The sequence below is a fragment of the Streptococcus sp. SN-1 genome (assembly GCF_041154385.1).
Taxonomy (GTDB): Bacteria; Bacillota; Bacilli; order Lactobacillales; family Streptococcaceae; genus Streptococcus; species Streptococcus mitis_CT.
The window spans coordinates 519,045-576,715 of the sequence record NZ_AP028929.1 but is presented as its reverse complement, the minus strand read 5'-3'; the positions used below and the strand labels follow the sequence as shown (position 1 = coordinate 576,715).

General features: G+C 40.8%; 48 protein-coding genes and 4 pseudogenes (2 of these 52 cut by a window edge). 8 read left to right on the top strand and 44 right to left on the bottom strand.

All coding sequences use genetic code 11. From position 1 onward, the window contains the following. A protein-coding gene (locus tag ACAM22_RS02540) for a transposase (protein WP_261050475.1) crosses the window boundary here: on the top strand, positions 1 to 231 show its final stretch. 327 nt of this gene lie to the left of the window's left edge; 231 of the gene's 558 nt are visible here — the last part of the coding sequence; the start codon falls outside the window, past its left edge; its stop codon occupies positions 229 to 231. Between the two features lie 37 nt (positions 232 to 268). Here ACAM22_RS02540 and tpiA read toward each other — a convergent pair whose 3' ends face one another. From tpiA to ACAM22_RS02465, 15 genes are all read right to left on the bottom strand, one after another. Beyond that, positions 269 to 1,027, bottom strand: a complete 759-nt coding sequence (gene tpiA / locus ACAM22_RS02535) for a triose-phosphate isomerase (protein ID WP_000087893.1) — start codon at positions 1,025 to 1,027, stop codon at positions 269 to 271. A gap of 97 nt (positions 1,028 to 1,124) precedes the next feature. Beyond that, positions 1,125 to 1,802, bottom strand: a complete 678-nt coding sequence (locus ACAM22_RS02530) for a DnaD domain-containing protein (RefSeq protein ID WP_261050477.1) — start codon at positions 1,800 to 1,802, stop codon at positions 1,125 to 1,127. A gap of 8 nt (positions 1,803 to 1,810) precedes the next feature. Continuing rightward, positions 1,811 to 2,755, bottom strand: coding sequence for a homoserine O-succinyltransferase (metA, locus tag ACAM22_RS02525; RefSeq protein WP_023943671.1), 945 nt, complete (start codon positions 2,753 to 2,755; stop codon positions 1,811 to 1,813). A gap of 379 nt (positions 2,756 to 3,134) precedes the next feature. Beyond that, positions 3,135 to 3,647 carry an adenine phosphoribosyltransferase gene (locus ACAM22_RS02520; RefSeq protein ID WP_001049318.1) on the bottom strand — a complete coding sequence of 171 codons (513 nt, stop codon included), beginning with the start codon at positions 3,645 to 3,647 and terminating at the stop codon, positions 3,135 to 3,137. An 86-nt stretch (positions 3,648 to 3,733) separates the two neighbouring features. Further along, positions 3,734 to 4,492, bottom strand: a complete 759-nt coding sequence (locus ACAM22_RS02515; protein WP_153192202.1) for a class I SAM-dependent methyltransferase — start codon at positions 4,490 to 4,492, stop codon at positions 3,734 to 3,736. Positions 4,493 to 4,922: 430 nt separating this feature from the next. Further along, positions 4,923 to 5,612, bottom strand: a complete 690-nt coding sequence (gene rplA / locus ACAM22_RS02510; protein WP_001085675.1) for a 50S ribosomal protein L1 — start codon at positions 5,610 to 5,612, stop codon at positions 4,923 to 4,925. Positions 5,613 to 5,819: 207 nt separating this feature from the next. After that, positions 5,820 to 6,245 (bottom strand): 50S ribosomal protein L11, encoded by a 426-nt coding sequence (rplK, locus tag ACAM22_RS02505; protein WP_001085806.1) that lies wholly within the window; start codon positions 6,243 to 6,245, stop codon positions 5,820 to 5,822. 122 nt (positions 6,246 to 6,367) lie between these two features. Next, positions 6,368 to 7,084 carry an LD-carboxypeptidase LdcB/DacB gene (ldcB, locus tag ACAM22_RS02500; protein WP_369606905.1) on the bottom strand — a complete coding sequence of 239 codons (717 nt, stop codon included), beginning with the start codon at positions 7,082 to 7,084 and terminating at the stop codon, positions 6,368 to 6,370. Between the two features lie 2 nt (positions 7,085 to 7,086). Beyond that, complete coding sequence (locus tag ACAM22_RS02495) at positions 7,087 to 7,557, bottom strand: HIT family protein (RefSeq protein ID WP_369606904.1); 471 nt, start codon at positions 7,555 to 7,557, stop codon at positions 7,087 to 7,089. A gap of 1 nt (position 7,558) precedes the next feature. Beyond that, positions 7,559 to 8,596, bottom strand: a complete 1,038-nt coding sequence (locus tag ACAM22_RS02490; protein ID WP_369606903.1) for a M42 family metallopeptidase — start codon at positions 8,594 to 8,596, stop codon at positions 7,559 to 7,561. A 97-nt stretch (positions 8,597 to 8,693) separates the two neighbouring features. After that, positions 8,694 to 10,019, bottom strand: coding sequence for a branched-chain amino acid transport system II carrier protein (gene brnQ / locus ACAM22_RS02485; protein WP_369606902.1), 1,326 nt, complete (start codon positions 10,017 to 10,019; stop codon positions 8,694 to 8,696). A gap of 170 nt (positions 10,020 to 10,189) precedes the next feature. Further along, positions 10,190 to 10,477: a rhodanese-like domain-containing protein gene (locus ACAM22_RS02480; RefSeq protein WP_369606901.1), complete on the bottom strand. Its 288-nt coding sequence runs from the start codon at positions 10,475 to 10,477 to the stop codon at positions 10,190 to 10,192. 160 nt (positions 10,478 to 10,637) lie between these two features. Then, complete coding sequence (locus ACAM22_RS02475) at positions 10,638 to 11,216, bottom strand: uracil-DNA glycosylase family protein (protein ID WP_261066264.1); 579 nt, start codon at positions 11,214 to 11,216, stop codon at positions 10,638 to 10,640. Positions 11,217 to 11,269: 53 nt separating this feature from the next. Beyond that, the gene (pepV, locus tag ACAM22_RS02470; RefSeq protein WP_369606900.1) at positions 11,270 to 12,670 is read right to left on the bottom strand and encodes a dipeptidase PepV; all 1,401 of its coding nucleotides are present in this window, start codon (positions 12,668 to 12,670) and stop codon (positions 11,270 to 11,272) included. 13 nt (positions 12,671 to 12,683) lie between these two features. Next, complete coding sequence (locus ACAM22_RS02465; RefSeq protein ID WP_101514737.1) at positions 12,684 to 13,289, bottom strand: nitroreductase family protein; 606 nt, start codon at positions 13,287 to 13,289, stop codon at positions 12,684 to 12,686. A 171-nt stretch (positions 13,290 to 13,460) separates the two neighbouring features. Here ACAM22_RS02465 and ACAM22_RS02460 point away from each other — a divergent pair, with 171 nt between their 5' ends. Beyond that, on the top strand, positions 13,461 to 14,261 hold the full coding sequence (locus ACAM22_RS02460; protein ID WP_000714641.1) for an amino acid ABC transporter substrate-binding protein: 801 nt from the start codon (positions 13,461 to 13,463) through the stop codon (positions 14,259 to 14,261). Positions 14,262 to 14,440: 179 nt separating this feature from the next. Here the strand turns inward: ACAM22_RS02460 and ACAM22_RS02455 are convergent, their stop codons facing one another. The 8 genes from ACAM22_RS02455 to recJ form a co-directional block, all read right to left on the bottom strand. Continuing rightward, entirely contained in the window at positions 14,441 to 15,274 is an 834-nt protein-coding gene (locus ACAM22_RS02455) for a metallophosphoesterase (protein WP_369606899.1), read from the bottom strand. Continuing rightward, positions 15,264 to 17,111, bottom strand: coding sequence for an excinuclease ABC subunit UvrC (gene uvrC, locus ACAM22_RS02450; RefSeq protein WP_369606898.1), 1,848 nt, complete (start codon positions 17,109 to 17,111; stop codon positions 15,264 to 15,266). The genes ACAM22_RS02455 and uvrC overlap by 11 nt, the downstream gene beginning before the upstream one ends. Positions 17,112 to 17,149: 38 nt before the next feature. After that, positions 17,150 to 17,851 carry a M57 family metalloprotease gene (locus ACAM22_RS02445; RefSeq protein WP_369606897.1) on the bottom strand — a complete coding sequence of 234 codons (702 nt, stop codon included), beginning with the start codon at positions 17,849 to 17,851 and terminating at the stop codon, positions 17,150 to 17,152. A 78-nt stretch (positions 17,852 to 17,929) separates the two neighbouring features. Further along, a complete protein-coding gene (gene murN / locus ACAM22_RS02440; RefSeq protein ID WP_369606896.1) occupies positions 17,930 to 19,162 on the bottom strand; it encodes a peptidoglycan bridge formation alanyltransferase MurN in 1,233 nt (410 codons plus the stop codon). Between the two features lie 4 nt (positions 19,163 to 19,166). Continuing rightward, entirely contained in the window at positions 19,167 to 20,387 is a 1,221-nt protein-coding gene (locus tag ACAM22_RS02435; protein WP_261050487.1) for an aminoacyltransferase, read from the bottom strand. 130 nt (positions 20,388 to 20,517) lie between these two features. Beyond that, complete coding sequence (locus tag ACAM22_RS02430) at positions 20,518 to 21,297, bottom strand: alpha/beta hydrolase family protein (RefSeq protein WP_081529634.1); 780 nt, start codon at positions 21,295 to 21,297, stop codon at positions 20,518 to 20,520. A 66-nt stretch (positions 21,298 to 21,363) separates the two neighbouring features. After that, entirely contained in the window at positions 21,364 to 23,025 is a 1,662-nt protein-coding gene (locus ACAM22_RS02425; protein WP_261050488.1) for a ribonuclease J, read from the bottom strand. 170 nt (positions 23,026 to 23,195) lie between these two features. Continuing rightward, positions 23,196 to 25,418, bottom strand: coding sequence for a single-stranded-DNA-specific exonuclease RecJ (gene recJ, locus ACAM22_RS02420; protein WP_369606895.1), 2,223 nt, complete (start codon positions 25,416 to 25,418; stop codon positions 23,196 to 23,198). Positions 25,419 to 25,594: 176 nt separating this feature from the next. On the opposite strand from recJ, the gene ACAM22_RS02415 reads away from it, so the two are divergent. From ACAM22_RS02415 to ACAM22_RS02400, 4 genes are read left to right on the top strand one after another with little or no spacing between them, the layout of a single operon-like run. Continuing rightward, complete coding sequence (locus tag ACAM22_RS02415) at positions 25,595 to 26,353, top strand: amino acid ABC transporter ATP-binding protein (protein WP_084928862.1); 759 nt, start codon at positions 25,595 to 25,597, stop codon at positions 26,351 to 26,353. A gap of 10 nt (positions 26,354 to 26,363) precedes the next feature. Then, positions 26,364 to 27,158, top strand: coding sequence for a transporter substrate-binding domain-containing protein (locus ACAM22_RS02410; protein ID WP_084928861.1), 795 nt, complete (start codon positions 26,364 to 26,366; stop codon positions 27,156 to 27,158). Positions 27,159 to 27,170: 12 nt separating this feature from the next. Next, positions 27,171 to 27,848: an amino acid ABC transporter permease gene (locus ACAM22_RS02405; protein WP_000131137.1), complete on the top strand. Its 678-nt coding sequence runs from the start codon at positions 27,171 to 27,173 to the stop codon at positions 27,846 to 27,848. A gap of 9 nt (positions 27,849 to 27,857) precedes the next feature. Next, a complete protein-coding gene (locus tag ACAM22_RS02400) occupies positions 27,858 to 28,517 on the top strand; it encodes an amino acid ABC transporter permease (protein ID WP_369606894.1) in 660 nt (219 codons plus the stop codon). A 91-nt stretch (positions 28,518 to 28,608) separates the two neighbouring features. Here the strand turns inward: ACAM22_RS02400 and ACAM22_RS02395 are convergent. Then, positions 28,609 to 28,869 (bottom strand): annotated as a pseudogene (locus tag ACAM22_RS02395) (TOBE domain-containing protein); the annotation flags it as partial. On the opposite strand from ACAM22_RS02395, the pseudogene ACAM22_RS02390 reads away from it, so the two are divergent. Beyond that, a pseudogene (locus tag ACAM22_RS02390) lies at positions 28,864 to 30,423 on the top strand (LPXTG cell wall anchor domain-containing protein); the annotation flags it as partial. The pseudogenes ACAM22_RS02395 and ACAM22_RS02390 overlap by 6 nt on opposite strands. Positions 30,424 to 30,750: 327 nt before the next feature. Here the strand turns inward: ACAM22_RS02390 and ACAM22_RS02385 are convergent. The 20 genes and pseudogenes from ACAM22_RS02385 to ACAM22_RS02290 form a co-directional block, all read right to left on the bottom strand. Continuing rightward, the gene (locus ACAM22_RS02385; RefSeq protein ID WP_369606893.1) at positions 30,751 to 32,418 is read right to left on the bottom strand and encodes an alpha-glucosidase; all 1,668 of its coding nucleotides are present in this window, start codon (positions 32,416 to 32,418) and stop codon (positions 30,751 to 30,753) included. 66 nt (positions 32,419 to 32,484) lie between these two features. After that, positions 32,485 to 33,615 carry an ABC transporter ATP-binding protein gene (locus tag ACAM22_RS02380; RefSeq protein WP_004251267.1) on the bottom strand — a complete coding sequence of 377 codons (1,131 nt, stop codon included), beginning with the start codon at positions 33,613 to 33,615 and terminating at the stop codon, positions 32,485 to 32,487. Positions 33,616 to 33,727: 112 nt separating this feature from the next. Beyond that, positions 33,728 to 34,597 (bottom strand): helix-turn-helix domain-containing protein, encoded by an 870-nt coding sequence (locus ACAM22_RS02375; protein ID WP_369606892.1) that lies wholly within the window; start codon positions 34,595 to 34,597, stop codon positions 33,728 to 33,730. Positions 34,598 to 34,600: 3 nt separating this feature from the next. Next, positions 34,601 to 34,987, bottom strand: coding sequence for a Mini-ribonuclease 3 (locus ACAM22_RS02370; RefSeq protein ID WP_049540908.1), 387 nt, complete (start codon positions 34,985 to 34,987; stop codon positions 34,601 to 34,603). Continuing rightward, on the bottom strand, positions 34,980 to 36,323 hold the full coding sequence (cysS, locus tag ACAM22_RS02365) for a cysteine--tRNA ligase (protein WP_369606891.1): 1,344 nt from the start codon (positions 36,321 to 36,323) through the stop codon (positions 34,980 to 34,982). The genes ACAM22_RS02370 and cysS overlap by 8 nt, the downstream gene beginning before the upstream one ends. Positions 36,324 to 36,405: 82 nt before the next feature. Next, on the bottom strand, positions 36,406 to 37,290 hold the full coding sequence (locus ACAM22_RS02360) for a GNAT family N-acetyltransferase (RefSeq protein WP_369606890.1): 885 nt from the start codon (positions 37,288 to 37,290) through the stop codon (positions 36,406 to 36,408). An 11-nt stretch (positions 37,291 to 37,301) separates the two neighbouring features. Then, positions 37,302 to 37,919 (bottom strand): serine O-acetyltransferase, encoded by a 618-nt coding sequence (gene cysE / locus ACAM22_RS02355; RefSeq protein WP_261050498.1) that lies wholly within the window; start codon positions 37,917 to 37,919, stop codon positions 37,302 to 37,304. Between the two features lie 15 nt (positions 37,920 to 37,934). Beyond that, complete coding sequence (gene pnp / locus ACAM22_RS02350) at positions 37,935 to 40,148, bottom strand: polyribonucleotide nucleotidyltransferase (RefSeq protein ID WP_261050499.1); 2,214 nt, start codon at positions 40,146 to 40,148, stop codon at positions 37,935 to 37,937. A gap of 819 nt (positions 40,149 to 40,967) precedes the next feature. Then, complete coding sequence (gene metF, locus ACAM22_RS02345) at positions 40,968 to 41,834, bottom strand: methylenetetrahydrofolate reductase [NAD(P)H] (protein WP_000089966.1); 867 nt, start codon at positions 41,832 to 41,834, stop codon at positions 40,968 to 40,970. Between the two features lie 101 nt (positions 41,835 to 41,935). Continuing rightward, positions 41,936 to 44,185 carry a 5-methyltetrahydropteroyltriglutamate--homocysteine S-methyltransferase gene (gene metE / locus ACAM22_RS02340; protein ID WP_369606889.1) on the bottom strand — a complete coding sequence of 750 codons (2,250 nt, stop codon included), beginning with the start codon at positions 44,183 to 44,185 and terminating at the stop codon, positions 41,936 to 41,938. Positions 44,186 to 44,429: 244 nt separating this feature from the next. After that, positions 44,430 to 44,793 (bottom strand): annotated as a pseudogene (locus ACAM22_RS02335) (TIGR02328 family protein). Further along, positions 44,777 to 45,181, bottom strand: a complete 405-nt coding sequence (locus tag ACAM22_RS02330; protein WP_261050503.1) for a YbgA family protein — start codon at positions 45,179 to 45,181, stop codon at positions 44,777 to 44,779. The pseudogene ACAM22_RS02335 and the gene ACAM22_RS02330 overlap by 17 nt, the downstream one beginning before the upstream one ends. A gap of 13 nt (positions 45,182 to 45,194) precedes the next feature. Beyond that, positions 45,195 to 45,470, bottom strand: a pseudogene (locus ACAM22_RS02325) (HigA family addiction module antitoxin); the annotation flags it as partial. A gap of 62 nt (positions 45,471 to 45,532) precedes the next feature. After that, positions 45,533 to 46,282 carry a hypothetical protein gene (locus ACAM22_RS02320; RefSeq protein WP_369606888.1) on the bottom strand — a complete coding sequence of 250 codons (750 nt, stop codon included), beginning with the start codon at positions 46,280 to 46,282 and terminating at the stop codon, positions 45,533 to 45,535. Beyond that, on the bottom strand, positions 46,272 to 47,639 hold the full coding sequence (locus ACAM22_RS02315) for an AAA family ATPase (RefSeq protein ID WP_261050506.1): 1,368 nt from the start codon (positions 47,637 to 47,639) through the stop codon (positions 46,272 to 46,274). Before ACAM22_RS02315 ends, ACAM22_RS02320 begins: the two co-directional genes overlap by 11 nt. A 208-nt stretch (positions 47,640 to 47,847) precedes the next feature. Then, entirely contained in the window at positions 47,848 to 49,449 is a 1,602-nt protein-coding gene (locus ACAM22_RS02310) for a type I restriction-modification system subunit M (RefSeq protein ID WP_261050508.1), read from the bottom strand. A 63-nt stretch (positions 49,450 to 49,512) separates the two neighbouring features. Further along, entirely contained in the window at positions 49,513 to 50,796 is a 1,284-nt protein-coding gene (locus ACAM22_RS02305) for a restriction endonuclease subunit S (RefSeq protein WP_261050509.1), read from the bottom strand. 21 nt (positions 50,797 to 50,817) lie between these two features. Then, on the bottom strand, positions 50,818 to 53,316 hold the full coding sequence (locus ACAM22_RS02300; RefSeq protein WP_261050512.1) for a DEAD/DEAH box helicase: 2,499 nt from the start codon (positions 53,314 to 53,316) through the stop codon (positions 50,818 to 50,820). Beyond that, the gene (locus tag ACAM22_RS02295) at positions 53,306 to 54,127 is read right to left on the bottom strand and encodes a hypothetical protein (protein WP_261050513.1); all 822 of its coding nucleotides are present in this window, start codon (positions 54,125 to 54,127) and stop codon (positions 53,306 to 53,308) included. The genes ACAM22_RS02300 and ACAM22_RS02295 overlap by 11 nt, the downstream gene beginning before the upstream one ends. Before the next feature lie 49 nt (positions 54,128 to 54,176). Next, the gene (locus tag ACAM22_RS02290) at positions 54,177 to 57,167 is read right to left on the bottom strand and encodes a type I restriction endonuclease subunit R (protein ID WP_369606887.1); all 2,991 of its coding nucleotides are present in this window, start codon (positions 57,165 to 57,167) and stop codon (positions 54,177 to 54,179) included. A 146-nt stretch (positions 57,168 to 57,313) separates the two neighbouring features. On the opposite strand from ACAM22_RS02290, the gene ACAM22_RS02285 reads away from it, so the two are divergent. Beyond that, a protein-coding gene (locus ACAM22_RS02285; RefSeq protein ID WP_000076168.1) for a TVP38/TMEM64 family protein crosses the window boundary here: on the top strand, positions 57,314 to 57,671 show its 5' portion. The gene runs 260 nt beyond the window's last position; only the first 358 of its 618 coding nucleotides appear in the window; the start codon lies at positions 57,314 to 57,316; its stop codon lies beyond the right edge, outside the window.

The following is a 57,671-nucleotide window of genomic DNA, read 5'->3' as shown; positions in this document are numbered from 1 at the left end:
CATCCTCTTTTTCAGACTGTCTTTAAAACCTTCCTAAAGGATAAAGAGAAGATTGCCAACGCCCTTCAACTACTCTATTCCAACGCCAAACTGGAAGCCACCAATAATCTCATCAAACTTATCAAGCGCAATGCCTTTGGATTTCGGAATTTTGAAAACTTCAAAAAACGGATTTTTATCGCCCTAAATATCAAAAAAGAAAGGACGAAATGTGTCCTTTCTCGAGCTTAGCTTTTCTTCAACCCACTACAGTTGACAAAGAGCCTAATTATTTTACAAAGTCAAGCAAAGCCAAGAAGCTTTCTGCTTCAAGTGACGCACCACCTACAAGGGCACCGTCAACGTCTGGACAAGCCATGTATGAAGCAACGTTCTCAGGTTTAACAGAACCACCGTATTGAACACGAACTTTGTCTGCAACTTCTTGACCGAAGTCAGCAGCTACAACGTCACGAACAACTTTACACATTTTTTGTGCATCGTCTTGTGAAGCTGATTTACCAGTACCGATAGCCCAGATTGGCTCATAAGCGATAACTGAGGCAGCAACTTGTTCAGCAGTCAATCCAGCCAATGCAGCAGATACTTGAGCACCTACAAATTCAGCAGCTTTACCAGCTTCGTAAGTTTCAAGTGACTCACCACAACAGATGATTGGAAGCATACCGTTTGCAAAGATTGCTTTTGCTTTTTTGTTGATATCTTCGTCAGTTTCATGGAAGTAGTCACGGCGTTCTGAGTGACCGATAACAACGTAGTCAGTACCGATTTCTTTCAAAACTTGTGGGCTAGTTTCACCAGTGAAAGCACCTGCATTTTCAAAGTAGCAGTTTTGAGCAGCAACTTTAAGGTTTGAACCTTTTGCAGCAGCAAGAACAGTTGTCAAATCAAGAGCTGGAGCAGCGATACCTGCTTCAACAAGATCTGATGAAGGAAGTTTTGATGCAACTGCTTCAACGAATGCTTTTGCTTCTTCTGGATTTTTGTTCATTTTCCAGTTACCAGCGATAAATGGTTTACGTGACATTTCACATACCTCTTTTTTCAATTTATTTTCTATTTATTTTATCACAATTAAACACAGCTTGCAAATCTTACTCGGATTTCAAGCCTGCTTACATGGATTAATCCTTCCAGAGATCCATGGCATTTCTGAAATCTGCCGATACCTGTGTCAACTGAGGATTGCTTGCTTCTCTTTCTGCTCGCTTGGCCTCAATTTGAGCCACACTTTTGATACCTTCATGGCGCCAGTTTCTCAAAATCGCCTGAATGTACTTCCAATTTGCTTTTCCATTCAAAACAGCTTCACGAAGAGCTTCCTTAATCAAGTCAGCACTGGTTCCATCTTCCTTTAGTGTCTTGGTCAAATCCTCAATCTCAAAAGGTGTCAACAAGCGACCCAACTCCTGTTGGAAGGTTTCTACCAAATCCTTGAGCTGGTTTTGAGGTGTCAACTGGTCTGAACTCGAAGTAGGAGCTCCAAGCAAGTCATCCAAACGTTCCAAGGCCAAACTAGCATCAAAAAGCAATTCAATTTCACCATTTAATTCGATGGTTCGATACTGAAGCAGTCCCCTCTCCGTCAGATTGGAAATAGCCTGATTGACATCCGAAATTTCCTTGCCAATCCTGTCAGCAATCTGGCTTGGTGACATTTCTTCAAAGCCTGTCGTATTTTGCAAATAGAAAAATTGCCAGACCAGAAAATCATCGCTAGAAGGAAAGAGTTCCTTAAAATGCAAGAGCAGGGCACTCGGTAAAACCAAGTTCCCTGATTTAAAAGCGTCTAAATATGTCATAATTCCTCTTATAAATACCCATATGCAGATGCATCATCTTCTATTTTTCTCCAGTCAAAAGGCGTCTCCTGATAGACCGCATAGTTCACCCAGTTACTGAAAAAGAGGGCTGCTGATGAAGACCAACACAGACAAGGTGTCTGATTAACATCATCATCCTTAAAGTAATTTTCTGGAATATGTGGGTCTAAACCTGCGTCACGATCTCGGAAATACTCTTTTGCCAAGGTATCACGGTCATACTCCAAATGCCCAAAACTATAAATTTCTCGTAAGTCACGACTGGCCAAAATCGAAACCCCAACCTGAGGTCCTTCTGATAAAATTTCAAGATTGGTCTTGTTTAAGACTTCTTCCTTAGAAATCTCCGTATGCCGTGAATGAGGAGATACATAGCTATCGTCAAAGCCTCTAAAGAGAAGATGACCCTCCTTTAAGGTGTCCTGAGGATAGATACCCGATAACTTACTGTCCATCTGGTATTTTTCCACTCCATAGCGCAGATAAAGACCAGCCTGAGCACCCCAACAGATATGAAGGGTCGAATAGACATGAGTCTTGGACCACTCGATTACCTGACTGAATTCCTCCCAATAATCCACTTCCTCAAATGGTAAATGCTCAACTGGAGCACCCGTGATAATCATGCCATCAAAATACTCATCTTTGACTTCAGGAAAAGTTTTATAAAAGGTCTCCATGTGCTCTGAACGAGTTGTTTTAGAACGGTGGCTCTCCATATAGAGAAAATCGATATCCAGTTGCAGGGGTGTATTGGCCAAATGGCGTAACAATTGAGTCTCTGTGACCATTTTTTGTGGCATAAGATTTAAGATTAAAATCTTTAAAGGACGGATATCTTGGTGGGCCGCACGTTGATCATCCATGACAAAGATATTCTCTGTCCGTAAAATCTCAACAGCTGGTAATTTTTTATCAATTCGAATCGGCATAACCCTCTCCTAACTGTATTCTTTCAGGAATCATTGCATATGTTTGAAACTCTTCGAAAATCTCTTCAAACCGCGTCAACGTCGCCTTGCCGTAGATATGGTTACTGACTTCGTCAGTTCTATCCACAACCTCAAAACAGTGTTTTGAGCTGACTTCGTCAGTCTTATCTACAACCTCAAAGCAGTGCTTTGAGCAACCTGCGGCTAGTTTCCTAGTTTGCTCTTTGATTTTCATTGAGTATGAAACTAAATCTCAAACACTTAGTCCTTTTATTATACTGCAAGAAGATATAGTTTTCAATTATAGTTTTTCTCTAACTAGCTATAGTCTATTTTTATATCCTAATGTAGAGAAAACAGCCCTAGGGACTGTTTTTCATTAATAATGCATAAGAACCTTGTAATCGTAGTCACCGATTTTTTCACGACCGTTCAATTCATCCAATTCAACAAGGAAGGCACAACCTGCTACAACACCACCAAGTTTTTCAATCATCTCGATAGTTGCCTTAACAGTTCCACCTGTTGCCAAGAGGTCATCTACGATAAGAACACGTTGACCTGGCTTAATAGCGTCAGCATGCATAGTCAAGGTATCAACACCGTACTCTTTTTCATAGTCAGCAGAAATAACTTCACGTGGCAATTTACCTGGTTTACGAACAGGTGCAAAACCAATTCCCAACTCAAAGGCAACTGGACAGCCCACGATAAATCCACGAGCCTCAGGACCTACAATCATGTCAATTTTCTTGTCAGTCGCATACTGAACGATTTCACGAACAGCGTAGCTATAAGCATTCCCATCAGCCATCAAAGGACTGATATCACGGAAGGTAATCCCTTCCTTTGGATAATTTTCAATTGTTGCAATGTAATCTTTTAAATTCATCTTTTTCTTTCTTTCAAAGTTTTTTACTCTCTATTATAGCATATTTTTTAAGAAAGAAAAAAGGAAAAGTTAACATCAATAATTATCTAACGATTTGACGATTTATGACTAGCCATAGCAATAAAGCCCAAGTTCTTTTTATTCTTATCAAACATTTTATACATAGTTAAAAACTGCTTTCTATTCTCCTTTTTACAAGCATTTACACAAATTTTCAAGGTTCCTAGCCAACCTTCGTCATAAATCATACCCGATAATTTCATTAATGTCATTTCACCAGTCAATACTTTCACATCACAATAACCTGATTCTATCATCAGCTCTTCCCAACCATCTTGAGTTAAAGGACCTACATTCACATGAATTGCTTGCGACAATTCCTGTCTGACAGACTCTTTAGCTTCCTTAAGAAGCACATCATGTGTCAAGAGAAGACCCTCAGGTTTTAAAACCCTTAAATATTCCATTACACATTTTTTCTTAGCTTGATCGGCTTGCATAGTCAGCATAGCTTCATTTATAACAATATCAAAACTAGCATCTTCATAAGGAAGTTTCATTGCATTAGCTCTTTCAAAACTGATTAAATGAGCAACACCTGCCGTTTCAGCAGATTTTTTAGCCACTTCTAAAGCTTGAGCATCCATATCAACAGCAGTTATCTTACAACCAAAACGCTGTGCCAACTCAATTGCTGTAGTTCCCCTATTGCACGCAACTTCTAGTATTCTCTTTTCTTTTGAAAATCCTCCTTCCTCAATTAACCAATCTGTAGCACGTTTTCCACCTGGACGTAAGCGTTTTTTCCCTAATTTTGCTAAAAACTTATGACCTGCTTCTGACATTTGAACACCTCTGTTTTTTCTTCATTATAACATAAAATGATATTATCTGACAATTCTAATCTATTATTTGATAAACTAGAATCAAAAGCATACAAACCACCATGACTATAGCATAAATCTATTAATCAACTCTCTAGTTCGAATTCAACTCCTTCCATCATTTACACATTCAGGTTACGACTATTTTTGTACTTTGGAATTGCTCTCTTCTTCATCCGCTCTACGAACCTCCACCTTTCTGTTCGTAGAGCCACGATTTCGCTATCCCTTCCTCTCCCAGCTACCTCACGATAGTCAGGCTTGGGAATCGCTATTGGGTTCACCGGTAGCAGGTGCCTACCGAGGACTTACACCTCAGATGTACGACATGCCCGTCGTACGCCAAAAAAACGAGCACTTTCGTACTCGTTCTCTCTGTATAAACTACTGATTAAAGTGAGTTTACGTCAACTTTGATACCAACACCTTGAGTAGTTGTGATCGTCAAGTTTGTTACGTAAGTTCCTTTAGCTGTAGCTGGTTTTGCTTTTTGAATTGTTTCGTTGAAAGCTTTGAAGTTTTCAACCAATTTTTCAGCTTCAAATGATACTTTACCGATGATTGCTTGAACGTTACCTGCACGGTCAGCACGGTAAGTGATTTTACCACCTTTAGACTCTTCAACTGCTTTAGCAACATCCATTGTTACAGTACCAGTTTTAGGGTTTGGCATCAAGTTACGTGGTCCAAGGACACGTCCAAGACGTCCAACAAGAGCCATCATGTCAGGTGTAGCGATAACTACGTCGAAGTCCAACCAACCGTCGTTGATTTTAGCAACAAGGTCATCTTCACCAACAAAGTCTGCACCAGCAGCTTTTGCTTCTTCAGCTTTTGCACCACGTGCGAAAACAAGAACGCGTGAAGTTTTACCAGTACCGTTTGGCAATACCATTGCTCCACGGATTTGTTGGTCAGCCTTTTTAACGTCGATGTTCAAGTTGTAAGCAACTTCTACAGTTGCGTCAAATTTTGCAAAGTTAGTTTCTTTTGCAAGTGCTACAGCTTCTTCTACGCTGTATGCTTTTGTGCTGTCGATTTTCTCAAGAGCAGCACGAAGTTGTTTGCTTTTTTTAGCCATTTTCTATTCTCCTTGTAAGTGGTTCAATCGATTTTCATCTCCCACGTCACTTCTCGAAATGATGAAGTCTTGCGGGTTTTCAGTCTATTATTTTTCTTTTCCTACGTCGTCAAGTTCCCTTGCTGTACCCAAGTACAAGCATCAGTCACTTGCCTAGTATGAAAAGCAACTAATAGACTGCTGTGAGATTTTCTAGTGTGCTATTGATTAGTCAACAACAGTGAATCCCATAGAACGAGCAGTACCTTCGATCATACGCATTGCAGACTCAATGTTTGCTGCGTTCAAATCTGGCATCTTAGTTTCTGCAATTTCTTGTACTTGTGCACGAGTAACTGTAGCAACTTTAGTTTTGTTAGGTGTACCTGATCCTTTTTCAACACCTGCAGCTTTTTTCAAAAGAACAGCAGCTGGTGGTGTTTTAGTGATGAAAGTAAATGATTTATCTTCGTAAACTGAGATAACAACTGGAATGATCATACCAGCTTGGTCAGCTGTACGAGCGTTGAACTCTTTTGTGAATCCCATAATGTTGATACCAGCTTGACCAAGAGCAGGTCCAACCGGTGGAGCTGGTGTAGCTTTACCAGCAGGGATTTGCAATTTTACAAGTTTTTCGACTTTTTTAGCCATTTTTAAATCCTCCTTTGTGGTTTTGGCGGTAATTAAAGATTTTTACCTCCCACAAGTATGCTTTTTACATACCCATCTATTATACACTATTTATCTAGAATTGCAAGAGAAAAGTTTATTTTTTAATCGACATAATCTCCGCCTTCAAAGCCGTAATACTCTTCCAAACTGAGACCACTCTCAGCAATTTCTTTAGCTTCTTTTCCGACATAACGAAGGTGCCATTCTTCAGCCATATAGCCTGTTTCCTTTTCCTTACCTTTGAGATAACGGACAACAAAACCATAATCAGCCGCATGGTCCAAGAGCCATTGGGCCGCTTTTTCTTCTGTCACCAAATCACCATTTGTCCCAATCACATCAAAAGCCAACCCTGTCTGGTGCTCACTATAGCCAGGACGAGCAGAATAACGATCGGCAGCTTCTTTCCCATCTTGGTTGACATAATCTTGATAGAGCTTGGTCTGAGTTTCATAACTTCTAAAACCACTGTAATGGTCACTAATCGGGAAACCTGCCTCTTGCATCGCTTTGATGAGTTTGATCAACTCTGCCTTGGCTGTTGGATTTTCCCCTGGATTGTAATCTTTTGACAAAGGATAATGTTTATTTGCTACGATGATTTCATCGTATTTCCCTTGGATGCTGTAGTAGTCACCTTTATTAACCACTTCTGCTTTTTTCTGGGCAGCTCCTTGAGGCTTACTTCCGACTGTTCCATCAGCTTTGGCTGTTTGTTCTGTCTTAGCTGCGCCATCTTCATTTTTTACTTTTTCTTGTGAACAAGCTGCTAGACTCAAGGCTAGCAAAGCTGTCAAGATAAGGTATCTTTTTTTCATTTCTACTCCTTTATTTCTAATAGTTTATCTACTTCTGACGATAAACATTCGACTAATCTTTTAATCTCTTCCGGTTTTGCTTTGCAGGTTTCTGCTGTCATTTCTTCAAAGGGAACCCACCAAACTGGACCACGTCCCTTGAGACCATGACCATTCATATCACCTCTTCGTCTAGGAAAAAGATGCCAGTGGAGATGGGCATCGCCATTTCCTAGCAGTTCGATATTCATTTTCTCAGCAGCAAAGGCCTTGGCAACTGCCTCTTGGACTAGACTCATTTCTTCGAGAAAACGGAGTCTTGTTTCCTTTTTCAAATGGTGCAATTCCGTGACGTGTTCCTTGGCTAGAAAGAGACTATAGCCTTCAAAATACTGATGGTCTCCAATCACAAGATAGCCTGTTTCCAACTCTTTGACAAAGTAAGGATTTTCTTCCTTCTTGATGAGGTCAATTCTCTGGCAAATCAGGCACATATTAGTCTACCAACCCACTCTTAAGATAAGCATCAACCATACGCTCTGTTGCGACCACCGAGTCAATATGAGTACGCTCATAAGAATGACTAGACTCGATACCCGCACCAAGAAGAGCGTGTTTAACTTCTGCACCTGCAGACATAGCCGCTGAAGCGTCCGAACCATAAAATGGATAGATATCCAGCTTGAATGGAATATCTTGGTTTTTAGCCAAGGTCACCAAATGTTGACGGAAGTCATAGTGATAAGGACCTGAAGCATCCTTGACACAGATGGACACTGTGTACTCATCTGTTTGCTGATCATCCCCCATAGCTCCCATATCCACAGCCAGATATTCGACTACTTGAGCAGGAATATTAGAATTAGCACCATGCCCCACTTCTTCAAAGACTGAAAAGGCAAAATGGGTTGTTACTGGCAACTCAATCTTCTCTTCCATATAAATACGAAGCAGGTTAAGCAAAATCGCCGCGCTGACCTTGTCATCCAAATGGCGAGACTTGATAAAACCTGTCTCTGTCACGACAGTTCGTGGGTCAAAACTGATAAAATCACCGACCTCAATGCCAAGAGCACGAGTTTCTTTTTCACTGGTTACTTTGGCGTCCAAACGCACTTCCATATTGTCCTGAGTGCGTTCTGCAGTTCCTGCATCCTTATAGACATGACAAGAAGTTTGGTGGATGAGGATGGTGCCTGATACCTTTTGACCTGTGCTTGCCACATGAACGATACAGTTTTCTCCTTCAATCATGTTCCAAGGAAAGCCACCGATACGGTCCATTTTGAGACGGCCATCTGGTTTGACAGCACGGACAATAGCACCAAGCGTATCTACATGGGCAGTCACATAGCGATGCTCTTCATCATTTTGACCTTTGATAGTTACATTGACACCGCCCTTGGCTGTGCGAACTGGCTGGTAACCAAAACCTTCTAAAGTCTTGACTAAATAGTCCGAAACCTCACGAGTGAAGCCCGTTGGCGACGCAATGGCTGTCAGTTCTTTGATATATTCTACTGTTTGATTCATTTCTTCACCTCTTTTGCTACCTATTATAACACATTTATCATCGGATAAAAAAAGAAAATCACTCCTGTAGACTTGGCTACAAAAGTGATTTTAATGGTTATTCCATTTCAAAAACATCACTTTCTTGCTTGTTTGGTAGAACCAATGAGAGCAAGATTCCGACAATAGCTGGCACCAACCATGGAAGAGATGCCTTGGCAAAAGGAAGAGCGTTGACAAGGTTTGCAAGAAACTCAACCTTAAACGAGCTTCCTAATACGCTTGCAATGGCAATAGCTGTAACAACAGCAATTGTCAACTGCATACCTGGTTTTGAAAGAGCCACAAATTTGTTGACAATGACAATCATAACGATGGCAATCGTGATTGGGTACAAGATAACCAGTACAGGGATTGAGTACTTGATAATCGCATCAAGACCCAAATTGGCAATGGCAAATCCAATCAAGGTAAAGGCTGTCGCATAAACCTTGTAACTGATTTGCGGGAAGCGCTCATTAAAGAACTCAGCTGTAGACACAATCAAACCAACTGTTGTTGTGAAGCAGGTTACGGTAACCATAGCTGCAAGGAAGAGTTGAGCTGTTGAACCAAAAATTTCTTGAGTAGCTTGTGACAAGATGTAAACACCTGGTGTTCCACCCTTCATCGCTTCAGCTGGTACTGGGAAATGATTTCCAAGGAAACCTAAACCGATGTAAAGAGCGCTGAAAGCAAGGGCAACAACGATACCAACCACCCAAATAGTTGAAATGTATTCTTTCTTACTTGAAAATCCAAGTTGTTTCAAGGTTTGAACTGCGATTACGCTAAAGGCAACTGAAGCAAGGGCGTCCAAGGTATTGTAACCTTCTAGGAAACCTGTACCAAAGGCAGAAGCTTGATAAGCCACTGAAGCAGCTTGAGGACTTGTTCCACCGTATTTGAAAGCTCCCAGAACAACCAAGATAACAATCAAAATCGCAAAGACTGGCGTTAAAATACGTCCAATGCGGTCCAAGATTTTTGATGGATTGAGCGAAATTAGATACGCTGCTGCAAAGTAAAGAACCGTAAAGACAATCAAACCAAGACCTTTATTTGCATCCAACAAAAGGGGGCTAATCCCTACTTCGTAAGCTGTTGTAGCTGTACGTGGGATGGCAAAGAATGGACCGATTGACAAGTAAAGAACCGAAAGGTAAAGAGTCGCAAACCAAGGCGCTATCTTTGTTGAAATCTCGTAGATATATCCTTTAGGATTTAGCGTTCCAATAATAAGAGTCAAGACGGCGATACCGACGCCTGAAAAGACAAAACCTGCGATGGCAGGAAGAAAATGTTCTCCAGATAGAGCACCTAGAGAAGGCGGAAAAATCAAGTTCCCCGCACCAAAAAATATTCCAAACAGGAGTAAACCTGTTAAGGCACCTTTTTTAGCCATGAAAATCTCCTTCATATTTATAAAATACTGACCTAGTATATCATGAATAGGAGTATGAAAAAAGCTTCACGAAGTAAATATTGAATGTTTTCAAGATTCTTAAAAATTAGAATTGTCTAAAAATAAAATTCTCCTACCTAGTCCACACCAAGTAGGAGAAATGCAAATTTTTAAAGTTCTTCAAAGGCCATCATGCCACCTTGAATATTGATAACCTCATAACCTTGTTCAGCTAGAAATTGACAAGCACGCGCCGATCTCATCCCAGATTTGCAAATAACATAATGTAACTGGTCCTTATCCAACTGATCATAGGTATCAGCCAATTGACTAAGTGGCAGGTTGTGGGCGCCTTCTAAATGAAGAGCTTCAAACTCATCCACTTCTCTCACGTCCACTAGAGAAAGTTGGTCATTTTGGTAAAGCTGGTAAAATTCGTCAAAGGAAATTTCTTTCATTCTTTTTCTCCTAATACTCTTCGAAAATCTCTTCAAACCACGTCAGCGTCGCCTTACCGTACGTATAGTTACTGACTTCGTCAGTTCTATCCACAACCTCAAAACTGTGTTTTGAGCAACCTGCGGCTAGCTTCCTAGTTTGCTCTTTGATTTTCATTGACTATAAAATAGTTTTAATTCTTTTTTTCAAATCCGGCACCACTTCTGACTCAAACCAAGGATTTTTGGCCATCCAGATTTGATTGCGTGGTGATGGGTGTACCAGTGGAAAATAGGTTGGCAAGTAGTTCTGGTAGTGTTTTACCCGTTCTGTCACCTTGCCACTGATTTTCTCCTGTAAATAGTAGGCCTGCGCATATTGCCCAATCAATAGGGTCAATTGAATATCGGGTAATTCTTGCAAGAGCTGTGGATGCCATTTTTCTGCAAATCCAGTTCTCGGTGGCAGATCACCTGACTTGCCATGCCCTGGAAAGTAGAAATCCATAGGCAAAACAGCAAAATATCCTGAATTGTAAAAGGTATCTTCATCCACACCTAGCCAGTCTCTCAGGCGGTCACCACTCTTATCTTTCCAATAAAGGCCTGCTTCTTGGGTTTTAAGACCAGGCGCTTGACCGATGATATTGATGCGAGCAGTCTTTGGCGCTGCAAAGAGAGGCTCGATGCCACGCTTTGTATAGCTGACATTCTGCGGATCTGCCATAATAGCCTGCTTGATTCTTTCAATTTGAGACATCTACTTTCCCTCCAAAAAGAAGTCTAAGCATAGCATCTCAGACTTCTATCGTTTTATTTGATCAATTCGTAAATAGCTTCGGCATAGATTGCTGCAGCTCGGAAGAGATCGTCCAAAGCGATAAATTCATTGGCTTGGTGCATGGTGTCAATTGAGTCTGGGAACATAGCACCATAGGCAACACCTCGTTCTAGCAAGCGACCAAAGGTTCCACCACCGATGACTTGCTCGTGACCTTTAAGACCAGTTTGTTTTTCATAAACATTCAACAAGGTTTGCACAAGTGGATCTTCCATCGGCACATAGTGAGGGGTGTGACCGTGCTCAGAAAGGCTAACAGAAGCAACTGGCAAGTTTTCAAGGATTGACTTGATTTGTTCTGGACTTGTTCCTTTTGGATAGCGGATGTTAAGGGCAATGGTATTATCAGCGCTTGTTTCATCGAAGCGGAAGACGCCGGCATTCATAGAAAGGGCACCCAACTTTTCATCCACATGAGCAATCTTGAGATTTTCACCCTCATGGTCGTTCAAGAGAATTTTACCAGCGATGTCAAGGTAGTCTTTGGCTGGACCAGCAAAGTTAAACTGGCTAAGGAAGAGGGCTAGGTAAGTCGCACCATTGACACCTGAAGCAGGCATAGCACCGTGGGCTGATTTACCAATGATGGTAACCTTGTACTGACCGTTTTCTTCTTGGAGTTCTCCTCTAAGTTTGTGTTCTGCAACAAAGGCATCTAGTTTCCCTTGCAAGTCAGCCAAATCACCTGAAACGACTGCTGTTGCTGATTCTGGTACCATGTTTTCACGCAAACCACCTGTGAAGCTGTGAAGACGGGCAGCACCTGCATTTTCACCTGCAAAGTGGAGGTATTCCGTGATATTTCCTTTTTCACCATTGATGATAGGGAATTCAGCGTCTGGAGAGAAACCAAAGTCTGGTTTTGCAAGTCCTACGTGCTCGAAATAGTAGTCCATGTCTGCCCAGCCTGATTCTTCATCTGTTCCAACGATGAAACGAACTTTCTTAGAAGTTGGAAGTCCCAATTCTTTGATGATTTTCAAACCATAGTAACAAGCTGTTGTAGGTCCCTTGTCATCAGAAGCTCCACGCGCATAGAGGCGACCGTCTTTGATAGTTGGTGTGTAAGGGTCTGTGTCCCAACCGCTACCAGCTGGAACCACGTCCATGTGAGCAAAGATTCCGAGAACTTCTTCTCCATCACCAAACTCAAAATGTCCTGCATAGTTGTCAACATTTTTAGTTAGGTAGCCATCGCGGTCTGCGATTTCAAGGAATTTTTCCAAGGCTTTTACCGGCCCAGGTCCAAATGGATGCTCAGCATCAGCCTTGCTGTCATCACGTTCTGAGTTGATTTCCAAAAGGCTAAACAAGTCAGCCAAGAGGTCTTCTTTGCGTTTTTCTACTTCTGCTGTAAAATCAATTGTTGTCATTTCTTTCTTCTTTCTATCTTTTCTCGATGATTTCATCTACTGGCAAGCGGTAGCTTGGTTCCAATTTTTCGTCTGTATAACCCACTGTAATCAAGAGTTCTGGGCGGAAGCGGTCTTCAATTTCCAAAACCTCATTGACTTTTGATTTGTCAAATCCAAGGATCAAATTTGATCCGATTCCTTGGTCTGTAAGAGCCAGAACCAAATTCATAGCAACCAAACCTGCATTGAGGGCTAGGTAGTCGCTGACTTGTTGTTCATTGTAACGGGCAAATTCAGCAGGCAAATTTTTCATAAAGTATTGAAGTTGTTCTTCTGAGAAATTGTTAGCACCACCAACTCGGGCAATCTTACGAGCACGTTTAGCCAAATCTGTGTCTGTAAACAAGGCAATGGTTACAGGCGCTGATGATACCTGTTCAAAGTTTGAACCGTAAGCCAATTTTGCCAGCTCAGCATTTTTCTCACGCACCACTACAAATTTCCAAGGCTGGCTGTTGTGGGCGCTTGGAGCCAAGGTTGCAATTTCGATAGCCGTACGCACATCTTTTGGATCAACAGGCTTATCAGTAAACTGCTTAGTCGCATGACGTTTTTTGTTTAATTCAAGAAATTTCATAATCGATTTCCTTTTCTAATTCTACTGTTTCCATTCTACCATAATTTGAAAGAGCTTGCAGGGATTTTTCATGATTAAGATTTTTTATCACAGACATAAAAAATATATATTGGTTCATCAAGACAGTTTCTGATAAACTAGCAGATAACTTTACATTTGAATGGAGACATTATGAAAAAATTTAGCCTATTACTAGCCATCCTACCATTTTTGGTTGCCTGCGGGAATCAAGCCACACCCAAAGAGACCAGCTCTCAAAAGACAATCGTCGTTGCTACAGCTGGTGATGTGCCACCATTTGACTACGAAGACAAGGGCAATCTGACAGGCTTCGATATCGAAGTTCTAAAGGCAGTGGATGAAAAACTCAGCGACTACGAGATTCAATTCCAAAGAACTGCCTGGGAGAGTATCTTCCCAGGACTTGATTCTGGTCACTATCAAGCTGCAGCCAATAACTTGAGTTACACAAAAGAGCGTGCTGAAAAATACCTTTACTCACTTCCAATTTCGAACAATCCCCTCGTCCTTGTCAGCAACAAGAAAAATCCTTTGACTTCTCTTGACCAAATTGCTGGTAAAACAACACAAGAGGATACCGGAACTTCAAACGCTCAATTCATCAATAACTGGAACCAAAAACACACTGACAATCCCGCTACTATCGATTTTTCTGGAGAGGATATCGGTAAACGAATCCTAGACCTCTCTAACGGCGAATTTGATTTCCTCGTTTTTGACAAGGTATCCGTTCAAAAAATCATCAAGGATCGTGGCTTAGACCTCTCAGTCGTTGATTTACCTTCTGCCGATAGCCCCAACAACTATATCGTTTTCTCAAGCGACCAAAAAGAGTTTAAAGAGAAATTTGATAAAGCGCTCAAAGAACTCTACCAAGATGGAACCCTTGAAAAACTCAGCAATACCTATCTAGGTGGCTCTTACCTTCCAGATAAATCTCAATTACAATAATACTCTTCGAATATCTCTTCAAACCACGTCAGCTCTATCTGCAACCTCAAAACAGTGTTTTGAGCAGCCTACGTCTAGCTTCCTAGTTTGCTCTTTAATTTTCATTGAGTATAAGATATACTAAAAGCGATTGGATCAGCCAATCGTTTTTAGTTTGCATTGGTTATTTTAGGAAACTTTTACAAAAAATCAAAATAATCTTTCACATCCTCTACATACCCATGCTTTTCTATTAAGCTGGCTAAGAGTTCCAGATTGTGTCCCTGATAGTTATCTTCACGACGTAATTCTTCATACATTTCGATAAAGGGAAGCCCCTTGGACTTGGCCAATTCTAACTCAGCCTCGTAATCATAAGCAACTTTACGAAATAGGATATTTACCAATTCCCCATCTTCAACCTCTATCACGGCATACTGGGCACGGTGATTTTTTAACGCCTCCCAATTAAAATAGGGCATACCAATCGAACCTGGATTGATGATTTGTTGCCCTTGACTACCATAACGAAGCAACTGCTTGTGAACATGACCATAGACTGCCACGTCCGTTTCCTCATCTAGCAGTTGGTCAAATTTCTCTGTATCATTCTCAACTAGCAAGTCACCACCATAGTTCTTATTTGGCAAATTATGAGAGATAGAAAAGCGCAATCCGTCAATTTCTTTCTTTTCCAGCAAAGGCAAGCTTCGTAGCCAGACAATCGTTGCAGGATCCATTTGCTCCATCAAAAACTGGGTCATGCGCATTGACTGGATTTCTTTCGGATGTTCCAAACCATATTCGCCATCCAAGGCCTCAAGGACACGATCATCCCAATTGCCTCGAACACTGGTTGTGATAGGAAGGTCCTTTAGCAGGGCTACCAAGTCATTTGCACCTGGACCAGGAAGAAAAATATCTCCCAGAAGCCAGTACTCACTGACTCCTTGATTTTTAGCATCTGCAATCACTGCTTCTAAGGCTGTAGCATTGCCATGAATATCTGATAAAATTGCGATTTTATGATTCATTGTGGTTTCCTTCCGTTTGGTAATCTACTTTTTCTTCCGCCACTTGAGCCAATTCCACTTCTTCCTGCGGGTTCAACTTCCTCTGCACAGCCTCTGCAACAGCTCTAGGCACTCCAACTTCGACAATCTCATCCACACTGGCTTCCTTGATTTTTGTCAGAGACTTGAAATGCTTCATGAGATTCTGCTTGCGCTTAGGTCCCAGGCCATCAATGCCATCCAGTTGTGATGAAAAGGAATTTTTGGAGCGCAGTTGGCGGTGGAAAGTAATGGCAAAGCGGTGCACCTCATCTTGAATGCGTTGGAGGAGGAAAAATTCCTGAGAATTGCGAGATAACTCCACCACCTCAAGAGGATCTCCAAAGAGCAATTCATGGGTTTGGTGCTTGTCATTTTTTTGCAGACCTGCAATTGGAATATCCAAGCCCAGCTCTTCTTGGATAACCTGCTTGGCGATATTGACTTGACCTTGTCCCCCATCGATGACAATCAAATCTGGAGGAGTCAAACCGTCACGCTGTACTCGACCATAGCGTCTGCGGATAACCTCTCGCATACTAGCATAGTCGTCTGGTCCAACTACAGTCTTGATTTTATACTTACGATAATCTTTTTTACTTGGTTTGCCGTTGACAAAGACCACCATGGCTGAAACAGGACTAGTTCCCATGATATTGGAGTTATCGAAGGATTCGATACGGACTGGGGTGGGAATTTGGAGCAAGTGTCCTAGATTTTCAATAGCTCCTTGTGTCTTTTCGACAGATTTTTCTAACAGATTGAACTTCTGCTCCAGACTAACACGTGCATTCTTTATAGCCAGATGGACCAGTTGCTTTTTCTCTCCACGCTGGGGTTTGAGAATCTTAGTATCCACTAAGGCCTTGACGGCTTCTTCATCAATATCCTGCGGAATCAGCACCTCATTAGGAACTAGGTGAGATTTTTCTTGATAAAATTGTCCCACATAGGTTAGAAAGTCCTCATCCGGATCATTATAATAAGGGAAAAGATTGACATCGCGCTCAATAAGCTTTCCCTGACGGACAAAGAAAACCTGAACACACATCCATCCCTTGTCCGCATAGTAACCGAAGACATCACGATTTTGGAGATCCTTAACCATGACCCGTTGCTTGGTTCGAAGCGTTCCAATGGCTTGAATTAGGTCACGGTATTCCGCCGCACGTTCAAATTCCATAGTCTGGGCTGCCGTTTCCATCTTGCCCTTTAGGTCATCAATGATTTTGTCATCTTGCCCTTTTAGGAAATCAGAAACCTCCTGAGCCATAGACTTGAAGTAGGACTCATCCTTCTTACAGATAGTGTGGGCCATACATTGACCGATATGGTAATAAAAACAAACCTTAGAAGGAGGATTGGTACACTTACGAAAAGGGAAAATCCGATCCAGTAGTCGCTTGATTTCATTGGCTGCTCCCACATCTGGATAGGGACCAAAATAGAGACCTCCATCCTTCTTGATCTGACGGGTGATAATCAAACGAGGATAGCGCTCATTGGTAATTTTGATGAAAGGATAAGACTTATCATCCTTGAGCATGATATTGTACTTAGGCTTATTTTCCTTGATCAGATTGATTTCTAGGAGAAGTGCCTCAATATTAGACTCCGTAACGATAAATTCAAAATCCACAATTTCAGACACCAGAGCCTCTGTCTTGGTATCGTGACTCCCACGGAAATAAGACCTCACGCGGTTACGCAGATTTTTTGCCTTTCCTACATAGATAATGGTGCCGTTTTTATCCTTGTGAATGTAACAACCAGGGCTGGTCGGCAAGAGCTCTAGTTTTGATTTAATCAAGTTATTCATAGTTCCATTATAACAAAAAAGTAGGGAAAGATAACTCCCTACTCATTGGTCTCATATAATTTTCGAAGTCTTTCAACATCCTCTTCCTGGATACCATAAAAGGAACCTGCAGGTTGCATCACAGACTTCTCATCTGTATGGTCCAAGCCAATTGCATGCCCCAACTCATGTTCTGCCGTATGGACAAGGCGCTCATAGGAATAGCCATAGTTAGGATTGGACAAATAATAATGATTCAACCGCACCGTTACAGACAAGAATTGCCCCGTTAAGAGATTGGTCTGACTTTCCGCCTCTCCTGCCACAGGAGTGCCTCCGTCATTCATCTCCGTAGCCATAATATCTGCCTTACTGGACTCGGTGACAATTTCAAAGTTAAAAGCACCAGTTTGATTCCAATTCTGAATTGCTTCTAAATATGCCTCTTGAAAGCGTGAATCCATCTGCGGATCCAAGTAAATACGAGCAGAAGCCTGTGGCCATCTTCCTTCAGAATGCTGGTGGCTATCTGTCTGGTTCAACTTAGGCAGTTGCCCTGTTCTTTCCCATTGGTCGATACTTTGTTGACCAATTTTTACTGACCGTTCTGCTTGCTTCAGCGCCCCTTGAAAATCCCCGTTCAGATACCAGAGAAATCCAAAAGCAAGAGTGCATAAAAGAAAAACAATCCAAACCAGGCGCCAAAACAAACGCCACACAAAAGAAAAGAAAGCCCCTATCAAACGAAAAATCCAGCGCATGTCTCTCCACCTTTCTAGCAAATAAAGACTATTTTACTAAAATAAGCTGAAAGAAAGCTAAATATTGGCTTTTTCATCTTAACGTCCTAATATTTTTTTAAATAACTGAATAGCTTTGTATTTTAAAGGCGATGGATGATAACGGAAAGTTCCTGCTTTACGTACAATATAGCCATTAAAATTCTGTTTAAAACGCAAAACACCATCACTACCATCAAAAATCCCTTGAATGCCCAGGAAGTTGTATTTAGGTATTCCACGTTTTATGCTTTCCAACATAACATATTTTTGAAGTAGTGCTGGGGCATAGAATTTATTAAACTCAGTGTAGGAGCCACTAAAGAGATAAGTCGTTTCCTGAGGCATATAAACAAATAAACTACCGGCTAAAACAATATCTTCTTCCCCATATTTTTCAATCAAATTTCGCGCTTCTGCTTTTCGAACTTCAAAAGTTTCAAATTGACTAGAATATTCTCTCAGTTGATTTTGTTTTTTCTCAGAATGAGGATTTTTACTCAAATCAAGTCGCAACTTGTCCAGGATTTCTTCTAGTTTACTTTGCTCACCTTGTAATTTGTTCATATATTCCGAAAAATTCAAGGTTGCTATGAGAAACTCAGCTTGTTCTCCAAAAGCATCATAAAAATGCTCATAGTATTCTAAACTTTTATCACTGTATTCTCTACGTTCAGAGGTTTCTTTTGTGATGTTCTTAAAAATTGATAGCTCTTCACGTTTTAACTTTTTCAACCGAATACCAAAAGTTTCAGCCTTTTTCACCAAAGGCTTCCCCTTTTTGCTAAAACTTTTAAGTAAATTCTTTTCAGTTAATTCAGTCAAATCCTTATAATATAACCAATCTGGTTCTCCACCTGGATATCCTGTCGTCAAACCATCAAATTGATAACCTAAATCAGTTAAACCTTGAATGATACTTTTTTTCTCAGTATCTATTGGATTACCTTCACTATCAAAAATTTGATAAGTTTCATAAGGTTTTACAAGCAACTCTAATACACCATTTTGCTTGGCATATTCTTTTAACTCCGCATAAAAAACTGGAAGGGCATCTTGTTGGGTATAAATCGGCCCCGAATTGAGCTCCATATGCAGACCACCTAGCATGGGCAAACTATAAACCAGAGCTGCAACTTGAATTTCTCCTTCTTGTTTTAAAGCAAGATAAACAATTTGAGCCCCTCTTTTTTCTAGCAAGTCACCCATCTGGACAGATTGCATAAAGGAACGAGAAGAAACCTGATCAGAATAAGCCTGAAACTCTTCTTTCGTGAGTGTTGTTAGTGCCATATACTTACTTTCTATGTTTTTTTCTTAATGTTTTACGGAAATCAAGAGCAAGTCTTAACAGAGGATAGAGAGGATGCGTAGGCATTGTAAATTCACCCAAGTATTCTTCAATTGTTGGATTAAATTTTTCCTTAAAATGATAAAGTCCACCATTGAGAGAGTTTTCAACACCACCTAAATTTTGCCACACCATACCTCTCTCAAAGGCATAGCGAGCTGTTTCATACCAAGTTAAAATTGGTGCATTGTAACGTTTAAAAGCATCATCCATACCAGCATATAGATTGACAGAAGTATTACCAAATTCCAAACTCAAAGTAGCTGCTAAAGGAATATTTGATTTTCCTCCATTCATATATCCCTGCAAGAAATCTCTTTCCTCTTCTAAACGTTCTTTTTCTTTTACATTTTCTTGAACTTTTGAAGGTTTGGTTGCATCACTAAATTTTTCTGCAACTACTCTATTTTTTTCCAGCTGTTCTTCTAATTCTCGTAAACGCTCAGAAACATCCAAACTCGTTAGCGTGATATAAGAATCTTCTTTAAAGTTATCTAATAGTTTTTTATAGTAGACTTCATTTCTTAAATGAATATCTTTTCGTTTCTCAGTTTTTTTCATCAACTCCGAAAACGAATCTAATAGTTCTAATCCACCATATTGAATCTTAAGCCCTTTGTTTCGAGCTGTTCGGATAGCTTGTCTTGTTGATTTAGAAAGTTTATCTTCCCCAAAATGTTGCTTGTATATTTTAGCCTGAATACGAGGTTGAATAGTATCATCCATCTCGGTTGTCTGCCCAGACCATTTCACTCCTAGTTGCCCTAAAGTCTCAACAAGAGCAAGATTTTCAGGATATTCTGTTTTATCTTGATTGACCAAATGTTGAGATAGACAAATACTTGGGTCAAAAGTCACAAAAACCGCTCTCTTACTACGAGCGTAAGACTTAATAGACTGCAGAACAAACTTTAAAACTTCTGTATCCCTGTAATCCAATATGGGACCTCTTGGAATATAAAACATTTTATACCCCAAAGGCAGAGACTTTATGAGAATACTAGCCACAGCCAGTAATTCTTCCCCTTCATAGACACCAAATCTCTCATGATTCCAATCAGATTTCACTTTTTCCCAAGCACTGCTTTGTAATACATTAGCTAATTCATGTTCTTTAACAAACTGATCATATTCTAATGTGGGAATGCCAATTTGATAACGGTACATTTCCTACTCTCTTTCCTCCAGTATCTTATTACTATTCTACTACTTTCGTTTGAAAAGTCTAGTGAAAACAGACTTCCATCATTGTTTTAAAGCCAAGAATAACTATAAATAGTGATTCATTTATAAAAAACTAACTCAATCTCTCTTCTAATTTGAAATCAATTGGTAGGGTTGCTAAAAAACGTTCCAATTGTTTTTCCCAGTAGTACCATTCGTGAGTTCCAGCGCTATGGCTATAGGTCACATCAAAACCCAGTCCTTTGAGATTTTTCACTGCTAGATTATTAGCTTCGTACAAGAAATCCTGCTCTCCACACCAAGCCCAAAGCTTGGTCTTTTTATCCGATTTTTTAGCCAGACTTTCTAGAGAATAAGGGCTAGCTGTCCAATCTTTAATCTCCCCAAAAACACCTCTCCAGTAAGCTGGTGTCCCCAGATTTTGGCTTTCAGGAGAAAATTCTTGAAAGCTAAGGGCACCTGAGAAACTAGCTGCATGAGAAAAACGATTTGTAGCAAGAGCTAGTTTGAAACAGCCATAGCCTCCCATAGAGAGACCAGCGATAAAGGTCTTTTCACGTTTACTAGTCATATTAGGGAAAAAGCGTTTCAAAACCTGTGGTAATTCCTCTGCTAGAGCTGTGTAATAGTCAAAACCATACTGGGTATCGGTATACCAACCGTTGCTGGTATTGGGCATAACAACGATGAGATTAGTTCCTCGAAGCAAGCGTTCTACATTGGTCCGCTTGAGCCAACTATTATGATTGCCAGACATCCCGTGCAAGAGGTACAAGACAGGGATATCTGTACACTCTGGTTCTTCCACTCGATTGGCATCGGGGTAAAGAACATTCACTCCCCACTCCATATCCAAAACTTGTGAGTAATACTCGATTTTCATTACTGCCATAATTTTTCCTCTATTTTTCTATAAGAAAAAGCCGAAATTCGACTTTCTCTCTGTTTATTTCAAAGATTATTTCGCTTCCATGACTACTGGTAAAATAGCTGGACGACGTTTGGTTTGGTCAAAGAGATACTTGGTAAGATTATCACGAACCTTCCCTTTAAGATCTGCCCAGTCAAAGTCATCTTCTTGAAGATAGTCTTCTACCGTTTGGTTAATCAATTCTGAACTTTCACGGAGAATATCACGGCTCTTCTTGAGATAAACAAATCCACGCGTATGAACACGAGCCTTGGCCACAATTTTCTTCTCACGACGGTTAACAGTGATTGCGACGATGAAAATTCCGTCCTCTGACAAGACCTTACGGTCACGAAGAACCACATTTCCAACATCACCAATGGCATTTCCGTCAATCAAGACATCCCCTGCTGAAACCGCTCCAGCTGGAACAAAGTCTCCATTCTCATAAGCCATGCTGGTTCCCTTTTTAGGAATAAAAATGCGTTCTGGCAACATACCAACTGCCATAGCAGCCTTAGCATGGGCATCCAACTCACGGTATTCCCCTTGAATTGGGAAGAGATACTTGGGTTGCAAGAGATTGATCATCAACTGCAAATCACGCGCATTTCCGTGACCTGATACACGCAAGCTTTGAGTGATCAGTTTGACAACACCGCCAGCTTGGTAAATCATGTTTTCCACACGCGCCATGACTGCTTCTTTGGCGATAGATGGAGTCGTTACGATATAGACTAGGTCACCGTCCTTGATTTCCACATAACGGTGGCGACCAATCGACATCTTACGAAGACCGTTGATAGGCTCACCCATACGGCCTGTCTCAAGAATAATCAACTCATGGTCTTCAAAACGAGACATATCTTTTGGCTTAATCAAAAGACTCTCGTTAGCTAGAGACAATTTCTTAAGGCGAATAGCAGTACGGACGATATTTTCAATATCGAATCCTGTCAAGACCACACGACGGCCTGTTGCATCCGCAGCGTCAAACACCTGCTGGATACGAGAGAGGTTGCTGGCTACCGCCGCAACGATGATACGACCATCCCAGTCCGCAATAGTTTGGGTAATTTCATCCCCAACTTCACTTTCACTAGCCACTTGGATATTGCTATCTGCATTGGCTGAGTCGCTAAGAAGAGCTAGAACTCCATCACGACCGATTTCTGCCAAACGAGCGAAGTCTGTCGCATAGGATTCACTAGCTGTCTGGTCAAATTTGAAGTCACCTGTATAAACGATACTACCTTCAGCTGTCTTCAAGACCACACCCAGACTTTCTGGGATAGAGTGGGTCGTACGGAAGAAGGACACCACAGTTCCTCCAAAATCAATCTCCGAATCCTCATCAATGACATGGAAATCATTGAATTTCTTAACTGTGTCATTTCCTTTGACAAAGAGTTTTGCCAACTCAATGGTCAATTCAGAGCCAAATACAGGTACCTTGGCTTCAGCCAAGAGATAAGGCAGAGCACCAATGGCATCCGCATGGCCGTGGGTCAAGAAGACCCCAGCGATACGATCGCTATTTTCAAAAAGGTAGTCCATATTGGGAATGACCACATCCACCCCTAGTTGTTCATTTTCAGGGTATTTTAGACCTGCATCCAAAACGAAAATAGATCCATCGATTTCAGCGATATACATATTTTTCCCGTTTTCACGTACACCACCAAGTGTTGTTAAACTGATATTACTCATTTTTCCTCCGAAAGCTTAATTTATTTTGATTATAGGGTTACTTGCCCTTTTATTCTAAAAGCACTACTTTTAGCCGAATCTTTTCCTACCATTATACCATTTTTTTGATGATTTTCAAAATGAAGATTTGTTTTCAAAAAAGAGCTGGTTTCCCAACTCTTTCCTATCTGCTATTCTTTTTCCATTAAAAAGTCATAAATTTCTTGCACAGTGCCCAGCGCCATCATTTCTTGGTCCTTGACGATTTGTTTGAGATTTTGGTAAATCTGACTTTCTCCGATTTCTCGCTTTGGTGCCTCTTTATTCACTGTCATGACCCCATCTTTGATCGTCACAAAGCCTAGTTCTTCAAATACTTGAATCATCTTGACCAGCAATATTTGTTGGATATTGAGATAAGTTGCCAAATCCTTCAGTTTGTAGCGGATATCAAACTCTGGGAACTGGTAGATGGTTTTGTACAATTTGGCAAACTGCTCTCTAGTCCCATAACCTGTCAGATAATAGGCCTTGTCAATATCATTTTTGAAATAGACCGCAGAGAAATTCTGTTCCTGAAAAATGGTCTTCAGCTGAGTAATATCCTCAGGAACGGTTTTTACAACAACAGCTTCACTATCTACTAAATCTGGTAGTTCTCCAGCAAAATCCAAGACTGGAACTCCTTCAGGCAAGACTGCATTTTTCCCACGAATGTTAAAGAGTTGAACACCCTCCACACGAGCATCCACCATCATCAACTGGAGGGCAGTTTGGCCATTCCATTGGTTGACAGACAATTTGACTGCCAGCTCTAGATTCTTGGTTTGAGAAAACTCTGTCGCCCATCTGCCTTGGCCAAAGGCTAACACTTCAAAACTCGCCTCACCTTTGGAAATTTTCAACTTGAGATGGGCATTCCCTGCCCCCATGGTACGAGCACTTTCGACCTGAAAATCCTTGATATAAAAGACAGGTTTCTGATTGTCCATGCCAAAAGGTGCCAAACGTTCAAAACTTTTGACCGTTTCCAAGCTAAGTGTCTCCAAATCCAGTTCTTCATCTAGATTTAACTTGTTCTTGCCACCAGCATCTGCGCCTTTTTCACGGACATAGTCTTCCAAAACCTGAGATAAATCTGAAAGTTTCTCAACTTCCAGCGTCATGCCAGCTGCGCCAGCATGGCCTCCGAAAGCGATAAAGAGGTCTCGATGGGGATCCAGAGCCTCAAAAATATCCACTGCTTCCACACTACGAGCACTACCCTTGGCACGACCGTCCTCTATATTAAGAACGATAACTGTCTGCCCTAGTTCTTCCAACAAACGACCAGCCACGATTCCTAGAACCCCAGGATTCCAGCCTTCCTTGGCCAAGACTTGGACCTTCTTCTCAGGGTCCACCATGGTCTTAGCTTCTTCATAGATAGACTGGACGATTTCCTTGCGCTCTTCGTTTTTCTGATGAATCATGAGAGCAATCTCATGCGCTTCCTCATCATCAAACCCAGTCAACAAATCAATGGCAGGATTGGGATCATCCAAGCGGCCCAAGGCATTCAAACGAGGGGCAATCTGGAAGCCAACCGTTTCTTCTGTAACTTCGTTGGCAGCAATCCCAGCCATGTCCAGCATTTCTTGCAGACCAATACGCTGAGTATGTCCCAACATTTCCAGACCATACTGAACCAAGATACGGTTCTCATCTGTCAAACTAACCATATCAGCAATGGTACCAATAGCGACCAAATCAAGCAATTCCACTTGTACTTCTTCTAACAGGGCACAAGCCAGCTTGAAAGCAACTCCACAACCAGCCAAATATTTGAAAGGATAGTTCGCATCCGGATGTTCAGGATGGACAATAGCATAGGCATCTGGTAAGGTTTCAGGCATGGAATGGTGGTCAGTCACAATGACATCCACTCCCATAGACTGGGCCAATTCAATGGCTTCGTGACCAGCAACCCCATTATCCACCGTCACAATCAAAGAAATCCCTTCTTGCTCGATAAAGTATTTGTAAACACTGGCATTAGGTCCATAACCATCGGTAAAACGATTGGGAAGATAAACCCGGCACTCAGCGCCAAGCTGTTCCAAACTTTCCTTAACAATAGAAGCCGAAGTCATACCATCCGCATCATAATCACCGTAAACGAGGATATTTTCCCCTTCTTCAATGGCCTGACGAATCCGTTCCACTGCCTTGTCCATATCATGGAGTAGATAAGGGTCGTGCAAGTCCTCCAAGGAAGGTTCTAAAAACTTCTTCAGACTTTCTTGGTCCTGAATCCCTCTTTCAAATAATAACCGAGCCACCTCAGGACCCAGTCCAGCCTTCTTGGCTATTTTTGTAAAATCCGCATCTTCTACCTGCGGGGCAAACCGCCATTCATAAGTAGGTGTTATCAAAAAGACATCCACTCTTTCTAAGAATTCTATTGCTTCATTATAACATGATTTAGGCTTTTTCTCTATCCTGATTGCTTTCTACAAAAATTTTACTAACTTTTTTCTGATATGATTTGACAAGAAAAATCTTTTGGTGTAGAATCATGTTATAAAATCTAACACAAAGGAGATTCCTTATGGCTTTAGTAGAATTTGAACACGTCGAAAAATATTACGGAGATTACCATGCACTCCGCGACATCAATCTCCGTTTTGAAAAAGGGCAAGTTGTTGTACTCCTAGGCCCTTCTGGTTCTGGTAAGTCCACTCTTATCCGCACCATCAATGGTTTGGAGGCTATAGACAAAGGAAGTCTTCTAGTAAATGGTCACCAAGTTGCTGGTGCCAGCCAGAAAGATTTGGTGCCCCTTCGCAAGGAAGTCGGCATGGTTTTCCAGCATTTCAACCTCTATCCACACAAAACAGTGTTAGAAAACGTAACACTAGCACCCATAAAAGTTCTAGGAATTGATAAAAAAGAAGCTGAAAAAACAGCCCAAAAATATCTGGAATTTGTAAATATGTGGGACAAGAAAGATTCTTATCCAGCCATGCTTTCTGGTGGACAAAAACAACGGATTGCCATCGCACGTGGACTCGCTATGCATCCTGAACTCCTCCTCTTTGATGAGCCAACATCTGCCCTTGACCCAGAAACCATAGGCGATGTTCTGGCAGTTATGCAAAAATTAGCCCACGATGGTATGAATATGATTGTCGTTACCCATGAAATGGGCTTTGCTCGTGAAGTTGCCGACCGCATCATCTTTATGGCTGACGGAGAAGTTTTGGTAGATACGACCGATGTCGATGACTTTTTCGACAATCCAAGCGAACCTCGTGCCCAACAATTTCTCAGCAAAATCATCAACCACGAAAGTGACAAAGTCAAATAAGGAGGTGCCTATGAAAAAGAAATTCTTTTTATCCGCATTATTGATTAGCCTTTTCGGCCTTGCTGCTGCAAAACCAGTTCAGGCTGATACTAGTGTCGCAGACATTCAAAAGAGAGGCGAGCTAGTTGTCGGTGTCAAACAAGACGTTCCCAATTTTGGCTACAAAGATCCCAAGACAGGGACCTATTCTGGTATCGAAACTGACCTGGCCAAGATGGTAGCTGATGAGCTCAAGGTCAAGGTTCGTTATGTACCAGTTACAGCACAAACTCGCGGACCCCTTCTAGATAATGAACAGGTCGATATGGATATCGCGACCTTTACAATCACAGACGAACGCAAAAAACTCTACAACTTTACCAGTCCTTACTACACGGACGCATCTGGCTTTTTGGTCAATAAGTCTGCCAAAATCAAAAGCATTGAGGATCTAAACGGCAAAACCATTGGAGTCGCCCAAGGTTCCATCACCCAACGCCTGATTACTGAACTGGGTAAAAAGAAAGGCTTGACCTTTAAATTTGTCGAACTTGGTTCCTACCCAGAATTGATTACTTCCCTTCACGCTCATCGAATTGATGCTTTTTCCGTTGACCGCTCGATTCTGTCTGGCTACATCAGCAAACGCACAGTACTACTAGATGATAGTTTCAAGCCATCTGACTACGGTATCGTTACCAAGAAATCAAATACCGAGCTCAACGACTATCTTGATAACTTGGTTATTAAATGGAGCAAGGATGGCAGTTTGCAGAAACTCTATGACCGTTACAAACTCAAACCATCTAGCCATACTGCAGATTAAGGAGGACACCCCATGACAGATTTATCATCTTGGACAGCCTATTTTCAGGATTTTGGACAATTTTTCAATGGTTTCCTCTTCACTCTTGCCCTAGCGATTGGATCCTTTATCCTAGCCATGGTTTTAGGCATCTTCTTCGGAGCCATGTCAACCAGCAAACGTCCAATTTTGCGCATTTTAGCTCGTATCTTTGTCGAATTTTACCAAAATACTCCCCTTTTGGTGCAGTTTGTTATCGTTTTTTATGGCCTACCTCTTATCAGTGACCATATCATCATGATTCCGATTTATTGGACAGCTGTTCTCTGCGTGGGACTCTATCACGGCGCCTATATCGCTGAGGTTATTCGCTCAGGCATTCAGTCTATTCCTAGCGGTCAGATGGAGGCCGCCCTGTCGCAAGGTTTTACCTATATCAGTGCCATGCGCTTGATTATCTTGCCTCAGGCCTTTCGTATCATTCTCCCTCCTTTGACCAACCAAATCGTCAACCTCATCAAAAACACCTCTACAGTCGCTATCATCTCTGGAGTGGACTTGATGTTTGTGACTAAGTCTTGGTCAGCTCTCAACGGAAACTACATTCCAGCCTTTTTAGGCGCTGCCCTTCTCTACTTTTCTCTATGCTTCCCTGTTGCCCAGTTTGGTCGCAAGATGGAGCAAGCCAACAAAAAAGCCTATTCACTTTAGGAGGTTACTATGGAATCCATTTTAGAAGTTTTGACCCCAGATAACCTAATCTTTATCTTTAAAGGATTTAGCTTGACCCTCTACATTTCTCTGATTGCTATCGTCCTCTCTACCCTTATCGGAACAGTGCTAGCTGTCATGAGAAACGGGAAAAATCCTGTCTTACGTATCATCTCCAGTATTTACATCGAGTTTGTGCGTAACGTTCCCAACCTCCTCTGGATTTTCACTATCTTTTTGGTGTTCAAGATGAAATCCACACCAGCAGGAATCACTGCCTTTACTCTCTTTACCTCAGCAGCCCTAGCTGAGATTATCCGAGGCGGTCTCAATGCCGTAGACAAGGGACAATACGAAGCAGGAATGTCACAAGGATTTACCTCAGCCCAAATCCTCTACCATATCATTCTTCCACAAGCTATTCGTAAAATGCTACCAGCCATCATTTCTCAGTTTGTCACTGTGATTAAGGATACCAGTCTTCTCTACTCTGTTATCGCCCTACAAGAACTCTTTGGAGCTAGCCAAATTCTCATGGGCCGTTATTTCGAACCAGAGCAAGTCTTCAGTCTTTATATCCTGATCGCCCTCATCTACTTCAGCTTTAACCTAGCAATCTCTAGCCTGTCTCATATGCTAGCAAAACGTTGGCAACAAGCTGCAGAATAAAAAACAGCTCTCCAGTTCAATTGGAGAGTTTTTCAACTCAATCTCAAAAAACACTGCTAGATTTCTAGCAGTGTTTTGAGTTTTATTTATCTTAGTAAACTGTCTTTTCAGTTTCTACGTCAAAGAAGTGAGCTTTGTTCAAGTCAAATCCAAGTTCCACAGTTGCACCAGCTTGCAAGTAGTCACGTGCGTCAACCTTAGCAACGAATTCATCTTTACCAACTTGGCAGTATAGGTGAGATTCTGAACCAAGCAATTCTGATACAGAGATAGTTGCTTTCACAACTGATTCTGGGAATGTTTCAAGGAAAGCAGGTTCTGCGTTCACGTCTTCTGGACGGATACCGAAGATCCAAAAGCCGAAAATGAACTGGTCGGCCCAAATGGAGAAATCGTTGGACGTGTGAAAAATGGTCGTCCGAAATTCTTCCCAGACTACTACGTCATCCCAATGAGCCTCGACAAAGACAACGATGCCCAAGAAGCCTTCAATATGATCGACTACTTCAAACGCAATGGTGTCCTCGTCAAGGAACTCAAAGAAGATATTGGCAACTATAAAAAAGGGGACTTAGTCATTGACATGGCCCAAGCCAAACGTGGCTATGCTAACCACATTCTCTACAAGGGTTCCAACGAATCTGCCTGGGCTGCTATGTACGCAGAGTTGCTGGTAAACTTCCCAGATATGAGAGGGTTCAAGTCCGAACCTGTCTTTGCGGATGGTCTTTTCAACGGAAAATTAGGAGAAGTCACCACCACCCGCGCCACTCGTACCTCTGAGATCGATCCAAAAGCTCCTTACTATGTGATCGCAAATACCTCAGCCAGTGCCGTTAAAGCTGTCAACCAGGCTATTGCACAAGGAAAATCTGTCTACCTAACAGATGATGGCTACATCGTTGACCGCGATACCTTTGCTTCGCTCCTACCAAACTATGCCATTTATGGTGATGCCCTCTACAAGGTGCCTAGTGGCCCAACCTTGAAACCGATGAAGGTCTACTCTCCAAACTACCACTATAATTGGGCTGGAGTAGATGCGCCTGCTCATACTAGTTTGGTCCTTGAAAAATTAGGCTTCCAAATCGTCAATACGCCAGAAGAAGCGGATGTTGTTATTTTGGAAAGCAATCGCTTTGACGCTTCCATTTTTGGCAAGAAACCAACCCTTGTCATTGGCGGGGAAGCCATGCAAAAATTGGAAAAATTGGGAGTTCTTACAGGATTTGACGCTGAAAAACTAAAAGGCGGTAGTGACTACGAAGGCTTGATGAAAGCGATCATTGATGATCAGGATCCATTGACCAGCGGATACAAGAAGAATACCCTCTTCTACTCCAACTCAGGAAACTGGATTGAAAAGGTTCCAGAGCATTTCAAGACCTTGATGAGCATCGCTCCAAGCGATTATTATATTGCAGGTTGGTGGCCACATAACGATGTTCTGGCTAACAAAGTCATGGCCATCTCTGGAGAACTGATGGGACAACCACTCTTTGTCTATGCAGGAAATCCAACCAACCGTCAACACCCTGTCCACTTCTTCCGCTGGGTAACCAATGCGATCTTTGGCAGCAAGTTGGCAAGCTTGATGGATTACGTTCCAGCTAAAGAACCAGATCAAGTGGTAGTTCCAATTCATAACCAAACAAGCAATCCACAGCCAATCTTGGCCAAGAAGGACACTCCTAAAGTGCTCCTTCCACAAAAAGAAACAACTGTGGAAAATGGAGAAAGCGTGCAAGCTTTGACTTACCAAGTAGGACAAAGCTTCCAAGAAAGTCCAGCTAAGGCACAATTGCCACAAACTGGAGAAGACACAACCGCACACTTCATTCTTTCAGGCTTCTTGTTAGCCGTTAGCGGAGGCTTCCTCCTCTTGAAAAAGAAAGAAGTTGAGTAAGTTCCAGGTTTAGACTTGGATGACACGAAAAGAACCTTCGCAGACGCGAAGGTTCTTTTTGGAGATAAAATATCTTTCAAAACTTTCCTTAGGTGAGTACGGACGTCAGCGAACTTCTTCGAAGTTCCATGACTTAGTTTTGAGCCTAAGGTCTCAAAACTCCCGAGTGTTTGAAACAATAATGTTTCAAACACTTTTCTCACAGCGGAAAGTTTCAGTTTATACTTGACTGATTCTAAAGTATAGAAAACTTTTATAATGTTCTCCAGAATATTTAATGAACATACTATTCTACATTAAATCCTAACACTGATGCAAAGTTTCTCCTTATTCCACCAATTCCAACACAACCGTTTGGTAAGGAGCTAATTCTAGCACTTGGTCTCCTTCTTGGAATAATCCTGCTGTATTATTTAAAACGACTGTTTTAATCGGAGCTGGCAACTCCAAGGTGGCCTGGCGATTTTGGAAATTGCTGACAACCAAGAGACGCTTGTCCCCACGGCGTTCAAAGGCGATGATGTTTTCACGGTCCCGATACGCTGGGATCATATCTCCGAATCGGATGGTATTTCCATAAAGGGGATGGCGATACAAGGCCGTCAACTGGCGATAGTAATTCAAGATGGAATTTGGATCCTTTTCTTGATCTTTCACATTGATGGCAACATTTGGTTTGGGACTGATCAACCAGGCTGTTCCATCGCTAAAGCCCAATCCTGGCTCCGCTGACCACTGCATGGGTGTCCGCGCATTGTCCCGGCTGTAGTTGGCAATCGCGGCCAAGGCTTCTTCCTCGCTTAAACCAGCTTCTTTCGCGACGTGGTAGCCATTGATGGTTGCGATATCATCAAAGTCCTCCACCGATTCAAAGACTTGGTTTTCCATCCCAATTTCTTGGCCTTGGTAGATAAAAGGAATTCCCTTACGCAAAACCTGAATGGTTCCCAGGGCTTTTTTACTGGTATCGTTTACTGGACCTTCTGCAATATAGTGGGACACCCCACGAGGCTCGTCGTGATTCTCGATAATGGTCGAGAGCACCCCAATGCTATCCGCGCGCTCATGCGCTTGAAAAATACTTTCCTTGAGTTCATCTGCTGTTGGAAGACTATGGTCAAACCAGCCTTTTCCTTCCTGCCCCAAGCAGGTTTGCTTGAAGTCAAAGATGGAAGAGAAGACGCCATCTTTTCCAATGAAGAAATGCAACTCTTCGTCGGTTTCATTGAACACTTCCCCTACTGTGAAGGCATTGTACTTGGCGAAGGTTCGCTCATTTAACTCATGCAAGAAAGGTTCAATCGATTGGGCATTCACTAGAGACTCCAGTACTGGGACCAAGCCATTTTCGCGATCAGACGGAAGCGAACGCCATTCTAGATCTTTTTTGATATTGATAATAGCATCGATCCTAAAGCCCGCAATTCCCTTGTCCAACCACCAGTTGATCATCTTGTAAATTTCTTCGCGCAAGACAGGATTTTGCCAATTAAGGTCTGGCTGATCCTTGTGATAAGAATGGAGATAGTATTTGTTGGTGCCAGGAACTGGTTCCCAGACACTGCCTCCAAAGTAACTTTCCCAGTTGTTGGGTTCCTTGTCACTTTCGATGAAGTAAAAGTAGTCCGCATAAGGGCCATCTGGATCCGCTAGAGCTTTTTGGAACCACTCGTGATGACTGGAGCAGTGGTTAACCACCAAGTCCATAATGATAGAAATGCCCCGCTTCTTACCTTCAGCAATTAGCTCCTCCATATCTTCCATAGTTCCAAAAATAGGATCAATGGCATAGTAGTCTGAAATATCATAGCCCTGGTCAATAAACGGACTCTTGTAAATAGGCGATAACCAGAGAATGTCAATTCCTAAGTTTTGAAGGTAATCGAGTTTCTTCGTGATTCCTTTCAAATCCCCAACGCCATCACCATTGCTATCTTTAAAGCTTTTTGGGTAGATCTGATAAGCGACCTTCCCCTTCCACCAGTCTTTTTCCATGTTTTGTCTCCTTAAAATGAAAGAGACTGAGACATATCGTATCAGTCTCTACAGTGTCAGTAGGTATTAGTAAACTGTCTTTTCAGTTTCTACGTCAAAGAAGTGAGCTTTGTTCAAGTCAAATCCAAGTTCCACAGTTGCACCAGCTTGCAAGTAGTCACGTGCGTCAACCTTAGCAACGAATTCATCTTTACCAACTTGGCAGTATAGGTGAGATTCTGAACCAAGCAATTCTGATACAGAGATAGTTGCTTTCACAACTGATTCTGGGAATGTTTCAAGGAAAGCAGGTTCTGCGTTCACGTCTTCTGGACGGATACCGAAGATCAACTCTTTACCTTCGTATCCTTTATCGCGAAGAACTTTCAAAGCACCTTCTGGAACTTTCAAGTTAAAGGCGTCACCAACGATGTGGTCACCGATCAATTTTACGTTGATGAAGTTCATAGCTGGGCTTCCGATGAATCCTGCTACGAATTTGTTAACTGGGTTTTTGTAAACTTCTTGAGGAGTACCGATTTGTTCAACACGTCCGATAGTACCAGTACCAGCAGGGTTTTTAGTTGCTGACATGATAACGATACGGTCTGCAAGTGTCATCGCTTCTGTTTGGTCGTGAGTTACGTAGATAGTTGTAGCTCCGATACGACGGTGGATTTTAGCGATTTCAGCACGCATGGATACACGAAGTTTCGCATCCAAGTTTGACAAAGGTTCGTCCATCAAGAATACTTTTGCATCACGGACGATCGCACGACCCATGGCAACACGTTGACGTTGACCACCTGAAAGGTCAGCTGGTTTACGATCCAAAAATTCTTTCAAACCAAGAATTTCTGCTGCTTCTTGTACACGTTTGTCGATGTCTTCTTTGCTGTATTTACGCAATTTCAAACCGAAAGCCATGTTATCGTATACAGTCATGTGTGGGTAAAGAGCGTAGTTTTGGAATACCATGGCGATGTCACGGTCTTTTGGAGCTACGTCGTTGACAACCACGCCATCGATAGATGCAGTACCTTCTGTGATGTCTTCAAGACCAGCAATCATACGAAGAGTAGTTGATTTACCACATCCTGAAGGACCTACGAAAACGATAAATTCTTTGTCTTTGATGTCCAAGTTGAAGTCTTCAACTGAATAGTGTTCGCTGTTTGGATATTTTTTGTAAATGTTTTTAAGATTCAATTCTACCATGAGGTGAACTCCTTTTGTCTTTTGATAGTTTTATTATAGATGAAAACGCTTTACTTTTCTATGGCAAGGTGACCAAAAAAATAAAAAAGTTCTGTGCAACTTGCACAGAACTTTAGAGAATATCTGGTAAAATCAATTGATAACACAGAGTCAGGTCTGTCAATTCCTTCAACTGAAGGCCTGTCAACTCTTCCCATTTATCAATCTTGTATTGGAGAGAATTGCGGTGCAAATAGAGTTGCTGGGCTGTTTTAGTGAGAACAGCACTATTTTCCCAAAGCGAGAGAATGATTTCCTGAATCTGGTCTTGATCCAAAATCATCTGATGGAGACATTCCTTGATTACTCTCAAATCCACAAGCCTTTCTCCCATACTCCAAAGATAGAGCTGAGAAAAAGCATGAACACCTTGGTGGCCCTGACGCCACCAAGTCTTAAACAAATCCCGCTCCGCTTTGATTAAGTCTGATAGAGCTTGATGGCCCGTCTGAGGCCAAACTTGACCTAACATGATAGAGAGACGCAGTCCAAAGTCATACTCAACCGCTTCAATCGTATCACTTAAAATAGCTCGTACAGAAGTGTATTTGTCTTGTTGAAGCACGAAAACATAATCCTGAGCTCCGACCTGAATCACCGCCTGACAGTTAGGAAAAAGGGTCCGCATCATATCCAGCCAAGAAGCTAGATTTTCCTGCTGAAAATAGGAAAGATGACAATAAACTAACTGAATCTTTTTAAAAGCTTGTGGTACCTGTCCCTTCCCCTCAATCAGATAGGAATACCAAGGATTGAGCGAACGAGCCTGCTCCTGCTGGGTCAAAAGTGAAATCAACTGCTTTTCACGCTCACTGAGCCCAGTTTCCTCCAGCAAAATCCACTGCTGAGAAGCTACAGGAAGAGTTAAGTAACCCTCTTTCTCTACTGGTTGGTCTGAAATCTGAGCCTCAGGAAACCAGTCTTGTAGTTCTTTTGCCATCATATCCTAGTCCTCCACTTTTTGGATGCACCAAGAAATCAAGCTCTCAAGACGTTCCAAATTTTCTGTCATATGGAGATAGCCCATCACGGCTTCAAAACCTGTGGACATACGGTAAGTCACCACATCAGCATTTTTAGCCTTTGTGTGGCTATTGGTATTGCGACCACGTTTGTAGATTTCTTCTTCTTTTTCCGTCAGGACTTGCTCCTCCAACATGAGGGAAATCAAGTGTGCCTGAGCCTTGGCTGAGACATACTTGGTCGCTTCTTGATGGAGTTTATTGGGTTTGGTCATGCCTTTGAGGATGAGGTGACGGCGAATATACATAGAATACACCGCGTCCCCCTCAAAAGCTAACGCAATCCCGTTAATGAGATTGACATCAATCACGTGTCCACCTCACTCCATCTTTGGTGTCAAGGAGCTTAATCCCTTGAGCAGCCAATTGGTCACGGATCTGGTCCGCTGTAGCAAAGTCACGATTGGCACGCGCTTCTTGGCGTTTTTGGATCAAGTCTTCAATCTCTGCATCCAAAACTTCCTCAATAAAGACAATTCCAAAGACCCCTAACATAGCCGCAAGAGCTTCCTTAACACTTGTATCATAGTTGCCAGAATTGATCCACTTGGCCATTTCAAAGACTACTGTAATACCGTTGGCAGAGTTGAAATCCTCATCCATAGCTGCTACAAACTTGTCTTTAAAGGCTTGCAAGTCTTGGGCATCTACAGTCCCAGAAAATGGTTGTTCGTAAGTGTTCTTTAGATACTTGAGATTGGTCTCGGCGTCTCGCACTGCCTTTTCCGTAAAGTTGATAGGCTTGCGGTAATGTTGAGTCGCAAAGAAGAAACGAAGCACTTGCCCATCGAGCGTTTTGAGGGCATCGTGCACTGTGATAAAGTTGCCCAAGGATTTGGACATCTTGACATTGTCGATATTGACAAAGCCATTGTGCATCCAGTAGTTGGCAAAGGTCTTACCTGTTTTGGCTTCTGACTGGGCAATTTCATTGGTATGGTGAGGAAACTCTAGGTCAGCTCCACCACCGTGAATATCAATGGTGTCGCCCAAAATCTCTGTCGACATGACTGAACACTCGATGTGCCAGCCCGGACGACCAGGTCCCCAAGGACTGTCCCAAGAAATCTCGCCTGATTTGGCAGATTTCCAGAGGGCAAAGTCTACAGGATTTTCCTTACGAGCTGTTTCTTCATCGGTACGACCTGAAGCACCCAGCTCCAAATCTTCCAAGGTTTTATTAGCCAATTTGGCATAGTTGTGAGATTTTTCCACACGGAAATAGACATCTCCTTGACTCTCGTAGGCAAAGCCTTTTTCAATCAAATCTTCCACAAAGCGGATGATGTCAGCCATAAACTCCACCACACGCGGATTGCGGGTCGCAGGTTTGACGCCCAAGGCTGTCACATCCTCACGAAAGGCAGCGATGTACTTGTCCGCAACCTCCTGAGGCGTGATGCCCTCTTCCTTGGCACGGTTGATAATCTTATCATCTACATCTGTAAAATTGGAAATATAGACAACCTCATACCCACGGTACTCAAAATAGCGACGAATGGTATCAAAAGCTACCGTCGAACGAGCATTTCCCACGTGGATATAGTTGTACACGGTTGGCCCACAAACATACATCTTGACCTTGCCGTCCTCAATCGGGACAAATTCTCGCAAATCACGAGACATGGTGTCGTAAATTTTAATCATAAAATAATAGTCAGGAAAACTAAAATTCGAGAACAGTTAGTTTCATCACTAAGAGTTCAATTGAATTTCAGTCCGAATGTCCCTACACTTCGGAATCCCTTGCTCCTTTCTCATTCAGATAAACCACCTGGGTCTGTTTGACAAAGCCAATTTTTTCATACAAGCGCTTGGCACCTACATTGCTGTCCTCTACTGCAATCTGAAATTCCTTGTCATTTTGCTCAATTAGTTGGTTGACAAGGGATTTTGCTAAATAGCTTCCATAGCCTTTCCCACGTTCAAGTTCTGATATTGCTAAACCGTAGAAGTAATTCGTATTAGTCGATAAATCTACCGTGCAAGTTCCAATAATCTGACCGTCTTTTAACAAAATATATAAGCGACTTTCTGGATCCTTCAGAGCTTCAGCGACATATCTATCCACAATCTCTCTAGATTCATGCTCTTCTGAGAATGCCTGAAATTTTAACTGACTAATTTGATCCTGATACGAACTATCTGCTAACAAAACTTCAAGATTGGAAACATTTGCTAACGGATAAGGTTTTCTATCCTTACCTAACCAAGTTTCTGTCTCTTCATCCTCGACCAATCCCCAGTTGCTAACAAAATCAGGATGGCGGTCTAGAAAAACACGCTCTGTCTGAAAAGTGACTGAACAAATAGAGAAAGAAGCTGTTTCTCTCTCAAAACTAGTAAACAATGCCCGCGCAATTCCCTGACGGCGATGATCTGGATGAACCAGTATCGTCACTTCCACATCTTGGTCATCTGCATAGACAGTTAATAAACCAACAAGTTCGCCTTTTTCATAATAAAGGAAAAAGGCGGGCATGTTTGGGTCAAAATTAAGCATGTTAGAGAGATAGGGATCACGATAGGTACCGTCATAGTTTTGGCAACAGTTAATTAGTTTTTTCGCCTCAGATAGCTCCTCTTGGCTTAACTTGTTTCTTGCTTGAATCATATAGCTATCCTCTACAACCCCGACGATCTGTGGCTGGCTTCTTTAGCCTGCTCGAGTTTATTGACGTAGTACTCTCGTTTTTCTTCGACTTCATGAATGACCGGCTCATCCTTCTTACCATGAACACGGACAATCTTAGCAGGAATACCGACAACTGTCACATCGCTAGGTACGTCTGCCACAACGACTGCTGCTGCACCGACCTTGGCATTTTCACCGATTTCTACTGGTCCGATAACTTGGGCATGGGCTGATATGAGAGCTCCCTTACGAACCGTCGGATGGCGTTTGCCAACATCCTTACCAGTCCCACCAAGAGTCACCCCGTGATAAAGGAGAACGCCTTTTTCAACGATCGCTGTCTCCCCAATCACCAAGCCAGAACCATGGTCAATAAAGACACCTGAATCAATCTGGGCACCTGGATGAATCTCAATCTGAGTCCAAAAGCGCCAAAACTGGCTGTGCATACGAGCCAGGAGTTTGAAGCCATGCTTCCAGAGAAAATGGGAGATACGGTGGGCCGCCAAGGCCTTGACACCTGGATAAGTCAGCAAAACCTCCAAAGTGGTGCGGGCCGCTGGATCATTTTCTTTTACGATATCAATGGTTTCGCGCCACCATCCCATACATTTCTCCTTTTCTTATTCTGAATCTTTTGGTGTTTCTGTAAATTCTTTCTTAGGTTTGTGATCCTTGTGATGACGTGGGCGGTGAGGTTTCTCAGACTTTTCGCCTTTTTCATCACGTTCAGGTTTTGGAGGACGAGGAAGAAGAGCTTTCATAGAAGCATCCACACGTCCTTTTTCATCAATCTTGATAACCTTAACATCAACTTCATCCCCGATTGCTACCAAGTCTTCGACATTATTGGTACGCGTCCAAGCCATCTCAGAGATATGAACAAGGGCATCTGTCTTATCAAAGAGGTTAACAAAGGCACCAAATTTCTCGATACGAACGACTTTAGCACGGTAAACTTCATCCACCTTGGCTTCACGAACCAAACCAGCAATAATTTCCTTGGCACGGTTAATAGCATCTTGATCACTAGAGTAGATAGATACATTTCCTTCTTCGTCGATATCAATCTTAACGCCTGTTTCAGCGATAATCTTATCAATGGTTTCTCCACCTTTACCGATGACAATCTTAATCTTGTCCACATCAATCTTGATGGTATCAATTTTCGGAGCAGTTGGAGCCAATTCTGGACGAACTTCTGGAATAGTTGCTTCAATCACATCAAGGATTTCAAAACGCGCTTTCTTGGCTTGGGCAAGAGCCTCAGTCAAGATTTCTGCAGTGATTCCTTGAATCTTGATATCCATTTGAAGGGCTGTAATCCCGTCACGAGTACCTGCAACCTTGAAGTCCATATCTCCAAAGTGGTCTTCCAAACCTTGAATATCTGTCAATACTGTGTAGTTGTTACCATCTGAGATAAGTCCCATAGCAATACCAGCTACTGGCGCCTTGATTGGCACACCACCAGCCATAAGGGCAAGCGTTCCTGCACAGATAGATGCTTGAGAAGAAGAACCATTTGATTCCAAGACCTCCGCAACCAAGCGAATCGCGTATGGGAATTCCTCCAAACTTGGCAAGACTTGAGCAAGGGCACGCTCACCGAGAGCACCGTGACCAATTTCACGACGACCTGGCGCACCGTAACGACCAGTTTCCCCTACAGAGTATTGAGGGAAGTTATAGTGGTGCATAAAGCGTTTCTTGTACTCTGGATCCAAACCATCAATGATTTGAGTTTCCCCCATCGGTGCCAAGGTCAAGACTGAAAGAGCCTGAGTTTGCCCACGAGTGAAGAGACCTGAACCGTGCACACGAGGAAGGAAGTCAACAACCGCATCCAAAGGACGAATTTCATCGACCTTACGACCGTCAGGACGCACCTTGTCTTCTGTGATCAAACGGCGCACTTCAGCATGTTCCATTTGTTCCAATATTTCAGCCACATCACGCATGATACGGTCAAATTCTTCGTGATCTGCATATTTTTCTTCGTAAACAGCAGTCACTTGGTCTTTAACCGCTTGAGTTGCAGCTTCACGAGCCAATTTTTCTTCTACTTGGACAGCTTTTTGGAGGTCGCTGTTGTAGGCTGCGATGATTTCAGCCTGTAATTCAGCATCCACATGAAGCAATTCTACTTCTGCTTTTTCCTTACCGACAGCAGCAACGATTTCTTCTTGGAAAGCAATCAATTCTTTGACTGCTTCGTGCCCTTTAAGAAGGGCTTCCAACATGATTTCTTCTGACAATTCTTTGGCACCAGACTCTACCATGTTGATGGCGTGTTTGGTACCAGCTACTGTCAATTCAAGGAGTGATTGCTCTGCTTGTTCTTGACTAGGGTTGATGATGATTTGACCATCCACATAACCTACTTGTACCCCAGCGATTGGTCCGTCAAATGGAATATCTGAGATAGAAAGTGCCAAGGATGAACCAAACATAGCAGCCATTGGTGCAGAAGCATTTTCATCATAAGAAAGCACTGTGTTAATCACTTGCACTTCATTACGGAAACCTTCCGCAAACATTGGACGGATTGGACGGTCAATCAAACGCGCTGTCAAAGTCGCATCTGTTGAAGGACGTCCTTCACGCTTCATAAAGCCACCAGGAAACTTCCCAGCCGCATACATTTTTTCTTCGTAGTTGACTTGAAGTGGGAAGAAATCCCCAGTTGCCATCTTCTTAGACATCACGGCCACAGTCAAGACAGTTGACTCACCGTAACGTACAACAACAGAGCCATTTGCCTGCTTAGCAACCTGGCCAGTCTCTACAATCAACTCACGACCCGCAAAAGTCGTTTGAAACACTTGTTTTGTCATTTTAATCCCCTTTGGATTGATAATATTATACGTCTTGCCTACAAAGATCAAGATACAAAACCGTTAAGCAACTCAAAGGAAAATAGGAAATCGGACGACGGAGCGACTGCTCCTAGGCAGATTTATCTTTTTCCAAAGAGTTGTAGGCGTGTTCAATTCTCAAGATACCAAGGACGTCAAAAGCAAAGTAAAAATAGGAAACTGACGAAGTCTTCGATGAAGACAAGACAGTTTATCTTTTTTACACAGCTTTTCGGCCGGGTTCAATTACACAAGATATTTTGGACGATTCGGCTTGCCGAACATTTCTGTAGAAAAATAGGAAGGTGACGCCGCACTCGACGAGTGCTAGGAAGCTTATCTTTTTTCCTAAGAAATGAGGCCAAAATTCAATTAAGTATCTTTTTGATATTTCCCTGAAATAGTGCGGACGGGGGGTAAAATTATCCAGTGGATGATTTTAGAAATCCAATGGAATTTCAATGGTAATTTTTAATTACTTCGCCTTTTCATTTCTATGCTCAGGCTAAAATAGTTCCCCGAACTATTTTACTCTAAAAAATTCCGTCCTAGAAAATAACAGAGTTATTCTCTAGGATACCACGATAGCGTGAAATATCTTTTAAATACTCACTCTGTTCGTATTTTTTATAGACACCTATTATCAGGTTTTAATAAAAAACTTCTATAACTTCAATACCCTCATCTTTGTATCAAGTACGTACAGAGTCTATTTTATCATATTTTTCTTAAAAAGTGCGGTCTTTACCATTAAAAAGGAACCATTCCCCTCACCTGAGAAGAATGGTTTTCTTTTTATTATCCTAAGGACTGGTGATTAAACAAGGCATGGGTTGCTTGGTGGATGTATTTTGCTGTATCTGCATTGTTCATGGTGTAGAGATGCACACCGGCAACATCCTGAGTTACCAAGTCCACGATTTGGTCCACTGCATAGGCAAGTCCTGCTGCTCTGAGCGACTCAGGGTCATGCTCATACTTGTCTAAGATGGCTTTAAATTTGCGTGGAAGATGGATATTCTCACAAGTCTTCAAGAGGCGGAGAGCCTGATTTCGATTCAGAATTGGCATAATCCCTGCATGAATAGGAACATCAATCCCAGCCAAGATGCACTTGTCTTGGAAATCATAGAAGCGCTCATTGTCAAAGAAAAGCTGAGTTACAAGGCTCGAACAGCCTGCATCCACTTTCTTCTTAAGATTTTGAATATCTGAAATCTGATTTGGTGAATCTGGATGACCTTCTGGATAACAAGCACCAACAATATCAAAGTGAGGAGCTTGCTCCTTGATGAACTCAATTAAGTCAGTTGCATAGCGGAAATCCTTTTGTGGTTCCACATCAGGAATAATATCCCCACGAAGAGCCAAGATTTTCTGCACCCCAACCTTGTCCAAGTCTGCAATAGTTTCAGCAACCTTGTCCTTGGTCAAATAGATAGCTGGCAAGTGGGCAATAGTCGGAATCGCCAAGTCATTTTGGATAAAGTCAGCCAAACGAACCGTCGTTTCCTTGATATTAAATTTATTATTGCTGGCAGTTACACTGATAAAGTGAGGAGCCAACTCCTGCATATCTTGAAGAGCAGAAATAATGTTATCATTACCCACGGCTGGGTTTGGGGGGAACACTTCAAATGAGAGTGACGGTGTTTGGCGTGACATAGTCATTATCCTTTTCTAGTTGATTTTTTTGTTAGCTTGACTCTTAGAATCCAAGTGAAACAGGCAGATTGACCAAACAGCGCTTTTAGAGAAATCTTATCTTACAATTTCTCACGCGCAGCTTTAGCTGCTTCCACAAGGCGGATCAAGCTTTCTTTTGTTTCTGGAATACCACGTGTTTTCAAACCACAGTCAGGGTTGATCCAAACTTTCTTGCTTGGCACTTTAGCAAGGATGGCTTCGATTGTATTGTCGATTTCGCCTTCATTTGGCACACGAGGTGAGTGGATATCGTAAACTCCAGGTCCTACTTCTGTTTGGAAGTTTTTCGCTTTGAGTTCGTCCAAGATTTCAAGGTTCGAACGGCTAGCCTCAAATGAGATAACGTCCGCATCCAAGTTGTCGATAGCTGGAATGATATCTGTAAATTCTGAGTAACACATGTGAGTGTGGATTTGTGTATCTGGCGCTACTGTTGAGTGTACCAAGCGGAAGGCAGGAATTGCCCAGTCAAGGTAGTCTTCATACCAGTCGCTACGACGGAGTGGCAATTTTTCACGAAGAGCAGCCTCATCGATTTGGATGATTTTCACACCAGCAGCTTCAAGGTCAAGCACTTCATCCTTGATGGCAAGGGCGATTTGAAGAGTAGAATCCTTGATAGAGATGTCTTCACGTGGGAATGACCAGTTGAGGATGGTAACAGGTCCAGTCAACATACCTTTAACAGGTTTGTTTGTACGGCTTTGTGCATAGCTAGACCATTTAACAGTGATAGGGTTAAGACGAGTGACATCACCCCAGATGATTGGTGGTTTAACTCCACGCATACCGTATGATTGTACCCAACCATTTTTAGAGAAGAGGTAACCTGACAAGTTTTGACCGAAGTACTCAACCATGTCATTACGCTCGAACTCACCGTGAACAAGGACATCAAAGTCAATATCTTCTTGCCATTTGATCCATTCATCGATCGTTTCAGCAAGGAAAGCATCGTACTCTTCTTGAGACAATTCACCTTTACGGTAAGCCAAACGCTTAGCACGAACTTCTTTTGTTTGAGGGAATGAACCGATAGTTGTTGTTGGAAGAGCTGGAAGTTTGAAAGCTTCTTCTTGGATAGCTTCACGTTCTGCAAAGGCTGGCAAACGAGTGTAGTCTGCGTCTGTCAAGCCAGCGATACGCGCACGAAGTTCCGCATTTTCACCAACACGCTCAGTCGCAAAGAGTTCTTTGTTAGCTGCAAGTGCTTCTTCACCTTGACCATTGCGGATAGCATCCAAATCACGAATCTCATCCAATTTTTCAACTGCAAAGGCAAAGTGGTTCAAGATTGCTGGTTCAAATTCTTCATTAGCAGTTGTAAATGGCACATGAAGAAGTGAGCATGAGCTTGTTAAGACAATGTTTTCAGCTGGGATTTGTTCAAGAATAGCCAAGCTCTTTTCGTAGTTGTTGCGCCAGATGTTTTTACCATTGACAATACCTGCGTAGAGAGTCTTGTCAGCTGGGAAGCCACTTTTAACCAATTCAAGAGTTTTCTTACCTTCAACGAAATCAAGACCGATAGCATCTACTGGCAATTTCACAAGGTCAGCGTAGACGTCACGAACGTCACCGAAGTAAGTTTGAAGCAAGACTTCAAGACCTTTTTTGTCAGCCAAAAGTTTGTTGTAAAGGTTCAAGAAGAGAGCTTTTTCTTCAGCTGTCAAATCTTTTACAAGAGCAGCTTCATCCAATTGGATACGAGTCGCACCAAGTTCTGACAATTTAGCAAAAACTTCTTGGTAAGCAGCAACTAAACTGTCTACGAAGTCTTCTGCTTTCACGCCTTCTTCAAAGTCTGACAATTGAAGGAAAGTGAATGGACCTACAAGGACAGGACGAGTGTTGAGACCAAGTTCTTTTGCTTCTTGGAACTCATCAAAAATCTTGTGACCTGCAAGTTTGACTTGAGTGTCTTTTTCAAATTTAGGAACGATGTAGTGGTAGTTGGTGTTGAACCATTTCTTCATTGGAAGGGCGCGAACGTCTCCTTTTTCTCCTTGGTAACCACGACCCAAAGCAAAGTAGCGCTCAAGGTCAGACATGTCCAAGTTTTGAACTGAAGCAGGTACCACGTTGAAAAGGAAAGCTGCATCTAGGAAGTTATCATAGTGAGAAAAGTCATTTGATGGAATTTCAGTGATGCCTTTTTCTTTGACAATGTTCCAGTGTTTAGCACGCAAGTCTTTTGCTGCTGCCAAGAGTTCTTCTTCTGAGATTTCTTTTCTAAAGTATTTTTCAGTTGTAAATTTTAATTCGCGGAATTCGCCCAAACGTGGGAAACCGATGATTGTAGTTGACATGATGTGTCCTCCAAAATTTGTTGTTGAAACTATCTTAACAGAAAAGAAATCATCTGTATAATTGTAAAAAATTAGGCTTTGATATAGTTTGAAACTATATCTCTATTTTAGACAAAAGAAAAAGACTTGAGAAAAATGCCTCAAATCCTTTGTGTAGCTTATTTTATAGCTGTATTTTAGTTAGACGGTTCAAACGCGTTATTAGTAATTCTTATAAGTGACTATGACTTGTTATTAGAAAAGACTATAAGTTGATTCCCTTCTCTCGTAGATTATCCAGACACTCCTTATAGTAGACAGCATCGTGCTCCTTGTAAATAGGGCTCGTAAAAGTCTCCTCAGGTAAATCCTCATAAGAAGGACAAATCTTGCCACGGGTAGTTCTTGTCCAACCACTCTGGACTAACATTGTAACCACGGTCAGCCATTTCCTTCATGATCAAATCATGGTAAGCAAATAGCTGGTAAGGCGAGTGGGTAAAGACATAGTCCACCGTTGCATGCTTTCTGCCCCAACCATTTCCACGAAGAGCGCAACACTCTCGATGCTGCCCCAAGAGTTGAGGACGGGGAAGTTGTAAAATCAAAGCCTCATGCCAAAGTCTCAAGGGAGTCTCCTTTCAGTAAAGTCGAATGTTGCAAGTAGGTATTTGGATAACGATCAAGCAAGTCTCGAGTCTTAGCGATCAAGTCTGCCTGAGAAGCCTGACCAAATCGGTAGCGAGCTAGCAAGAGTATGTAGTCCTTGCGCTCAGCATCTGTCGCTTTCTTTTTGAAATAGCCCCAAATATGATGAGAGGCATTGCTAACCTGACCCTTGTGTTCTGGAATCTGACAGGCACGGTCAATCATCTCTTGAACCAGACTCACCTCCACCTCTTCATTCTTGAGATACTGACGAATCTCATTGTAAATATTGCTGGAATGGCTCAATACGAGGTATTTGTTTCTCGCCCAGAGTTGCTGGCAAAGGGCACGTTGGTTGTTATTATTCATATACATTATATTATTTTTGCTCTAAAATCTCCGCCACTTTTACATCATAAGCATTTTGAAGATTGAGCCAAGTTTGCATGGAAACGCCACTTAACTTAGCTAACTTGTGAGCAGTTTCTTTACCAATGGACTCCTCTGCATTAACTAGCTTGCTGATAGTCTTTTCCGAAACTCCTAAACGCTCGGCAAATTCTTTCTGCGTTACGTTATAATCTTCAATCAACTCTTCAACATACTGACCTGGATGAAAAGCAATCAGGTCTTTGTATTCAACAATTTTATTACTCATAGTGATTGCTGACCTCCTCTATTCTATTGAACTTATTGGACTACAAACTGTCTGTCAGGATGTTATTTATAATTCTGAATCTTGTCAAACAATAACGCTAAATTAGAATATCCATTCGTCATTTCATTTTGTTTTATAAACTGCCATGATTGTTCGTAATCATCTGCCGGGCATCTACTTTGGAAAAATGCTAAAATCCCTTCTACTCCCGCATCGCCTTTTCCATCATACTGGTCGATGAAATCATCAGCAGCACTCATTTTTTCATGATTTGGTAATATTTTTCCAAATAAAACATGTTCCAAATTAACAGAATTATAATACACACAAGTTTGTACTAACTTCCGCTTAACCAACAAGGAAGTCCCCTCTTTAATCAACTGATTGACATGCCTTGACTTTCTCTGTCTCGTTTCAGTAATATCCATTTTCTTCTTCGGAGTTGAAAATAGCAGCCTCCGAGTTTGTAAATCATATTGAAACGAATCTGTCACTTCCATAGAATCATCTACAACTAAAGAAGTTGGATTCATAAACATGCCATCAGTATCTGTTACAAAGGCAACAAACAGTAGATCACTTACTTTCCATTTTTCTGTAGCAAGAACCTCGCAAATTCTTTCACTTGCAATTTTCGTTCCAGATAATGCAGAATATCTCCTATCTGAAAAGACATCTCCATACATCACCTTTAGTGTGATATGCATATCATTCAATCGTTCCACTAATGAATCTGTTATAAATCCTACAACAGTCTCATCAGATTCTCCCTCTACAAATACTAGAATAACCTTTCTACTTTTATTCGCCAAGCTTGATACCTGCCTTTCTCAAAGCTCGTTTAATTTTACTATTAGAAACTCCTTGATACAATTCTTCTTCGTGTCCACCCAGCTGAATTCCTCTTAAATAAATATCTCTTAAGTTATTGCTTGGCTTAATACCCGTTAAGCGGATATAACGATTTGTCGGAGAAGCAGTTGAGAACACAACCTTGTAGGATGGAAGTTTTTCTAGTACACGTAGATTATGAGAAGTAAAAATTAGTTGTCCTTTAGCACTTTCAGAAAAAATTTCAATCAACTCGCCTAGTAGATATTCAAATACACCTGCATCCAATTCATCAATAACAGCGATAATATTCTCTTTATTATATACTTCCACCAAAAAACCAAGCATACTAATAATTTTACGAATCCCTTCAGATTCGTGTTTTAAAGAGAATCTTTTACCTGCACGATTGGAAATAAAACTAACATTTCTTATTTTTTGTCCATCATTTCGAATCTCTATCTCACCTGCTTCCATTTCAAGTCTCAAGTCAGGGATAATAATAGGAACAATTTCATTCAAATAGTCAATCGTGCTCTCATAAACACTATAAAGTTCTTCATTTATAGAAATTCCTCCACTTTGAAGAAACATGGGGATAATCCCCTGATAACTCACATGAGAGTCACGATTCTGATAGTTAATCGTGATAGGAGTAACCCCACTACTATTCAGACTAGATAACTCTTGGGTAAAAATTCTCAAATTTTGATAAAAGTCTTGAATGACATTATAAATTTCAACAAGCGTCGATAAATCTTGCTTACTTGAAGTATAAATAAAGCCTCCTAATTCTTTTGAAAAAATAAAGGAACGATTATCATCAATAATTGTCTTTGTTAAAACACTAACTGCATCCTTTCCCATAATACTTCTTTGAGATTTTAAATATCCCGTATGTCGCGGTTGTTCAGCATCAAAGTTACTTCCTTCATATTCGTAACGTAGCAAATAGCGGTATCTAGAGCCAGATTCTAGAGGTTTATAGGCAAGTTCTTCTTTTACAACCATTACATCTTGCACGCCTGTAGGTTCACTTGCAGCAAACTCAACTTTATATCGAATAATATATGTTTCTGGGACTTCTAATTCTAAAGTAATCGCATTTTCCCCTACTTGGTCTATGGCATTAAAAATCCCTTTTGTATGTTGTGGAATAGACTCTCCTTTCATCAAGGCAGATAGAACTTCAAATACATCTACAACAGCTGTTTTCCCAGAACCATTCTGACCATAAATTCCCGTTACATTGATAAAGTCAGATTTATTTTGAAAATCAATCACTCCATACTGAACGTTCTTTATATTCTCTATAACGAGACTCCTTAATTTTACCATGATTTTGGACTCCTTAGTTTTTCTCATCTTAATTATATCAAAAAAAGTCATTTTACATGACTTTTTTTGATTTATTTTCTATTTTTTCTGTATTATTTGAAAATCAATTCTATTTCCTACTTAACCTTAACATATCTATTAATCAATGAGGATACAAAACTGTAGTTTTCAAATACTCTACAATTGATATACCAAGTTTCCTTCCCCATCACCCTTTAAACTCTTTCAAAAACTTTTTGAGTTCAGCATCGGCTTCTGGTGTAGTTCCGTGTAGTTGACCGAGCATTTCAAGTAAAGAAGCTGTTTGGTTTTGGATTGCTTGATTTGTCGTATTGATCTTGCCAACGATATCTGTCAGTGGTTCGACTTCTTCTTCCTCAAAGGTATCTACATAGCGAGGGATATTGAGGTTGTAGTCATTTTCGACGATTTCTTCATAGCTTGCCAGATGGGCAAACTTGTCAATCTCCTCACGTGACTTGTAGGCTTCCAGAATCTTCTCGATATGAGCATCCGTCATGATATTCTGATTTTTCCCCTTATCAAACTCCTTAGAGGCATCGATAAAGTAGACATCACGATTGGTACGGTTCTTTTTGAGAATGATGACTGTGGTCGGAATGCTGGTGTTAAAGAAGATATTAGCAGGTAGACCGATAACCGTGTCAATGGCTCCTTCTTCTAACAAGGCCTTGCGAATGGTCCCTTCCGCATTGCCACGGAAAAGAACACCGTGAGGAAGAACGATAGCCATGACTCCGTTATCCTGCTTGAGATGGTAGTAACCATGCAAGAGAAAGGAAAAATCAGCCTTGGATTGGGGCGCTAATTTCCCAAATGGAGAGAAACGAGGATCCGCCATAAAGCCAGAGCTTGCTGACCATTTGGCAGAGTAGGGAGGGTTCATGAGAACACCGTCAAAGTTGGTCGGCTCTTGAGTTGGCCAGTCTTCATCCAGTGTATCGGCATTGTGGAGAAATTGATTTTCAACAGGAACACCGTGCAGGATCATGTTCATCCGAGCCAAGTTATAGGTTGAGGTATTGAGCTCCTGACCAAAGTAGACCACTGTCTGCGGTTTATGAGAGTATTTCTTGGCATTGAGCAAGAGAGATCCAGATCCCATAGTCGCATCATAGATGGTAAAGCCTAACTGGTCCTCACGACCCAAAAAGGCAATCTGAGTCATGAGTTTGGCAACAGGCTGAGGTGTATAGAACTCACCAGCTTTCTTACCCGAGTCAGTCGCAAACTGACCAATCAGATACTCATAAGCATCTCCCAGCATATCACCAGCATGACCAGCCACATCTAGCACAGCCAACTCCTTCATGACCGCCGCCACCGTTTGGTTTTGCTTTTGCGGAGTTGCCCCTAGCTTTTTAGAATAGAGGTCAATATCTTCAAAGAGGTTTTCATAGAGTTCATCACTCTGCTCAATATCACGAAAACCCTGAGCCAAATCTTCCAGCTGGAAAGTCCCCTCATTGACACGTGCTACTAGAGCCGTAAAGGTCAACTCAGGCTTGATACTATAGTTGAGTTCGTCCTTCATGACTGCAAGAAGATCCTCGTGGGTATCCGCATCCTCATAGTAGTTGCGATAGACCTCAAGGGCAGCCCCTAGACTCTCACTCCCCTCCTCCATAGTCTCCGCCACGAAAAAGAGCATCTTATCTGACAGATACTTATAAAAGACCATGCCCAAGAGATAGGACTTGTAGTCATTGGCATCCATCTTAGAGCGGAGAACATCCGCTGAGTTCCACAGGGCTTGGTAGAGCGACTGGGAAGTTTGTGTTGTTTCCATAATGTTTCTTTCTAAATTTTTAAATATAATGCTAAAATCTATCACTTAGTAATCACTAATCATCTAGATAAACATATCCTGCAAGAGTTTCTTTTTCAGTATTTCTAACTGAGAAATTTTTTCTTGATAAGAGTTGATGAGGTTATCAAGATTTGAGAAATAGGAGCCAATGGCTTGTTGTTCTTGAATATTAGAAGGTACTAATACTTTAATCTTAGAAAACTCTTTTTTTGTAATATGAGGTTGTGCAGAGCCAACTTGATTTACTTTCATAAAATTACTAATCAAGTTTCCACGTAAAACAGCTAAAATATATTCTGGAGCTATTTTAGCACCTAGTAAAGGTCTTAAAATCAGCATAGCTGAATTTATCCTAACGGAACTATATCTTTTTTGGATATTTTCATCATAATATGCTACATTTCCAAGGGTCCCTCTACTAGTTAGAATAAAGTCTCCTGAGATTAACTTACCGTTTCTTAATTCTTTATCTTTCTCTTCTGAAATAAATTTTGTTGTACTAAAATCTAATCCTGTCTTTTTTACATTCCCAGTGTCTAAGAATAAGGTATGTCCAAAACTAGAGAAGTCACTTTCTCCTGGATAACTTTTACCTCTATCTCCATCTATTATTTGGAAAATATCTGCCATCTTTACGCATTCCCACTCAGTATCAAATCCATCCAAACGTATCTCAGGAACAGTCTGCCCAGCTTTGGGAAACATCTTGGAGAGCATGGTCGCCTTGAGAGATTGGTAGTTGATTAGATTGTCCTTGTAGCTAGCCAGAAGGTCGTCGATGTTGCGGAAAAGAGAGCCAATGGCGAATTGTTCTTCAAATGATGCGGGTATTAAATAGTCTAAATTTGATATATCTGACCAATTCACATAAATTTGTGTATTTCCCTGGGCACTTCTTACTATTTTATTACGATTAGTATCAGCATTTAGTAATTGAAAAATAAAATCTGGAACATATTTATTTTTATTTAAACAAATTCTTTGTGTACGCTGATTGTAAACATAACTATTATCTTCATCAATTAATAGAACTCTTCCAATAATTTTGCCTGTACTAGTTTTGTCATTTAAAATCATTGTTAAATCATCTTTTTCTAAAATTCTTTTCTCCGTCTTCTTACTATATATCGCTCTAATTCCTTGATCCTTATACTTGCTTTCTTCTGAATACGAACCAATGCTAATTACCTTATATTTCCCATCTGGGTCAAATTCGCTTTCAATGGCTGTTCCCCCCACAGATATACCTAAATCTGTTAATTTTATCTTTTCCCACCAAGAATCAAATTCTTGAAATCTAATTCTGGGAGTAATATATTTTAACAATTGTAGCCTCCTACTCTGTAATTAAAGGAAAAACTGTTCCAATTCAAATTTTTCTATTCCTTGTTTCGTATTTATAAATTCTTTAAGTGCTATATTCGCTTTAGGATTGCCAAATTCATCAAATTCAATATTTCTAATTTGATTTTCATTTTTCAAACTTTCATAAATATTTTTACTAATTCCTAATTTTAAAATAGCAATTTCTTCTGGTTCTTGTGTCCCATACAAAAAATAATCAAATTGGTTTTCATTGATAATCTTAAATTCTTTTAACGCATTCAACAAAAGAGTTACTTCATGTGAAATAAAATCCTCATCCTTTTGAATTTTTATAATTGCAATATTATATAAAAATTTAGAATCATCTTTATGTTCTCTTAAGTCAATATAAACCCTTTGATTTCCTGAATAAATATCAGTTGCATAAGGAACCTCTCCAAATTGTGTTCCAACATAGACAAAATAATTAATTTTATCTCTACGTTTTTTGTTTAAAATTTGTTTCCAATAATCAAATTGATAGTTTACCCTCTCACTCAAAGGAAGGTAAGAATTCTCCAAAAATTTCTTATAATAATTACAAGTCTGCAAATATCTTAAACGACTGACATTAACTGTTGGTTCAAAATAATTATAATCTAATTTAGATTCCTCATATACAAATGGTTCAAAAAATATAGTCCTTATTTTTTCTAAACACTTTTGAATAAGATTATCAAAACCTTCAATTTTGTTAGTTTCAGAAATCACTTTTTGTAACTTAATTATGCCTTCTTCCGTATAATTTAAAAGCTGTTGAGCACCCGATTTAGATAGCTTAATTCTAAAATCAGAGCTATGATAATCCCTAATGATATGTTCCTCGTAATCCCTGATAACAGTCGCTTTATCGTTATCATTATTACAATTTTTTAAAACTGGATTTTCTACGTTATCTTTATGTACCCCTCTTAAGGATGTAATTTTATTCTGTATTTTGCAACCATTATATTGTGGATAGTCGATGAGTTCAATAAAATGAATTGGAATAAATATCCTAGATAATGAAGATTCCTTTTTAAATATCTCATTTAATCTATTAACTCTACCTATTAAATTTTTTAAATCACTCGATCTATTAAAGCCTGATATATATACCAAATTATCAATAGGCAAATTCATTCCTGCTAAAACAACAGAGTTTGCAATAAAATTACTTAAAAATTTTGACTCTTTAATATATTTAAGTAGATAATTTCTTATTAATAACGGTAGTACTCCATGAAGATAAACTATTCCCTTAGATAAATAGTTTATTAGTTTAAATTCTGGGTGAACAATACGAGATAACTCCTCTTGTAATTCTTTAATCTCCTCTGGAATGTCGCGTTCAGGTGATAAATCAAATAATTCTTGAGCATAATCCTCAATTTGTTTAGGACGAAAGATAAAATGTAGATTCTTTTTAAATCTACCATTACTTACAGTATCAACAATATATTTCCAAGGATCATTTCTTTCAGAAACAAGAATATATTCATTGAGATATAAGTCATATATATATTCTTTATTTTCTTTACTTAAATACTTGATTGCTAAAATTTTTAAATTCTTCTCTATTCTATAATCATTAATTAAATCTTGGTCTCCCAATAATAAACTTTCAGAATTCTGAATTGTTGGAGAAAGATATATAAGTTTTACTTGGAGATTAAGTTTTCTAGTAATATTTATAAACCTTGCTAATAATAAACTTCTATTAGCCAACGGAAATCTAAAATTAAAATCTAAAAGTTCATGAGCCTCATCAATATATATCATATCAAAAACTATTCCTTCATCAATTAATCGAAGTGCGCGTTCTTGAGTCACAATAGCTAATATCCTATTATCCTTTTCAACATTATAATTTTGATCATGAATTAAAATTTTTCGATCATGAACCTTTTGTTTTGCATCACGAAAAGTCTGATCAATTAAAGCTTTCGTTGGAACAATAATTGCAACTTTAGATTTATCATTATTGTTTGATAAATGTTTAAAAATTAATTCACTTTTACCATAAGATGTAGGTGCTGCAAATAACAGCTGTTCACTTTTAGATTCTATAACTTCTTCAAATACTTTATGTTGTTCATAAGTCTTGATCTTACCTTCTTCAGAAAAATCATCCAATTCATTGTTAGAAATTAAATGTTGAACACTAATATTATTTTCTAATAATCCATCTGATAATATTTTTCGAGCTATTGGATAATATCCATAATTAATTGAAAAATCATATAAAGCCCTAAAATCATTAATTTTAAAACAAGTTCTGGCAATAATCAAATATGCATACTCTATTAATAAATAAATATTCCGTTCTCTTTTTCTTTCAAACTCTTCAATTAACAATAAAGCTACAGAGAACAGAAACTCAGCATCTTTAGAAGATAAAGATTTGGTAAAATATAATAAATTAATTAAATTATCACTTATTTTTTTATTATTTTTAATTTTAGTCAATATAGCTTTTCCAGCATCTGATTTACTGACCATTTGCAATTTCCTCCATCACATCAATAAAAATCTGCTGATTATCTAGATTAACAGTTACTATTTTTTCATTGTAAGTTTCGTGCGATTTAACAAGTTCAATAATTCTTTGAATATCACTTGGAGTCCCACTAATATTTTGATCAATAACTGTAGATCCAATAATTAAATTACAATTAGATAACGATTCATACTTACCTTCCATATACTTTTCACTAAGTTCTTCTAGTTCATGTACTAAAGATAAATTGTTTCTAGAACTCTTAGCATGAGAAGCAGCATTTTCCCATGGATCATTATTTGTTCTACCTTCTAACTGATCAGAAATACTATTATAAGCACGTCTAATAGTGGTTCTATGGGTATCACTGGTATGTGTTGATTTACTTTCCACAATCCATTTTTCACCATTTTTTACATATAAACCATCGAACCCTTTTTTAGGGGAATTTTCCTCTAAATTCCTATAACAGAAATGTTGTTCAAATCCATTATCTAGTAAAATACAAATCAAAAAGAACTCTGCAGCAAATCCTGAATTTCTACTTGGATCTATTGGTTCAATGACTGAATTTGTAGTTTTATCAAATTTTCCAAGAGCTGAACATATTTTTCTTGCAATTGTTTCCACCGAGTATGAACTATTTGTTCCCTTTGAAATATTAACCAAATTTGTCTTTATAAAAGTCTTCTCAACTCTTGTTATTTGCGGTACATCCGCAGAGAGAATTTCAATATTATTCCCACTTTGACTATTTACTGGATTGGTTAAATCGTTTGAAATTGAATTAAATGAATTTCTAAGTAATGACATAAAAACTCCAATGTTATACATAGATTTATATTATACGAACACTGTTCTCTTACCTCCCAACCCTCAACGGCTCAATGACTTCCTCCACTAGTTGGGTATAGGCTTCCTTGATTTGTTTTTTATAGAGGAGAGGATTAAGGGCATCCGCCACCTCTAGCTTATAGTCCTGATAGCGCTGGCTCTTGGTCAGCTGGCTTTCTCCTAGTTGTTTTTTAGCTCCCTTATGATAGTGTTCGACATAGTAACGGAGTTCATCCTCGCCGACATACCAGCGCTTGCTAAAGACTTGGATATGTTGCTGGATGACAGCTTCTATCATCTGATCCAAAATATTTGCGATAGACTGACCACGATAGCTTTCTGGATGTTCTTGTACCTCTCTCCAAAGTTCAGTGATGATCTGGGCAAGATTTGGATTGGTCTTCTCAAGACTCTGAATATAGTTATCCACTGCTTCCTTATCTTGAGTGCTTAGGTTCTTTTCTTGACTTTGACCTTGTTCAATCAGGCTTTGAATCAAGGTTAGGATATAGGCATAGTTGATTTCGTCCACTTGGATAGACTCCAGTTCATAGTGGATATCAAGTGGCTCTCCATCGTCATCATCCTCTACTCGGCTTTTTAATTCTGCAAGGACATTTCGATAAAGGCCCAGATACCTTTCCAACTTTTCTCCATCAAGTCCTGTCTGACTGTAAAGTTCTTCCTCATCATACTCTTTGTACACTCGGATAGAGGCTAGGTACTTATCAAAGGCTTGATAGGTTTTAGCTAGTTTCCTCAACTCAGGCGTAGAGACTTGCTCGAAATCTAAACCATTCACATAGTCATCAGTAGCAAGATTTTTGAAATCACTGCAACTCCGTAAAAAGTTCCTCTTTTCTTCTTCCCAGCTTGGGGCTAGGACCTCGTTTTCTCCACCATTTGAATAGAGCTTGAGGGCATTATCTACTGCTTCCTTAAAGGCTAGAGACTTTTGGAAAGTGATGATATGCCCATAGGTCTTACTGGAGTCAAAGATCCGGTTGGTACGACTAAAGGCTTGAATCAAGTCCTGCGGTTGCATGGGTTTACGATCGATAAAGAGAGTTGATAGACAAGGCGCATCAAATCCCGTTAAGAGACGATTAACCACGATGACTAAGTCCAACTGTTCCTTGCGATAGAGGTATTTGCCCTGCTTTCGAGCTAGACGGTTATTGACATCCGTATTAAAACCACGAAGATCCGCCATGGTAAAGTGGGTATCAAACTCTTGGTTGTAGTCCTCTAAGACTTGCTTCATGTGATCTTGATTGGCTCTTGAGTCTTCTTCGTTTTCTGTGACCGAGTAGGTGATGGTCGCCTTTGGAAAGTCAGGAAGAACCTGCTTGACCCTTTCCGATATCTTGACTCTCGTTTCCCCAGCCTTGACTCGTTTGAGGAGGTCATAGTAGGCTTGAGCTTGAGGGATTGATTTAACGGTCAGGATAGCATTGTAGGTCTTACCAACTCCTTTTTGGAATCCTAGCTGTTGACGGGATTTATTGATAATGGCATCCAAGACTTCCAGCATATGCTCCTCATCCTCGTAGACAGTATCTGGTATGTCATTTTCGGATTTATCCGTGATGAGGGTATTGCGATAATCCACCTTAAATCCTAAAACTGCTCCATCATGGATAGCTTCCTTGACTGTATACTCATGGAGACGGTCTCCGTACTGTTGCTGGGTGGTTTGGGCTAGATCACCGACCTGCTGGCGCTTATTTTCCTTAAAGATAGGTGTGCCTGTAAAACCGTACCAGAGAGACTGTGGGAAAAAGGCCTTAATGTCTTTTTGTGTTTGAGGTGTTACTGCACGGTGGCATTCATCCACGACAAAGGCCACTCGGAGACCCTTGATTTTGTCCGCATCTCTTTGGTAAAGACCTTGTTCAAACTTACGCATCATGGTGATGATTTTCTGGATGGTCGTTACCACCACACGCTTATCATTACTTCCTAGTCGCTTAACCAAATCATGTGTATTATCCGTCTCATCGATATCAATAACATCATTGGTCGCATAGGAGAGGAAGGATGATGTGGTCTGTTGATCCAAGTCCCTACGGTCAACGACAAAAATCGTCTTTTGGATAGATGGGATTTGAAGGAGATTTCTCGCCACCTTATAAGAAGTCAAGGTCTTCCCTGAACCTGTCGTATGCCAGACATAGCCAGACTCCTGACGGCGAGAAGCTTCCTGAACAGCCTCAATAGCATGGATCTGGTAGGGACGCAAGAGGATGAGAGCCTTCTTACTATCATCAAGGACAGAATACTGCATGACCATCTGGTGGGCACGAGGGATGGAGAGGACTTCGTGGGCAAAACTGGTCAAGCTCGTTATGGGTTGGTTGTCCTTATCCACCCACTTGGTTAGAAATTGCTTGTTGAGTTTATTTTCTCTGGCAGCAGCGATATAGCGTGTGTCTACCTTATTGGTCACAACAAACATCTGTAAGATAGAGTAAATACCACGGAACTTGCCTTCCCTATCATACTTCTTAATTTGATGAAAGGCATCCAGAAAAGCAACTCTGGGACTTTTAAGCTCGATCTGAATCATTGGAAGGCCATTGATCAAGAGGGTTACATCTAGCCTGCGGTCTTGATCCTGAGGATTTATCTTATCTCTCTCGACTTGGTTGACAACCTCATAACTGGACTTGCCAGCTGCGATATTGTCTCGCCAGATAACGGATAAACGGATAGTCCCCAAACTAGCATCTTCTCTTTGAACCTCAACCTTGGCAATGCCATTTTCGCCTACCAACCACTTGGCCGCATCATAGTAGCTAACAAAGTTCAGTTGATTCTTTATCTGGCGTTTTTCCTGTTCTGTCAGGGGATGATCTGCCAATAGAGCCACATTGTTCTGGGCTAGCTTTTCAAAGAAGTTTTCCCATAATTGCTCTTCTGTTTTAAGGTCATCTCTGTAAGTCCATTGACTTTCCCCAGTCACCAGTTGGTTGATCAGTTGTTTTTCTATCTCCAGTTCTGGTTTTACCTGTATCATACTCTCTCCTTTGCTACTTGTCTGCTCCCTTTATTATAGCATGTTTAGCCTCAAATTCCATCACTCTTCCCATAGCAAAAGCAATCTTCCCCCTTTCTCCTCTAAAATATGGTATAGTAGAAATATACTATCTATGAGGAGTTTACATGTCACAGGATAAACAAATGAAAGCTGTTTCTCCCCTTTTACAGCAAGTTATCAACATCTCATCGATTGTCGGTGGGGTTGGGAGTTTGATTTTCTGTATTTGGGCTTATCAGGCTGGAATTTTACAGTCTAAGGAAACCCTCTCTGCCTTTATCCAGCAGGCAGGTATCTGGGGGCCACCTCTCTTTATCTTTTTACAGATTTTACAAACGGTCGTCCCTATCATTCCTGGGGCCTTGACCTCCGTCGCTGGGGTCTTTATCTACGGTCACATCATCGGTACTATCTACAACTATATCGGAATCGTGATTGGCTGTGCCATTATCTTTTATCTGGTGCGCCTCTACGGAGCTGCCT

Bases quoted from the DNA above. Each gene is read 5' to 3' on its own strand.
- tpiA (WP_000087893.1), bottom strand. From the start codon at position 1,027: ATGTCACGTAAACCATTTATCGCTGGTAACTGGAAAATGAACAAAAAT.
- cysE (WP_261050498.1), bottom strand. From the start codon at position 37,919: ATGGGATGGTGGCGCGAAACCATTGATATCGTAAAAGAAAATGATCCA.
- ldcB (WP_369606905.1), bottom strand. From the start codon at position 7,084: ATGAAAAAAAGATACCTTATCTTGACAGCTTTGCTAGCCTTGAGTCTA.
- murN (WP_369606896.1), bottom strand. From the start codon at position 19,162: ATGGCACTAACAACACTCACGAAAGAAGAGTTTCAGGCTTATTCTGAT.
- ACAM22_RS02400 (WP_369606894.1), top strand. From the start codon at position 27,858: ATGGAATCCATTTTAGAAGTTTTGACCCCAGATAACCTAATCTTTATC.
- ACAM22_RS02435 (WP_261050487.1), bottom strand. From the start codon at position 20,387: ATGTACCGTTATCAAATTGGCATTCCCACATTAGAATATGATCAGTTT.
- cysS (WP_369606891.1), bottom strand. From the start codon at position 36,323: ATGATTAAAATTTACGACACCATGTCTCGTGATTTGCGAGAATTTGTC.
- ACAM22_RS02460 (WP_000714641.1), top strand. From the start codon at position 13,461: ATGAAAAAATTTAGCCTATTACTAGCCATCCTACCATTTTTGGTTGCC.
- metF (WP_000089966.1), bottom strand. From the start codon at position 41,834: ATGTCACGCCAAACACCGTCACTCTCATTTGAAGTGTTCCCCCCAAAC.
- pnp (WP_261050499.1), bottom strand. From the start codon at position 40,148: ATGACAAAACAAGTGTTTCAAACGACTTTTGCGGGTCGTGAGTTGATT.
- ACAM22_RS02295 (WP_261050513.1), bottom strand. From the start codon at position 54,127: ATGTCATTACTTAGAAATTCATTTAATTCAATTTCAAACGATTTAACC.
- ACAM22_RS02465 (WP_101514737.1), bottom strand. From the start codon at position 13,289: ATGAAATTTCTTGAATTAAACAAAAAACGTCATGCGACTAAGCAGTTT.
- uvrC (WP_369606898.1), bottom strand. From the start codon at position 17,111: ATGAATAACTTGATTAAATCAAAACTAGAGCTCTTGCCGACCAGCCCT.
- ACAM22_RS02520 (WP_001049318.1), bottom strand. From the start codon at position 3,647: ATGAATTTAAAAGATTACATTGCAACAATTGAAAATTATCCAAAGGAA.
- ACAM22_RS02490 (WP_369606903.1), bottom strand. From the start codon at position 8,596: ATGAATCAAACAGTAGAATATATCAAAGAACTGACAGCCATTGCGTCG.
- ACAM22_RS02430 (WP_081529634.1), bottom strand. From the start codon at position 21,297: ATGGCAGTAATGAAAATCGAGTATTACTCACAAGTTTTGGATATGGAG.
- ACAM22_RS02310 (WP_261050508.1), bottom strand. From the start codon at position 49,449: ATGGAAACAACACAAACTTCCCAGTCGCTCTACCAAGCCCTGTGGAAC.
- ACAM22_RS02315 (WP_261050506.1), bottom strand. From the start codon at position 47,639: ATGGTAAAATTAAGGAGTCTCGTTATAGAGAATATAAAGAACGTTCAG.
- ACAM22_RS02330 (WP_261050503.1), bottom strand. From the start codon at position 45,181: ATGAATAATAACAACCAACGTGCCCTTTGCCAGCAACTCTGGGCGAGA.
- ACAM22_RS02475 (WP_261066264.1), bottom strand. From the start codon at position 11,216: ATGTCTCAAATTGAAAGAATCAAGCAGGCTATTATGGCAGATCCGCAG.
- ACAM22_RS02455 (WP_369606899.1), bottom strand. From the start codon at position 15,274: ATGAATCATAAAATCGCAATTTTATCAGATATTCATGGCAATGCTACA.
- ACAM22_RS02425 (WP_261050488.1), bottom strand. From the start codon at position 23,025: ATGAGTAATATCAGTTTAACAACACTTGGTGGTGTACGTGAAAACGGG.
- ACAM22_RS02360 (WP_369606890.1), bottom strand. From the start codon at position 37,290: ATGATTCAAGCAAGAAACAAGTTAAGCCAAGAGGAGCTATCTGAGGCG.
- ACAM22_RS02445 (WP_369606897.1), bottom strand. From the start codon at position 17,851: ATGCGCTGGATTTTTCGTTTGATAGGGGCTTTCTTTTCTTTTGTGTGG.
- ACAM22_RS02515 (WP_153192202.1), bottom strand. From the start codon at position 4,492: ATGTCAGAAGCAGGTCATAAGTTTTTAGCAAAATTAGGGAAAAAACGC.
- brnQ (WP_369606902.1), bottom strand. From the start codon at position 10,019: ATGGCTAAAAAAGGTGCCTTAACAGGTTTACTCCTGTTTGGAATATTT.
- ACAM22_RS02375 (WP_369606892.1), bottom strand. From the start codon at position 34,597: ATGATGGCAAAAGAACTACAAGACTGGTTTCCTGAGGCTCAGATTTCA.
- ACAM22_RS02300 (WP_261050512.1), bottom strand. From the start codon at position 53,316: ATGGTCAGTAAATCAGATGCTGGAAAAGCTATATTGACTAAAATTAAA.
- metE (WP_369606889.1), bottom strand. From the start codon at position 44,185: ATGTCAACTACAATCATCGGTTTCCCACGTTTGGGCGAATTCCGCGAA.
- metA (WP_023943671.1), bottom strand. From the start codon at position 2,755: ATGCCGATTCGAATTGATAAAAAATTACCAGCTGTTGAGATTTTACGG.
- ACAM22_RS02410 (WP_084928861.1), top strand. From the start codon at position 26,364: ATGAAAAAGAAATTCTTTTTATCCGCATTATTGATTAGCCTTTTCGGC.
- ACAM22_RS02415 (WP_084928862.1), top strand. From the start codon at position 25,595: ATGGCTTTAGTAGAATTTGAACACGTCGAAAAATATTACGGAGATTAC.
- ACAM22_RS02405 (WP_000131137.1), top strand. From the start codon at position 27,171: ATGACAGATTTATCATCTTGGACAGCCTATTTTCAGGATTTTGGACAA.
- ACAM22_RS02385 (WP_369606893.1), bottom strand. From the start codon at position 32,418: ATGGAAAAAGACTGGTGGAAGGGGAAGGTCGCTTATCAGATCTACCCA.
- ACAM22_RS02530 (WP_261050477.1), bottom strand. From the start codon at position 1,802: ATGACATATTTAGACGCTTTTAAATCAGGGAACTTGGTTTTACCGAGT.
- ACAM22_RS02480 (WP_369606901.1), bottom strand. From the start codon at position 10,477: ATGAAAGAAATTTCCTTTGACGAATTTTACCAGCTTTACCAAAATGAC.
- rplA (WP_001085675.1), bottom strand. From the start codon at position 5,612: ATGGCTAAAAAAAGCAAACAACTTCGTGCTGCTCTTGAGAAAATCGAC.
- ACAM22_RS02380 (WP_004251267.1), bottom strand. From the start codon at position 33,615: ATGGTAGAATTGAATCTTAAAAACATTTACAAAAAATATCCAAACAGC.
- pepV (WP_369606900.1), bottom strand. From the start codon at position 12,670: ATGACAACAATTGATTTTACAGCAGAAGTAGAAAAACGCAAAGAAGAC.
- ACAM22_RS02495 (WP_369606904.1), bottom strand. From the start codon at position 7,557: ATGTGCCTGATTTGCCAGAGAATTGACCTCATCAAGAAGGAAGAAAAT.
- ACAM22_RS02290 (WP_369606887.1), bottom strand. From the start codon at position 57,167: ATGATACAGGTAAAACCAGAACTGGAGATAGAAAAACAACTGATCAAC.
- rplK (WP_001085806.1), bottom strand. From the start codon at position 6,245: ATGGCTAAAAAAGTCGAAAAACTTGTAAAATTGCAAATCCCTGCTGGT.